The organism is Bordetella tumbae (genome assembly GCF_965139195.1).
In the GTDB taxonomy this organism is placed as follows: domain Bacteria; phylum Pseudomonadota; class Gammaproteobacteria; order Burkholderiales; family Burkholderiaceae_B; genus Bordetella_A; species Bordetella_A tumbae.
Genome location: NZ_CBCSJH010000028.1, coordinates 31,566 through 78,218, shown reverse-complemented (window position 1 = coordinate 78,218; position 46,653 = coordinate 31,566). Strand labels below are relative to the sequence as shown.

At 59.5% G+C, this 46,653-nt stretch carries 55 protein-coding genes; 14 read left to right on the top strand and 41 right to left on the bottom strand.

Annotation, left to right across the window (positions count from 1 at the left end):
• Positions 1 to 243: 243 nt before the first annotated feature.
• The gene (locus tag ACNA0J_RS22430) at positions 244 to 1,578 is read right to left on the bottom strand and encodes an MFS transporter (RefSeq protein WP_415821080.1); all 1,335 of its coding nucleotides are present in this window, start codon (positions 1,576 to 1,578) and stop codon (positions 244 to 246) included.
• A gap of 222 nt (positions 1,579 to 1,800) precedes the next feature.
• Here ACNA0J_RS22430 and cyoA point away from each other — a divergent pair, with 222 nt between their 5' ends.
• The 5 genes from cyoA (at position 1,801) to ACNA0J_RS22405 (ending at position 6,736) form a co-directional block, all read left to right on the top strand.
• On the top strand, positions 1,801 to 2,844 hold the full coding sequence (gene cyoA, locus ACNA0J_RS22425) for a ubiquinol oxidase subunit II (protein WP_415821079.1): 1,044 nt from the start codon (positions 1,801 to 1,803) through the stop codon (positions 2,842 to 2,844).
• Positions 2,845 to 2,909: 65 nt separating this feature from the next.
• A complete protein-coding gene (cyoB, locus tag ACNA0J_RS22420) occupies positions 2,910 to 4,913 on the top strand; it encodes a cytochrome o ubiquinol oxidase subunit I (protein ID WP_415821078.1) in 2,004 nt (667 codons plus the stop codon).
• Positions 4,906 to 5,547 (top strand): cytochrome o ubiquinol oxidase subunit III, encoded by a 642-nt coding sequence (gene cyoC, locus ACNA0J_RS22415; protein WP_415821077.1) that lies wholly within the window; start codon positions 4,906 to 4,908, stop codon positions 5,545 to 5,547. The genes cyoB and cyoC overlap by 8 nt, the downstream gene beginning before the upstream one ends.
• On the top strand, positions 5,544 to 5,951 hold the full coding sequence (gene cyoD / locus ACNA0J_RS22410; RefSeq protein WP_415821076.1) for a cytochrome o ubiquinol oxidase subunit IV: 408 nt from the start codon (positions 5,544 to 5,546) through the stop codon (positions 5,949 to 5,951). The genes cyoC and cyoD overlap by 4 nt, the downstream gene beginning before the upstream one ends.
• A complete protein-coding gene (locus ACNA0J_RS22405) occupies positions 5,951 to 6,736 on the top strand; it encodes an SURF1 family protein (RefSeq protein ID WP_415821075.1) in 786 nt (261 codons plus the stop codon). The genes cyoD and ACNA0J_RS22405 overlap by 1 nt, the downstream gene beginning before the upstream one ends.
• Positions 6,737 to 6,946: 210 nt before the next feature.
• On the opposite strand, the gene ACNA0J_RS22400 is transcribed toward ACNA0J_RS22405, so the two are convergent.
• Complete coding sequence (locus ACNA0J_RS22400; protein WP_415821074.1) at positions 6,947 to 8,131, bottom strand: MFS transporter; 1,185 nt, start codon at positions 8,129 to 8,131, stop codon at positions 6,947 to 6,949.
• A gap of 70 nt (positions 8,132 to 8,201) precedes the next feature.
• On the opposite strand from ACNA0J_RS22400, the gene uvrA reads away from it, so the two are divergent.
• Positions 8,202 to 11,054, top strand: coding sequence for an excinuclease ABC subunit UvrA (gene uvrA, locus ACNA0J_RS22395; protein ID WP_415821082.1), 2,853 nt, complete (start codon positions 8,202 to 8,204; stop codon positions 11,052 to 11,054).
• A gap of 54 nt (positions 11,055 to 11,108) precedes the next feature.
• Here uvrA and ACNA0J_RS22390 read toward each other — a convergent pair whose 3' ends face one another.
• Genes ACNA0J_RS22390 through ACNA0J_RS22380 form a run of 3 tightly spaced genes read right to left on the bottom strand, consistent with a single transcriptional unit; the run spans position 11,109 to position 13,949 of the window.
• Positions 11,109 to 12,233 (bottom strand): deoxyguanosinetriphosphate triphosphohydrolase, encoded by a 1,125-nt coding sequence (locus ACNA0J_RS22390; protein ID WP_415821073.1) that lies wholly within the window; start codon positions 12,231 to 12,233, stop codon positions 11,109 to 11,111.
• A 22-nt stretch (positions 12,234 to 12,255) separates the two neighbouring features.
• Entirely contained in the window at positions 12,256 to 13,332 is a 1,077-nt protein-coding gene (aroB, locus tag ACNA0J_RS22385) for a 3-dehydroquinate synthase (protein ID WP_415821072.1), read from the bottom strand.
• Positions 13,329 to 13,949, bottom strand: coding sequence for a shikimate kinase (locus tag ACNA0J_RS22380; RefSeq protein ID WP_415821071.1), 621 nt, complete (start codon positions 13,947 to 13,949; stop codon positions 13,329 to 13,331). Before ACNA0J_RS22380 ends, aroB begins: the two co-directional genes overlap by 4 nt.
• Positions 13,950 to 14,063: 114 nt before the next feature.
• Here ACNA0J_RS22380 and ACNA0J_RS22375 point away from each other — a divergent pair, with 114 nt between their 5' ends.
• Complete coding sequence (locus ACNA0J_RS22375) at positions 14,064 to 16,523, top strand: penicillin-binding protein 1A (RefSeq protein ID WP_415821070.1); 2,460 nt, start codon at positions 14,064 to 14,066, stop codon at positions 16,521 to 16,523.
• Between the two features lie 36 nt (positions 16,524 to 16,559).
• Here ACNA0J_RS22375 and cyaY read toward each other — a convergent pair whose 3' ends face one another.
• On the bottom strand, positions 16,560 to 16,889 hold the full coding sequence (gene cyaY / locus ACNA0J_RS22370) for an iron donor protein CyaY (RefSeq protein WP_415806926.1): 330 nt from the start codon (positions 16,887 to 16,889) through the stop codon (positions 16,560 to 16,562).
• Between the two features lie 40 nt (positions 16,890 to 16,929).
• Here cyaY and lptM point away from each other — a divergent pair, with 40 nt between their 5' ends.
• From lptM to ACNA0J_RS22350, 4 genes are all read left to right on the top strand, one after another.
• A complete protein-coding gene (gene lptM, locus ACNA0J_RS22365) occupies positions 16,930 to 17,121 on the top strand; it encodes an LPS translocon maturation chaperone LptM (RefSeq protein WP_415821081.1) in 192 nt (63 codons plus the stop codon).
• Positions 17,118 to 18,410, top strand: coding sequence for a diaminopimelate decarboxylase (gene lysA, locus ACNA0J_RS22360; RefSeq protein WP_415821069.1), 1,293 nt, complete (start codon positions 17,118 to 17,120; stop codon positions 18,408 to 18,410). The genes lptM and lysA overlap by 4 nt, the downstream gene beginning before the upstream one ends.
• A 198-nt stretch (positions 18,411 to 18,608) precedes the next feature.
• A complete protein-coding gene (locus ACNA0J_RS22355) occupies positions 18,609 to 20,027 on the top strand; it encodes a bifunctional enoyl-CoA hydratase/phosphate acetyltransferase (protein WP_415821068.1) in 1,419 nt (472 codons plus the stop codon).
• Positions 20,028 to 20,075: 48 nt separating this feature from the next.
• Positions 20,076 to 21,296, top strand: coding sequence for an acetate/propionate family kinase (locus tag ACNA0J_RS22350; RefSeq protein ID WP_415821067.1), 1,221 nt, complete (start codon positions 20,076 to 20,078; stop codon positions 21,294 to 21,296).
• Between the two features lie 32 nt (positions 21,297 to 21,328).
• On the opposite strand, the gene ccsB is transcribed toward ACNA0J_RS22350, so the two are convergent.
• The 3 genes from ccsB to ACNA0J_RS22335 all read right to left on the bottom strand — a co-directional run bounded on the left by ccsB (position 21,329) and on the right by ACNA0J_RS22335 (position 25,588).
• Positions 21,329 to 22,669 carry a c-type cytochrome biogenesis protein CcsB gene (gene ccsB / locus ACNA0J_RS22345; protein ID WP_415821066.1) on the bottom strand — a complete coding sequence of 447 codons (1,341 nt, stop codon included), beginning with the start codon at positions 22,667 to 22,669 and terminating at the stop codon, positions 21,329 to 21,331.
• An 8-nt stretch (positions 22,670 to 22,677) separates the two neighbouring features.
• Positions 22,678 to 24,765: a cytochrome c biogenesis protein ResB gene (locus ACNA0J_RS22340; RefSeq protein WP_415821065.1), complete on the bottom strand. Its 2,088-nt coding sequence runs from the start codon at positions 24,763 to 24,765 to the stop codon at positions 22,678 to 22,680.
• Positions 24,766 to 24,886: 121 nt separating this feature from the next.
• Positions 24,887 to 25,588: a c-type cytochrome gene (locus ACNA0J_RS22335; protein ID WP_415821064.1), complete on the bottom strand. Its 702-nt coding sequence runs from the start codon at positions 25,586 to 25,588 to the stop codon at positions 24,887 to 24,889.
• A gap of 282 nt (positions 25,589 to 25,870) precedes the next feature.
• On the opposite strand from ACNA0J_RS22335, the gene yihA reads away from it, so the two are divergent.
• Entirely contained in the window at positions 25,871 to 26,494 is a 624-nt protein-coding gene (gene yihA, locus ACNA0J_RS22330; protein ID WP_415821063.1) for a ribosome biogenesis GTP-binding protein YihA/YsxC, read from the top strand.
• Positions 26,491 to 27,504: a porphobilinogen synthase gene (hemB, locus tag ACNA0J_RS22325; RefSeq protein WP_415821062.1), complete on the top strand. Its 1,014-nt coding sequence runs from the start codon at positions 26,491 to 26,493 to the stop codon at positions 27,502 to 27,504. Before yihA ends, hemB begins: the two co-directional genes overlap by 4 nt.
• 499 nt (positions 27,505 to 28,003) lie before the next feature.
• On the opposite strand, the gene dsbD is transcribed toward hemB, so the two are convergent.
• Entirely contained in the window at positions 28,004 to 29,923 is a 1,920-nt protein-coding gene (gene dsbD, locus ACNA0J_RS22320) for a protein-disulfide reductase DsbD (RefSeq protein WP_415821061.1), read from the bottom strand.
• A 90-nt stretch (positions 29,924 to 30,013) separates the two neighbouring features.
• On the bottom strand, positions 30,014 to 30,355 hold the full coding sequence (gene cutA / locus ACNA0J_RS22315) for a divalent-cation tolerance protein CutA (RefSeq protein WP_415821060.1): 342 nt from the start codon (positions 30,353 to 30,355) through the stop codon (positions 30,014 to 30,016).
• Positions 30,356 to 30,511: 156 nt separating this feature from the next.
• On the opposite strand from cutA, the gene ACNA0J_RS22310 reads away from it, so the two are divergent.
• Complete coding sequence (locus ACNA0J_RS22310; protein ID WP_415821059.1) at positions 30,512 to 30,952, top strand: HIT family protein; 441 nt, start codon at positions 30,512 to 30,514, stop codon at positions 30,950 to 30,952.
• 129 nt (positions 30,953 to 31,081) lie between these two features.
• Here ACNA0J_RS22310 and rplQ read toward each other — a convergent pair whose 3' ends face one another.
• The 30 genes from rplQ to ACNA0J_RS22160 form a co-directional block, all read right to left on the bottom strand.
• A complete protein-coding gene (gene rplQ / locus ACNA0J_RS22305; RefSeq protein ID WP_094823915.1) occupies positions 31,082 to 31,477 on the bottom strand; it encodes a 50S ribosomal protein L17 in 396 nt (131 codons plus the stop codon).
• Positions 31,478 to 31,592: 115 nt separating this feature from the next.
• Complete coding sequence (locus ACNA0J_RS22300; protein WP_094823916.1) at positions 31,593 to 32,579, bottom strand: DNA-directed RNA polymerase subunit alpha; 987 nt, start codon at positions 32,577 to 32,579, stop codon at positions 31,593 to 31,595.
• A 231-nt stretch (positions 32,580 to 32,810) separates the two neighbouring features.
• Entirely contained in the window at positions 32,811 to 33,434 is a 624-nt protein-coding gene (rpsD, locus tag ACNA0J_RS22295) for a 30S ribosomal protein S4 (protein WP_415821058.1), read from the bottom strand.
• An 11-nt stretch (positions 33,435 to 33,445) separates the two neighbouring features.
• A complete protein-coding gene (gene rpsK, locus ACNA0J_RS22290; RefSeq protein ID WP_006216516.1) occupies positions 33,446 to 33,847 on the bottom strand; it encodes a 30S ribosomal protein S11 in 402 nt (133 codons plus the stop codon).
• Between the two features lie 16 nt (positions 33,848 to 33,863).
• Complete coding sequence (gene rpsM, locus ACNA0J_RS22285; RefSeq protein ID WP_012251748.1) at positions 33,864 to 34,229, bottom strand: 30S ribosomal protein S13; 366 nt, start codon at positions 34,227 to 34,229, stop codon at positions 33,864 to 33,866.
• 42 nt (positions 34,230 to 34,271) lie between these two features.
• Positions 34,272 to 34,385 (bottom strand): 50S ribosomal protein L36, encoded by a 114-nt coding sequence (rpmJ, locus tag ACNA0J_RS22280; RefSeq protein ID WP_003806928.1) that lies wholly within the window; start codon positions 34,383 to 34,385, stop codon positions 34,272 to 34,274.
• Positions 34,386 to 34,418: 33 nt separating this feature from the next.
• Positions 34,419 to 34,637, bottom strand: a complete 219-nt coding sequence (gene infA, locus ACNA0J_RS22275; RefSeq protein ID WP_003806927.1) for a translation initiation factor IF-1 — start codon at positions 34,635 to 34,637, stop codon at positions 34,419 to 34,421.
• Between the two features lie 8 nt (positions 34,638 to 34,645).
• The gene (secY, locus tag ACNA0J_RS22270) at positions 34,646 to 35,974 is read right to left on the bottom strand and encodes a preprotein translocase subunit SecY (protein WP_094823918.1); all 1,329 of its coding nucleotides are present in this window, start codon (positions 35,972 to 35,974) and stop codon (positions 34,646 to 34,648) included.
• Between the two features lie 14 nt (positions 35,975 to 35,988).
• Positions 35,989 to 36,429 (bottom strand): 50S ribosomal protein L15, encoded by a 441-nt coding sequence (gene rplO / locus ACNA0J_RS22265; RefSeq protein ID WP_415821057.1) that lies wholly within the window; start codon positions 36,427 to 36,429, stop codon positions 35,989 to 35,991.
• Between the two features lie 9 nt (positions 36,430 to 36,438).
• Positions 36,439 to 36,624: a 50S ribosomal protein L30 gene (gene rpmD / locus ACNA0J_RS22260; RefSeq protein WP_094823920.1), complete on the bottom strand. Its 186-nt coding sequence runs from the start codon at positions 36,622 to 36,624 to the stop codon at positions 36,439 to 36,441.
• 3 nt (positions 36,625 to 36,627) lie between these two features.
• A complete protein-coding gene (rpsE, locus tag ACNA0J_RS22255; RefSeq protein WP_012251752.1) occupies positions 36,628 to 37,149 on the bottom strand; it encodes a 30S ribosomal protein S5 in 522 nt (173 codons plus the stop codon).
• 15 nt (positions 37,150 to 37,164) lie between these two features.
• Positions 37,165 to 37,530, bottom strand: coding sequence for a 50S ribosomal protein L18 (gene rplR, locus ACNA0J_RS22250; RefSeq protein ID WP_094823921.1), 366 nt, complete (start codon positions 37,528 to 37,530; stop codon positions 37,165 to 37,167).
• A gap of 21 nt (positions 37,531 to 37,551) precedes the next feature.
• The gene (rplF, locus tag ACNA0J_RS22245; protein ID WP_415821055.1) at positions 37,552 to 38,085 is read right to left on the bottom strand and encodes a 50S ribosomal protein L6; all 534 of its coding nucleotides are present in this window, start codon (positions 38,083 to 38,085) and stop codon (positions 37,552 to 37,554) included.
• Positions 38,086 to 38,097: 12 nt separating this feature from the next.
• Complete coding sequence (gene rpsH / locus ACNA0J_RS22240; protein WP_415821053.1) at positions 38,098 to 38,493, bottom strand: 30S ribosomal protein S8; 396 nt, start codon at positions 38,491 to 38,493, stop codon at positions 38,098 to 38,100.
• 10 nt (positions 38,494 to 38,503) lie between these two features.
• Complete coding sequence (rpsN, locus tag ACNA0J_RS22235) at positions 38,504 to 38,809, bottom strand: 30S ribosomal protein S14 (protein ID WP_415806905.1); 306 nt, start codon at positions 38,807 to 38,809, stop codon at positions 38,504 to 38,506.
• A gap of 12 nt (positions 38,810 to 38,821) precedes the next feature.
• Entirely contained in the window at positions 38,822 to 39,361 is a 540-nt protein-coding gene (gene rplE, locus ACNA0J_RS22230) for a 50S ribosomal protein L5 (RefSeq protein WP_094823924.1), read from the bottom strand.
• A 12-nt stretch (positions 39,362 to 39,373) separates the two neighbouring features.
• Entirely contained in the window at positions 39,374 to 39,694 is a 321-nt protein-coding gene (gene rplX, locus ACNA0J_RS22225) for a 50S ribosomal protein L24 (protein WP_415821052.1), read from the bottom strand.
• Positions 39,695 to 39,704: 10 nt separating this feature from the next.
• Positions 39,705 to 40,073 (bottom strand): 50S ribosomal protein L14, encoded by a 369-nt coding sequence (rplN, locus tag ACNA0J_RS22220; protein ID WP_003806916.1) that lies wholly within the window; start codon positions 40,071 to 40,073, stop codon positions 39,705 to 39,707.
• 468 nt (positions 40,074 to 40,541) lie between these two features.
• A complete protein-coding gene (gene rpsQ / locus ACNA0J_RS22215; protein WP_094823926.1) occupies positions 40,542 to 40,823 on the bottom strand; it encodes a 30S ribosomal protein S17 in 282 nt (93 codons plus the stop codon).
• 2 nt (positions 40,824 to 40,825) lie between these two features.
• Positions 40,826 to 41,017, bottom strand: coding sequence for a 50S ribosomal protein L29 (gene rpmC, locus ACNA0J_RS22210; RefSeq protein ID WP_094823927.1), 192 nt, complete (start codon positions 41,015 to 41,017; stop codon positions 40,826 to 40,828).
• 10 nt (positions 41,018 to 41,027) lie between these two features.
• The gene (gene rplP, locus ACNA0J_RS22205) at positions 41,028 to 41,444 is read right to left on the bottom strand and encodes a 50S ribosomal protein L16 (RefSeq protein ID WP_029579982.1); all 417 of its coding nucleotides are present in this window, start codon (positions 41,442 to 41,444) and stop codon (positions 41,028 to 41,030) included.
• 2 nt (positions 41,445 to 41,446) lie between these two features.
• Positions 41,447 to 42,238, bottom strand: a complete 792-nt coding sequence (gene rpsC / locus ACNA0J_RS22200; protein ID WP_415806904.1) for a 30S ribosomal protein S3 — start codon at positions 42,236 to 42,238, stop codon at positions 41,447 to 41,449.
• Positions 42,239 to 42,247: 9 nt separating this feature from the next.
• Entirely contained in the window at positions 42,248 to 42,577 is a 330-nt protein-coding gene (gene rplV, locus ACNA0J_RS22195; RefSeq protein ID WP_066124713.1) for a 50S ribosomal protein L22, read from the bottom strand.
• Positions 42,578 to 42,580: 3 nt separating this feature from the next.
• Complete coding sequence (gene rpsS / locus ACNA0J_RS22190; RefSeq protein WP_415821051.1) at positions 42,581 to 42,856, bottom strand: 30S ribosomal protein S19; 276 nt, start codon at positions 42,854 to 42,856, stop codon at positions 42,581 to 42,583.
• Between the two features lie 12 nt (positions 42,857 to 42,868).
• The gene (gene rplB, locus ACNA0J_RS22185; RefSeq protein WP_094823930.1) at positions 42,869 to 43,696 is read right to left on the bottom strand and encodes a 50S ribosomal protein L2; all 828 of its coding nucleotides are present in this window, start codon (positions 43,694 to 43,696) and stop codon (positions 42,869 to 42,871) included.
• Entirely contained in the window at positions 43,697 to 43,993 is a 297-nt protein-coding gene (gene rplW, locus ACNA0J_RS22180) for a 50S ribosomal protein L23 (protein WP_094823931.1), read from the bottom strand.
• On the bottom strand, positions 43,990 to 44,607 hold the full coding sequence (rplD, locus tag ACNA0J_RS22175) for a 50S ribosomal protein L4 (protein ID WP_415821050.1): 618 nt from the start codon (positions 44,605 to 44,607) through the stop codon (positions 43,990 to 43,992). The genes rplW and rplD overlap by 4 nt, the downstream gene beginning before the upstream one ends.
• Before the next feature lie 5 nt (positions 44,608 to 44,612).
• Positions 44,613 to 45,302 carry a 50S ribosomal protein L3 gene (gene rplC / locus ACNA0J_RS22170; RefSeq protein WP_415806903.1) on the bottom strand — a complete coding sequence of 230 codons (690 nt, stop codon included), beginning with the start codon at positions 45,300 to 45,302 and terminating at the stop codon, positions 44,613 to 44,615.
• 382 nt (positions 45,303 to 45,684) lie between these two features.
• On the bottom strand, positions 45,685 to 45,996 hold the full coding sequence (gene rpsJ / locus ACNA0J_RS22165; RefSeq protein ID WP_012251770.1) for a 30S ribosomal protein S10: 312 nt from the start codon (positions 45,994 to 45,996) through the stop codon (positions 45,685 to 45,687).
• A 71-nt stretch (positions 45,997 to 46,067) separates the two neighbouring features.
• Positions 46,068 to 46,653 (bottom strand): EF-Tu C-terminal domain-related protein (locus tag ACNA0J_RS22160; RefSeq protein ID WP_415821049.1); only part of this gene is annotated, 586 nt, incomplete at its 5' end.

The following is a 46,653-nucleotide window of genomic DNA, read 5'->3' as shown; positions in this document are numbered from 1 at the left end:
CAAAATCTCTACGGGGGCGGGGTGGTTTCATAGTCGTAAGTGTTCCTGGCTAGGGTCAATGACCCTATCTACGTGTCCACTTACATTAGACCAGGACAGCTCATGGGCCGAGTCCGTGCGATAGGCCCGGCGCCACGCCCAGGCACGCGGCAGGGACGCCTTCAGAGAGACAATCAAGAGCAGCAAACGCCCACAACACCAACAGCGATAAAAAGAGAACGACAAGCGCTGATCAGCAACGCATCAGTCGCGTGTTTCGAGGACTTTGTTAATGCGCAGTGCCAGCAAGGTACACACCGTGCCCGACAGCAGATAAACACTCACGGCTACCAATCCAAACCGTGCCGACAATCCCAATGCGACCAGTGGTGCAAAAGCCGCGCCGATCAGCCACGCCATGTCCGTGGTCAGAGCCGCGCCCGTGTAGCGATAACGCCGAATGAAGTTGGCCGTCACGGTGCCCGAGGCCTGGCCATAAGACAAACCCAACAGCACAAAACCGATCAGAATGAACGCGTTCTGTGCGCTGGGCCCACCACCCAATAACCACGGCGTGAACAACGCATAAATGCTGATCAATACCGCCAGCAAACCCAACGTAGTACGGCGTCCAATGCGATCGGCCACCATGCCCGAAGCGATAACGCCCACGATACACAGTACGGCGCCAATGATTTGTACGATCAACACCTGGGGAATTTCTTGCGACTCGCGAATTGCGATCCACGACAACGGAAACACCGTCACCAAGTGGAACAGCGCATAGCTGGCCAGCGCGGCAAAAGCGCCAATGAACATGTTGTAGCCCTGCTCCCGGACCATCTCGCCTACCGGGATGGGCTCGAGCTCGCCTTCTTCGAGCAGCTGCGTATATTCCTCTGTGACCACCAGGCGCAGACGCGCAAAGAGCGCCACGACGTTGATCGCGAACGCCACAAAGAACGGATAGCGCCAGCCCCAGGCTAGAAAATCTGCCTCGGTCAGGGTGACATGCAAAAAGAGAAACAGGGCGCTGGCGACCATGAAGCCCACAGGCGCACCCAGCTGTCCCATCATCGCATACCAGCCGCGGCGATTGGAGGGTGCATTGAGTGCCAGCAGCGAGGGCAGCCCATCCCATGATCCGCCAAATGCCAAGCCCTGCATACAGCGAAAGATGGCCAGCAACACGATGGCATACGGCCCGATCACTTCGTAGCTGGGCAAAAACGCCATGCCTACGGTTGCCGTGCCCAGCACGAACAGCGCCACGGTCAGCTTGGTAGCACGCCCCCAGTATCGCTGGATCGCCATCGACACGACGGTGCCGACGGGGCGCATGATGAAGGCGAACGAAAAGATCACAAACGACCAAATCGTGCCCTGAAGCGGCCCCTCAAAAGGGAAAAATACCCTGGGGAAAACCAGTACGCAGGCAATGCCAAAAACAAAGAAATCGAAATACTCGGAGGCTCTGCCCACCACGACGCCCACCGCGATTTCGCTGGGCGCGACCTTGGCATGACTCCCCTGTCCGCTAGGCAAGGGCGCGCCAGGCGCAGGGGGAATATGACCAGGATATTGCGTAGTGGTCGACATGAGCTAGCTCGCAAAAAGAAGGGCTGGGTACACCTTGTCTACGATCTTGCGACATACGCTAGTAGGGTACGCTCATGTCCGGGACGGCTGCAAGCGTCTTGGTACGGCTCTGTGTGTCATACACGTCGATTCACAGACAGAAACGCGCCGAACGCTAGATTTTTCTCGATATCCAGCGTAGTGTTGCGCTTACTTCCCACGGTTACGTTTCGGGGTTTGGCCATGCCGTCTTTCCCAAGGCTCCGCGGATTTATTTTGTTTGCCCTTGTGCCCTTGCTGGGCGGGTGCAACGCGGTACTGCTATCGCCCTCCGGCGATATTGCTCTGCAGCAGCGTAATCTGATCATCATCTCGACCGTACTGATGCTGTTGATCATCGTACCGGTCATCGCGCTGACATTTTTATTCGCGTGGCGCTATCGAGAAACCAACAAGACTGCGCATTACGATCCCGAGTGGAATCACTCCACCGTGCTCGAGCTGCTCATCTGGGCGGCACCACTGCTCATCATCATCGCGCTGGGCGCAGTGACCTGGGTCAGTACGCATCAGCTCGACCCCTATCGCCCGTTGGTCAGGTTATCGGAGGGCCGGACGGTTCCGCCGGACACAAAGCCCCTGGTGGTGGAAGTCGTCGCACTGGACTGGAAATGGCTGTTCCTCTATCCAGAGCAAGGCATCGCCACGGTCAACGAAATGACTGCGCCCGTTGACCGCCCCATCCAGTTCAAGATCACATCGTCGTCGGTCATGAACTCCTTCTTTGTGCCAGCCTTGGCGGGCCAGATCTATGCCATGCCGGGTATGCAGACTACCCTGCATGCAGTGATCAATCACCCCGGCACATACGAAGGCCTGTCCGCGAATTACAGCGGCGCGGGGTTCTCCGGCATGCGATTTGCATTCCATGGCGTCGATCAGGCCGGATTCGACAAATGGGTGGCGGACGCACGAGCTGCGGGCAGCACGCTCAGTCGCGAAACCTATCTGCAACTGGAGCAGCCTAGCGAGCGCAATCCGGTGACTCGCTACGCGAGCGTCGCGCCGGGCCTGTTTGACGCGATCGTCAACCGCTGCGTAGAACCCAATCGCATGTGCATGAGAGAAGTCATGGCCATTGACGCTCAAGGCGGCTTGGGCATCCCCGGTGTCTACAACGTGACAAGCCTGGATCCTGCCGTGCGCGAGCGCCTCGGCCTGACGCAAACGCCCCCGCGTCAATACGTGGGCTCAATGTGTACGTCGCCGGCGCAATTACTGCTCTGATGGGGCGAGCTGTCGGGCATGTGCTGACAGTGTCGTGAATTGATGGTCTTTAGCCTGAGATCGAGATGACAGATCAAACAGACCTTACCCGCCTGATCTTCGGTCGACTGACCTGGGAATCCATTCCGTATCACGAGCCTATCCTGCTCGTGACCTTTATCGTCGTCGCCATCGGCGGCATCGCGGTGCTGGGCGGCATCACGTATTTCGGCAAATGGGGTTATCTCTGGCGCGAGTGGTTCACCAGCATCGACCACAAGAAAATCGGGATCATGTACATGATCCTGGGCATCATCATGCTGCTGCGTGGATTTTCCGATGCCATCATGATGCGGGCGCAGCAGGCCATCGCGTTCGGCGACTCCGCCGGGTATTTGCCGCCCCATCACTATGACCAGATCTTCACCGCGCACGGCGTGATCATGATTTTCTTTGTGGCCATGCCCTTGGTCACCGGGCTGATGAATTACATCGTGCCCTTGCAGATCGGTGCGCGCGATGTCGCATTTCCCTTCTTGAACAACTTCAGTTTCTGGATGACCACGGGCGGCGTGATACTGGTCATGCTGTCGCTGTTTGTCGGTGAATTCGCCAAGACGGGATGGCTGGCGTATCCACCCTTGTCAGGGATTGCGCATAGTCCGGATGTGGGGGTCGATTACTACATCTGGGCATTACAGATAGCGGGGGTAGGCACACTGCTGTCGGGCGTCAATTTGCTGGTCACCATCGTCAAAATGCGTGCGCCGGGCATGACGATGATGCGCATGCCGATCTTTACGTGGACTGCACTGTGCACCAACGTCCTGATCGTGGCGGCCTTTCCGGTCTTGACGGCCGTGTTGGCGCTCCTGACGATGGACCGCTATGTGGGCACCAATTTTTTCACAGCAGACTTCGGCGGCAACGCGATGATGTATGTGAACCTGATCTGGATCTGGGGCCACCCGGAGGTCTACATCCTGATCCTGCCCGCCTTTGGCATTTTCTCCGAGGTCGTGGCGACGTTCTGCCGCAAACGCTTGTTCGGTTATGCATCCATGGTGTATGCCACGGTCGTCATCACGGTGTTGTCTTATCTGGTCTGGCTGCACCATTTCTTCACCATGGGGTCAGGGGCCAGCGTCAATTCGTTTTTCGGGATCACGACGATGATCATCTCGATCCCGACGGGTGCCAAGATTTTCAACTGGCTGTTCACGATGTACCGTGGGCGCATCCGATTCGAAGTCCCCATGCTGTGGACGATGGGCTTCATGGTCACCTTTGTCATCGGGGGCATGACAGGCGTGCTGCTGGCGGTGCCGCCCGCCGATTTCGTACTGCACAATAGTCTGTTCCTGATCGCGCACTTCCATAACGTCATCATCGGCGGGGTGTTGTTCGGCCTGATGGCCGGTATCACGTACTGGTTCCCCAAGGCCTTTGGCTACAAACTGGATCCGTTCTGGGGCAAGTGTTCGTTCTGGTTCTGGCTGGTCGGTTTCTATATCGCCTTCATGCCACTCTATGCGTTGGGCTTGATGGGCGTCACACGCCGCGTGAATCATTTCGACGATGGGTCGTTGCAGATATGGTTCCAGGTCGCTGCATTCGGTGCATTCCTGATTGCACTGGGGATCGCCAGTTTCTTGATTCAACTTGTCGTGAGCTACCGGCGCCGGGAATCGTTGCGCGATTTCACGGGCGACCCCTGGGACGGCCGTACGCTGGAATGGTCCACATCATCGCCGCCGCCAAGCTACAACTTTGCCTTTACGCCTCGTGTCCACGATCAAGACGCCTGGGCGCAAATGAAACAGCATGGCTATCAACGGCCGCAACAGGGCTTTATTCCCATCCATATGCCTAAAAACACGTGGGCCGGCATTGTGCTGGCGGGCATCAGCGTAGTAATGGGATTTGCGCTGATCTGGCACATGTGGCCGTTGGCGATCCTGTCGTTTGCGGCCCTGATCGTGGTGGCGATCATCCATACCTTCAACTACAAGCGCGACTACTACGTGCCGGCGCAAGACGTCGTGCAGACCGAAGCCGCGCGCACCCGGTTGCTGGAACAACATGTCTGATACCTTGGCCCCTCCCCTGACTGGCAGCGCCGCGCCGCCATCCGAGCCCGTGTTCTACGTCCCGGTCGAACACCACCCGAAGAACGGCACCCTGCTGGGGTTCTGGGTGTACCTGATGAGCGACTGCCTCATCTTTGCCTGCCTGTTTGCCACGTATGGCGTATTGGGCCGCAACTACGCGGCAGGCCCATCAGGCGCGGATCTGTTCGATCTGCCGCTGGTCGCAGTCAACACCTCGCTGCTGTTGCTATCGTCCATCACGTATGGCTTTGCCATGCTGGAGATGCGCAATAAACGAGTGGGCATGGTGCAGTTATGGTTGGGCATCACAGGAATCCTCGGCCTGGGCTTTTTATCGCTGGAAATGTACGAGTTCGTGCACCTGATCGAACATGGCGCGGGTCCGCAACGCAGCGCTTTCCTGTCATCGTTCTTTACGCTGGTCGGCACGCACGGGCTGCACGTGACCTTCGGTATCGTGTGGCTGGTGACGCTGATGGTCCAGGTGAAAAAGCATGGCCTCATTCCTGAAAACCGTCGCCGCCTGATGTGCCTGTCGCTGTTCTGGCATTTCCTGGATCTGATCTGGGTCGGTGTGTTTACCTTTGTCTATCTGATAGGAGTGCTGCCATGACCGCGCATACCGATCATCTGCCGCACCACGGCTCCGATCATGGACATGGCCACCACGACGAGGACGAAGACGTCGGCCACGGTACCTTCAAAAGTTACGTCACGGGCTTTGTCCTGGCCGCCATCCTGACGGCCATTCCATTCTGGCTGGTGATGGGCAAGGTGCTGGAATCCTCGCGCGTCACGGCCTTGGTGCTGATGGCCTTTGCCGTGGTGCAGATCGTGGTGCATATCGTCTATTTTCTGCACCTGGATACCAAGGCCGAAAGCGGCTGGAATATGTTGGCATTCATCTTTACCCTGGTACTCGTTGTCATCACGCTTAGCGGGTCGATCTGGATCATGTATCACCTGGATTCGAATATGATGCCCATGTCCGTTCACGACATGCGAAATATGCCCTGATGACTCCAGGAAAAGTAGAAACCCAATCCCCCGCTCCTCGTCCCCGCAGTACCCTCACCCTGATCGTATTCGGGGTGATTGCGCTCGCCATTTTTGCCGCGCTGTGTGCACTGGGCACGTGGCAAGTCCATCGTCTTGCCTGGAAAGAAGCCCTCATCGCCAGTGTCAACGCGCGCGTACACTTGCCTGCCGTGCCTGCCCCGCCCGAGGCCGAATGGCCGGCCTTGACCTATGACAATGCGGAGTACCGTCACGTCACAGTGGCCGGTCAGTATGAGTTTGATCGGCAGATTCTGGTCCAGGCGGTCACTGACCTGGGCGGCGGCTACTGGGTCATGACCCCTCTGCGTCTGGCCGACGGCAGCACGATTTTGATCAACCGCGGCTTTGTTTTGCCCGAATGGCGCAAAAACCCGCCTGCGGAGACCGCCCCCGCAGAACCGGTGCAGGTCACGGGCCTGTTGCGTATGGGGGAGTCCGGCGAGGCCTTTTTGCGGACTAATGACCCGGCTGCCGATCGCTGGTACACGCGTGACCTGCAGGCCATTGCAACGGCGCGCCAGTTGACCAATGTCGCCCCGTATTTCATTGATGCGGATGCCGCCAGCAATGGCAATAATCGGGATCCCGCGCGTGCGCCCGTGGGCGGATTGACTGTGCTCACGTTTGCCAACAGCCACCTGAGCTATGCCATTACGTGGTATGCCCTGGCCGCGATGCTGCTGGTAGGAGTCTGGATTGTGGTGCGCGAGGAAAAACGCCGGCGCAAAGGCATACCGTCCTAGGCGTGTCCGGGCGCGACTTCAAGCGCTAATTTCCCGTCGGGAGCATCTCAGCGGGCCGCTCAACAGTGGGCTAAGCGCAGCCTACTGCAATGGCGCCGTGCAACCGAACAGCCCTAGGCTAAAAAAGACGCCCGCCCATAGCGGCTGCCATCGATCAACAGCCATGCTCAGAGGCGTACATGGTCCCCGCACGCTCTGCCGGCGTCCGCCTCAGGGCAACGGCTTTAATGCCCACGTCACGGCCAACCATAGCACCGACAGGCCTGCCGCCCCCAGGAATACGGCATTCGTGCCCACATTCGCGGCCAGCCATCCGCCCAGCGCACCACCGCAAAACAGGCCAGCGGCCTGGGCGGTGTTGTAAAACCCGAGCGCCAGACCCTTGTACTGGGCAGGTGCCACGCGCGACACCAAGGACGGCTGCAAGGCCTCCAGCACGTTGAACGCCACGAAAAAGGCCGTCATCACGAGCGCCAGGGTATAAAAACCCTGACTGGCCATGGGCAGCAGCGCGCACACCACAATCAACCCGGCTACGGCAGCGCGCAGCGCGCCCCGGTGCGCCCGGCGGCGTTCAGCGATAAAGATCACGGGCACCATCAGAATGAATGACACCACGATGATGGGAAGATAGACCTTCCATAGTGCTTGCGCGTCCAGCCCCCCGGTATGCGCCAACAAGGCGGGCACCACGACAAAGAGCGCGACTTGCGTACAGTGCAGGACAAACACGCCAAAATTCAGGCGCAGCAAATCGGTATGGGCCAGGACCGCATGCGGGCCGGCATTATTCATGCTGCGCGCGTCAGTCCGAGGGACAACCGGCACGACCCAGCGCGCAACGGCCAGGCTGGCCACGCCCAGACAGGCGATCGTCCAGAACAAGCCGGACAAGCCCCACCACCCTACCAGCAAGGGCGAGAGCACCAGCGACACGGCAAACGACAGCCCGATAGAGCCGCCCACCATAGCCATGGCGCGCGTACGCACCTCATCGCGTGTCGCATCGGCCAGCCAGGCGGTAACGGCGGCGGAAATGGCGCCGGCGCCCTGAATGGCACGGCCTATGGTGATCCAGAACACGTCCTGCGCCTGGGCGCACACGATACTGCCGATGATGAACAGCACCAGGCCGGCGATCACGACGGGACGCCGTCCCCAACGGTCGGACGCCAGGCCAAAGGGAATCTGCATGAACGCCTGGGTCAGCCCGTACATGCCCAGTGCCAGCCCTACTTTCATGGGGTCGTCGCCCCCCGGCAAGCCGCGGGCCGCGACAGCGAATACCGGCAGCAATAGGAACAGGCCCAGCATCCGGCACGCGAACAGGCCAGCGAGCGCCACGCTGGCGCGTCTTTCAGACGGGGTCAACTTCAGTTTGGGTTCGGCCGGCATGCAACAGGGATGGAAAAAGCCTCAGCGCGCTATAGTACCAAGTTGGCCTTTGAAACTGCTGAATCTGCCGATGAACGCGATACGCATCCGGGGTGCTCGCACCCACAACCTCAAAAACGTCTCGCTGGACTTGCCTCGCCACAAGCTGGTGGTGGTCACGGGCCTGTCCGGCTCGGGCAAATCATCGTTGGCCTTTGACACCTTGTACGCCGAGGGGCAACGCCGCTACGTGGAGAGCCTGTCAGCCTATGCCCGGCAGTTTCTGCAGTTGATGGATAAACCCGATGTCGATCTGATCGAGGGCCTGTCCCCGGCGATTTCCATCGAGCAGAAAGCCGCCGGCCATAACCCCCGCTCGACCGTCGGCACCATTACCGAGATTCACGACTACCTGCGCCTGCTCTATGCGCGGGTGGGTACCCCGTATTGCCCGGATCACGGCCTGCCTTTGCAGGCGCAGAGTGTGAGCCAAATGGTGGATGCCGTCCTGGCCTGGCCCGATGAAACGCGTCTGGCTGTCCTGGCCCCCATCGCCCGGGCACGCAAGGGCAGCTTCGAGGACGAATGCGCCAGCTTGCAGGCCCAAGGCTATGTGCGGCTGCGCGTGGACGGACAAATGCAGGAAATCAGCGAGATGGCCCCGCTGAAGAAAAACGAGAAACACGACATCGATGTGGTGATCGATCGGCTGCGCATCCGGCCCGAAAGCAAACAGCGGCTGGCGGAAAGCTTCGAAACCGCCATGCAGCTGGCCGACGGCCGCACGGTGGCACTGGATATGGACAGCGGCCGTGAACAGGTGTTTTCCAGCCGCTATGCCTGTCCCGTATGCAGCCACAGCCTGCCTGAACTAGAGCCGCGCCTGTTCAGTTTCAACAATCCGATGGGCGCCTGCCCTTCCTGTGACGGGATTGGGCAGGTCGGCTTTTTTGACCCCAAGCGCGTGGTGGCATTTCCGGAGCTCAGCCTCGCGGCGGGTGCGGTGCGCGGCTGGGACCGCCGCAATGCCTTTACGCATTCACTATTGACCAGCCTGGCGGCGCATTTTGAGTTCGACATTGAGACGCCTTTCGAAGAACTGCCGGAGGACGTGCGCCACAAGGTCCTGTACGGCTCGGGCGAAGAAGAAATCGCCTTTCTCTACCTGAATGAAAAAGGCCGCAGCACGGTCAAGCGGCACGCGTTCGAAGGCATCATCCCCAACCTCGAACGCCGTTGGCTCGAAACCGACTCGCCCACGGTGCGCGAGGAACTCGGCAAATATCGCAATATCAAAACCTGCCCCGATTGCGGCGGCTCGCGGTTGCGCGCCGAGGCGCGCCACGTGCTGATCGGCACCGATCCGCGAGGAGGCGAACGCCACGGCCAGGCGATATACGAAGTCGAGGCGATGCCGCTATCGGATTGCCTGGCGTGGTTCCGCGCGCTGACATTGACGGGCGCCAAACAGGAAATCGCGCAGCGCATTGTGCGCGAGATCGAGGCCCGGCTGAGCTTTCTGAACAACGTGGGGTTGAATTATCTGTCGCTAGACCGCAGCGCCGATACGATCTCTGGCGGCGAGGCGCAGCGTATCCGTCTGGCCAGCCAGATCGGCTCGGGTTTGACCGGGGTGATGTATGTGCTCGACGAGCCCTCTATCGGTCTGCATCAGCGCGATAACGATCGTCTGATCGGTACACTGCAGCACTTGCGCGACCTGGGTAATAGCGTCATCGTGGTCGAGCACGACGAGGACATGATCCGCCTGGCCGACTGGGTTGTGGATATGGGCCCGGGCGCAGGTGAACATGGCGGCCAAGTGGTGGCGCAGGGTACGCCCGAAGCAGTCCAGGCAGACCCTGCCTCGCTTACCGGCCAATATCTGAGCGGCACACGCGCGATCGACATTCCCAAACGGCGTCCGGTCAACGATGAGCAGCCATGGCTAGTGCTGGAAGGTGCCAGCGGCAACAATCTCAAGACCGTCGATTTGCGTATTCCTGCGGGCCGCCTGGTTTGCGTGACGGGTGTATCAGGGTCCGGCAAGTCCACCGTGGTCAATGACACACTGGCAGTGGCGGTGTCGCGCCAATTACATCACGCGCAAAGCGAACCCGCACCCTATGTCTCGCTCACCGGCCTGGAGCATTTCGACAAGATCATCAGCGTCGATCAAAGCCCCATCGGCCGCACGCCTCGCAGCAATCCTGCCACGTATACGGGGCTGTTCACGCCAATCCGCGAATTGTTCGCAGGCGTACCCGAGGCGCGCACACGCGGCTACGATCCCGGACGATTCAGCTTTAACGTCAAGGGCGGGCGGTGCGAAGCTTGCCAGGGCGACGGCGTGGTCAAGGTCGAAATGCACTTTCTGCCGGACATGTATGTGCCGTGCGATGTGTGTCATGGCAAACGCTATAACCGCGAAACACTGGAGATCCGCTACCGGGGCCGCAATATCAGCGAGGTCCTGGATCTGACGGTCGCTCAGGCGCTGGAATACTTTGAATCCGTGCCCGCGATTGCCCGCAAACTCCACACGCTGATGGACGTGGGACTGTCATACATCCGCCTGGGACAAAGCGCGACAACGCTGTCGGGCGGTGAAGCCCAACGGGTCAAACTGTCACTGGAACTGTCTCGCCGCAGCACGGGACGCACGCTTTATATCCTGGACGAACCCACCACCGGCCTGCATTTCCGCGATATCGAAATGCTGCTGCAAGTGTTGAATCAATTGGTGGACAGCGGCAACACCGTGCTGATCATCGAACACAATCTGGACGTGATCAAAACGGCCGATTGGCTGGTCGACATGGGCCCCGAAGGAGGCGATGGCGGTGGCATGGTTGTCGCCACCGGCACACCGGAAGACGTTGCGGCGAATCCGAAGAGCCATACCGGACACTATCTCGGACGAGTCCTGCAACGTGGCAAGTAATTCCGGCACGGGGTGGCCGATGTTCTATGCGGACATCGACCACGCTCTGGCCGATCAACGCATGTCAAACAAACGCCGGTGCTCGCGGATCGCATAGCGGTCCGTCATGCCGGCAATGTAGTCTGCGATAGCGCGTGCCTGCTGTGGTTCGTCTCGCCGATGATCGGGCGGCAGCAAACGCGGGTCGGACAAAAACGCCTCGAATAGCTCTCGAACGATGCGGCGCGCTTTTGTGGTCATGCGCATCACGCGATAGTGACGATACAGATTGTCGAATAGAAAGCGCTTGAGTTCGTCGGCCTCGCGGCGTACCTCATCGGAAAATCCCGCCAAGGGCGGCGATCGACGCACCGCATCGCTATCGATTGGGGCCGTGTCGGCAATGCGGGCCAATGAGGTCGCCGTCAAATCGACAATCAGCGTATTGATCATGCGACGCACCGTCTCGGCAATGGCACGGCGCGATGCCAACTGCGGATAACGTTCGAGCACCTCTCGATGATGACGTGCAAAGATAGTCACGTCTTGCATTTGTTCGATCGTGATCAGACCCGAGCGCAAACCATCATCGATGTCGTGATTGTTGTAAGCAATCTCATCGGCCAAGTTCGCCAACTGCGCTTCCAGCGACGGCTGAGTACGATTCAGAAACCGTTCGCCCACATCGCCTAATTGGCGGGCGTGCACCACAGAACAATGCTTCAAAATGCCTTCGCGCGTTTCGAAGCAGAGATTCAGGCCACTGAAGTCGGCGTAACGCTCCTCGAGCTCGTCAACCACGCGCAGGCTCTGCAGATTGTGTTCAAAGCCGCCCGCCTGCGGCGCCAGTTCACGCATGCAGGCATTCAACTCATCCTGCCCGGCGTGGCCGAATGGCGTATGGCCCAAGTCATGCGCCAACGCAATCGCTTCGGTCAAATCCTCGGAAAGCCCCAAGCTGCGCGCCAGCGTACGTGCAATCTGCGCGACTTCCAGGCTATGCGTGAGACGAGTCCGAAAAAGATCGCCCTCGTGATTCACAAAGACCTGCGTCTTGTATTCGAGACGACGAAAGGCCGTGCAATGAATGATGCGATCGCGATCGCGTTGGAACTCAGTCCGATTCTGCGGCGGCGGCTCGGCGTGTCGCCGCCCCCGCGTTGTCAAAGGGTCAGATGCGTAGCGGGCCAATTCGGTCATCGTGAGCATCCTCCCTGGTGATTTACTGGACGGTGCGAGCCAGTACGCGGTGCACGGCCTCCAGCGGCGCCGTCCGCGTGATGGCTTGGCCAATACCAGGCATCAGCACAAAGCGTATCTCGCCGCCCTCGGTCTTTTTGTCGACCTGCATCAGTGCGAGCCATCGGTCGGCCCCCAGATCGGGCGCCACGACAGGGCAGCCGATGGCCTGCACCAGGTCTCGCACACGCGCCACGTCCGCCTGCGGGAAACCGGCCACCTCGGCCGACAACTCGGCCGCCTGCACCATGCCGCAACCCACGGCTTCGCCGTGCAGCCATTCACCATATCCCAGACCGGACTCGATGGCATGACCAAAGGTATGGCCCAGATTCAGAATGGCACGCAGACCGGATTCGCGTTCGTCCTTGCCGACAACGAGCGCCTTTAGCTCGCACGAGCGGCGAATCGCATAAGCCAACGCCGCCGGATCCAGAGCACGCAGGGCGGCCACGTTGTCTTCGCACCAGCGCCAAAACTCTGCATCCAGAATCAAGCCGTATTTGATGACCTCGGCCAAGCCCGCCGATACCTCGCGCGCAGGCAAGGTAGCCAAAACGTCCGTGTCGATCTCGACGGCGATCGGCTGATAAAAAGCGCCGATCATGTTCTTGCCCAAGGGATGATTGACCGCGGTCTTGCCGCCAACCGATGAATCGACTTGCGCCAACAAGGTCGTAGGCACCTGAAGGAAGCGAATCCCACGCATATACACGGCCGCGGCAAAACCCGTCATGTCGCCAATCACGCCGCCGCCCAAAGCTACCAGCACGGCACGGCGATCCAGGCGATGCGTCAACAATGCATCGAAAATCAGATTCAATGTCTGCCAGTCTTTGTGCACCTCGCCGTCCGGCAACTCGATGCGCAACACGCGGCGGCCCGTGCGAGCCAACGCCGCCTCGACACGTTCGCCATACAAGGCGGACACGGTGGGATTGGTCACAACGGCAATCGCCGTGGCATCGGCAGGAATGGACTGATCCAGCACGTCCAGCCGGCCCGGCCCGATATGAATGGGATAGCGTCCACCCGGGGTATCGACATCAACAACAGTCATAAATTCTTCTCGTAGGCTTGCAGCAACGGCAGTATCGATTTCACCAACTGAGATACCGGCACTGTACCGGTATCGATCACTAAATCAGCCACTTCTTCGTATAACGGCGCCCGTTTGACCATCAGATCACGCAGGGTGCCGCGCGGGTCGGCATTGGCCAGCAACGGACGATTGCGATCGCGGCTGGTGCGCCGGACCAACTCGTCGAGACTGGCCCGCAAATACAGGACTACGCCGCGTTCGCTCAGCATGCGGCGGTTATCGGCTGCCAAAATGGCCCCGCCGCCCGTGGCCAGGACAATACCGCGCCGGCTGGAGCAATGATCCAGCGCCGCGGCTTCGCGCTTGCGAAACCCGTCTTCGCCTTCGATCTCAAAGATGATCGGCACGCGTACCCCGCAACGTGCCTCGAGCTCGTGGTCCAGATCGAGGAATTCGCGCCCTAGTGCACGGGCCAGCCCACGGCCAATGGTCGTCTTGCCCGCCCCCATCATCCCCACCAGAAAAATGGGCAGATCGTGCGGCAGACTCGCAAAAGGGCCTGCCTCTGGGGCAGCGCAGACGCTCTCGGCTGGTTCCGCACTGGCGGCGGATGCTATATTGGCAGGGACGTTCATGCTGGCATTATCCCATTGCCAGCCGGTTGCTCGCTTACCACACTGAACGAATTTGTTACAGAAACCCAGTAACGGCCATCAAGCGGCGCCACTGTTACCCGTAAAATCGCCGCGATGAGCAAGTCGCAAAACTCCTCCAAAAAAGCCCCTCCCCAAAAAAGCGGATCGCCTATTTTGCGGTTTTTCGTGAAATTGGGCATCTTCTGTGGCGGCATCGCCCTGTGCGGCATCCTGCTGGGCGGGATGGCGCTGGCGTTGGCATGGCCCAACCTGCCAGACCTGCATGCCATGACCGACTACCGGCCACGCGTGCCGCTGCGCATTTACACCAACGATCATGTCCTGATCGGCGAATTTGGCGAAGAACGCCGCAATGTGCTGCGTTTTGATGAAATTCCCGACGTCATGAAATCCGCCGTACTGGCGGCCGAGGATGACCGGTTTTACGAACACGGCGGTATCGACTGGATGGGCGTGGCCCGTGCCGGCCTGACGAACTTGGTCAGCATGTCCAAGTCGCAGGGCGCCAGTACCATCACCATGCAGGTGGCGCGTAATTTCTATCTGTCATCGGAAAAGACTTACTCGCGTAAGTTTTACGAGCTGCTACTGACGTTCAAGATCGAGTCCGAGCTCACCAAGAATCAAATTCTTGAGCTCTACATGAACCAGATCTATCTGGGCCATCGGGCTTACGGCTTTGCGGCCGCATCGCGCACTTATTTCGGCAAGCCCCTGTCCGAGGTGACGGCAGCCGAGGCAGCCATGCTCGCCGGCATCCCGAAGGCCCCGTCGCGTTTCAATCCCATCGCCAATTTCAAGCGCTCGGAAATACGGCAGCACTACGTATTGGGCCGCATGCATTCGCTGGGCTATCTGACCGATGCCGAGTACCAGCAGGCCAAGTCGCAGCAAATCGTGATGAAGGCTGCCGAAGGCACGCCCGCCGGCGGTTACGCCATCCACGGTGAATATGTGGCCGAGCTTGCACGCCAATTGCTTTACGGCGTGTACCAGGACGAGCTGTATTCGCGCGGGATCAATATCTACACGACGGTCAGCTCAAAAGACCAAGAGGCGGCATATAACGCCGTACGCGACGGTGTCCTGCAATACACGCGCCGAGCCGTCTATCCGGGTCCCGAAGAACAGCTCCAGATGCCCGACGGTATCGAAAACGATCCGCAGGCGCTGGATGATTTTCTGGATGCGGCATTCGAAAAATACCCTGACAGCGGCGATCTGCTGACCGGCGTCATCCTGTCGGCCGGCCCCACCGAAATCAAGGTCATGCGCAGTGCCAGCGAGATCATCTCGATCACCGACAAAAAGGTGCTGAACGTCGTGGCACGGTCGCTGAGCGCCAAGGCGCCCGAAGACAAACGCCTCAAGCGCGGCTCGGTGGTGTATATCCACAAATTCGGTGATGGCTGGGAAGTCATCAATATGCCCGCGGTACAGGCAGCTTTTGTGGCGTTGTCGCCCCAAGACGGCGCAATTCGCGCCATGGTGGGCGGGTTTGATTTCTATCGCGGCAAATTCAATCGTGTCACGCAGGCGTGGCGCCAGCCCGGTTCAAATATCAAGCCCTTCGTCTACGCCGCCTCGCTGGAGCGCGGCTTGACGCCCGCGACGCAGATTTCTGATCAGCCGTTCCAATTGACCGCGTCGCAAACCGGCTCCAAGCCCTGGAACCCGAAGAACTATGGGAACACCTACGAGCCCATGCTGACGATGCGCCAGGGCCTGTATAAATCCAAGAACATGGTGTCGATCCGTATCCTGCAGGCCATCGGCCCGCAGTACGCACAGGACTACCTGACGCGCTTTGGCTTTGACAAGGCACGTCAGCCTGCCGTCTTGCCGTTGGCGCTGGGCGCAGGCTCGGTGACGCCGCTGCAACTGGCAGGCGCTTACGCCGTCTTTGCCAACGGCGGCTACCGCATCGCGCCCTATCTGATCGAACGGGTGACCGACAGCAGCGGCAAAGTCCTCATGCAATCCAAGCCCATCGTGGCAGGCGACGAGGGGGCACGCGCCATTGATCCCCGTACCGCCTTCGTCATGGATGACATGCTGCGCGGCGTGGCCACCAGCGGCACAGCGGCTCGTGCACGCGTCATGCTGAAGCGTTCGGATGTGGCCGGCAAAACCGGCACCACCAACGAATCGGTCGATGCCTGGTTCTCGGGCTACACCCCCTCATTGGTGGCGACCGCGTGGATGGGCTTCGATCAACCGAAATCGCTGGGCTCGCGCGAAACAGGCGGTGGTATCTCCATGCCTATCTGGGTGGAATACATGAGCGAAGCGCTCAAGGGCGTACCCGAGCAGAAAGCGCGCCAACGCCCCGAGGGACTGATCGTGGATCGCGGCGAGTATTACTTCTCGGAATTCCCACCAGGTCAGGCCGTTGCGCGACTGGGCTTGTCTGAGCCCACTCCCGTGGAGTCTGACCAATTGGGCGATTTCTTGAACGATCTGACGGGTGGCAGAGACAACAGCATCCGTGTCTCGCCCAACATGAGCTCCGGCCAGCAGGCCATGCCCTGGAACGAGAAGATACCCTTCTGAGGTCCGGGACGATCCTGGCCGGCCGTACTCTTGTGATTACAGGCGTACGGCCACCGGAATTCCGGCAGCCTCGGAACAAATCTGGGACAAGGCGTCGGGCAATTGCGGGCCGCCGCGCGTGTTGATCCAGTTTCCACCCTCGTAGCGGTAATGAAATCCGCCGCTACGAGCAGCGACCCAGATCTCTTGCATCGCCGCCTGGCTATTGACGACGACATGGGTGCCGTCCTCGAAAACCAGCGTCAGCACATTACCGCTGCGGCTGGTCTCGATATCGACATCCTGCGACGCCGCCCAGTCATCTGCCTGACTTTCGATACTGTTGAGCACTTGGTCAACCAACGCAAGGAATTCGGTTTCAGTCATAATCGAGCCTGCAAGAATTACGGAGTTTCGAGTGTCCCACATGGCACATGGCCGCATGGTCTTACGCATTGTAGCCACGCTCGCCGCAGTCAGCCTGACCGCGGCCTGCGGCTTCAAGGGCCCGCTTTATCTGCCGCCAGAGCCGGCGCAGGACGAGGCGCCGCCCCCGCCCCAGACGCAGACCCAACCGTCCGAGCGAAACAATACCTCTCCAGCTACCTCACCTCCATGACTTCCCTTTCAGCGCAGTCCGGCTTGGCCGGACATCCGCATTTCCACTATCAGGACGGCGTTCTGCACGCCGAAAACGTCTCGCTGGCCGCTCTGGCCAGCCAATTCGGCACACCGCTGTACGTGTACTCGCGTGCGGCACTGGGCCAGGCCTGGCGCTCGTACCGCGACGCCATCGGCGACCGCCCGGTGCTCGTCTGCTACGGCATGAAGGCCAACTCCAATTTGGCTGTCCTGAAAGAATTTGCGCGATTGGGCTCGGGATTTGACATCGTATCGGGCGGCGAGCTGCAGCGCGTCCTGGCCGCGGGCGGCGATCCAGCAAAAGTCGTGTTTTCCGGCGTGGGCAAACAGGTCTGGGAAATGCGCGCCGCACTCGAAGCTGACGTCAAATGCTTTAACGTCGAATCGCAAGCCGAATTGCAATGCCTGTCGGATGTCGCGCAGTCCATGGGGCGGCGTGCACGAGTATCGCTGCGCGTCAATCCTGACGTGGACGCGCAGACCCATCCCTATATTTCCACCGGGTTGAAAGAAAACAAATTTGGCATCGCGATCGAGTCGGCGCTGGACGCCTATCGCACCGCAGCCGCCCTGCCCGGCCTCGAAGTCGTAGGGGTGGATTGCCATATCGGCTCGCAACTCACCGATATCAGTCCGTATTTTGATGCGCTGGAAAAGCTGCTGGATCTGATTCAGAAATTGGACGCCGCGGGTATTTCCATCAAGCATCTGGACCTGGGCGGTGGCCTGGGTATCCGCTATACCGACGAAATCCCGCCCTCACCCAAGGCGCTCCTGGACCAGGTATTCGAGCGTCTGCAGGCGCGCGGCCTCGCCCACCTACACCTAGTCCTGGAGCCGGGCCGTTCACTGGTAGGCAATGCAGGTGTGCTCTTGACCACGGTTCAGTATCTGAAACATGCGCCGGCACGCAATTTCGCGATCGTGGATGCTGCCATGAACGATCTGCTGCGCCCGGCCCTGTACGATGCCTATCATGGCGTACAGCCCGTCGTGCCGCGCGACGGCCAGACCGATGAATACGATATTGTCGGCCCCGTCTGCGAGAGCGCAGACTGGTTGGCGCGCCAACGGCAGTTGGCCCTGCAGGCAGGCGACGTGCTGGCGCTGGAGTCCGCCGGCGCCTACGCCATGGTCATGGCCAGCAACTACAACACGCGCGCGCGCGCCGCCGAGATCATGGTCGATGGCAACCAGTACCATGTCGTGCGCCAACGCGAAACGCTGGACGATCTGCTGCGCGGCGAATCCATGCTGCCTGATTGACGCCGCATAGTCCTATATATCGGCCGAACCCGCCTCGTGATGAATGGGGCGGGTTTTTTGTTGCCGGGCCGTCCCAAAACAAAAAACGCCCCCGCGGGGGGCAGCAAGCCGAAGGCGCAGCGTGGGGGCTTTTTTTTTGGTTTTACGGTAACGATGTTTTGATAGACTGAAACGTCCCTTGCTGCAGAAGGCCCCAAAATGAGCACATCGAACAGCAATATCCCCATGCTGCGCAATCGCACGTTTGACGAGATTGCAGTCGGCGACAGCGCTTGCACCGAGCGCGTGCTCATGCTGCAAGACATTCAGTTATTCGCTTTGCAGAGCGGCGACCTCAATCCACAACACCTGGATCCCGAATTTGCCGCAACCACGCCGTTCCAGGACATTGTCGCGCATGGCATGTGGGGGGCATCCCTGCTATCGGCAGTCCTGGGTAACCAACTCCCTGGGCCAGGAACCGTCTACCGAAGCCAGACATTGCGGTTTCTGGCGCCGATCCGGGTGGGTGACCGCCTGACTGTACAAGTAACCGTCATCGCCAAAGACGCCGCGACCCACTGCGTCACACTGGCTTGCACCTGCGTGAACCAGCATGGCACGACGGTGATCGAGGGAGAGGCCGAAGTCAGCGCTCCAGAACACCACATCGAGCGCCCCCGCACCGCTTTACCGGAGATCCGCTTGGATGCTCATGGACGTGACGGGCTGCAGAAGCTGCTCGCGCGCGTTGCGAGTACCGGACGAATCCGTGTCGCCGTCGTGCATCCCTGCGACGATGTGAGCCTTTCTGCGGCGCTGGAGGCACGGGATGCCGGTCTGATCGATCCTGTACTGGTCGGACCGCGGCCCAAGCTGACCGCGGTAGCTGCCGAACAAGGACTGAGCCTGGACGGATTAACGATCGTCGATGTGCCTCACAGCCACGCGGCGGCCGCAGAAGCCGCCGCCCTGGCCGGCAAAGGCGACGTCGAGGCCCTGATGAAGGGCAGCTTGCATACTGACGAACTGATGGCAGCTGTGGTGTCGTCGGCCGCGGGACTGCGCACCAAGCGCCGTATCAGCCATTGCTTTCTACTGCACACACCGGCCTACCCGCGGCCTTTCATCGTGACTGATGCAGCCATCAATATCGCCCCTACACTCAACGAAAAAGCCGATATCGTCCGCAATGCGATCGAGTTGGCTCAGGTGATCGGTGTGGCCGAGCCGAAGGTAGCGATTCTTGCCGCTGTAGAGACCATCAACGGCAGCATGCCTGCCACACTGGATGCTGCCGCCCTGTGCAAAATGGCCGATCGCGGCCAGATCACCGGTGGCCTGTTGGATGGCCCTCTGGCCTTCGACAACGCCGTCTCGATTGCCGCGGCGCATATCAAGGGGATCGCCTCACCAGTCGCCGGTCAGGCCGACATTCTGGTCGTGCCTGATCTCGAGAGCGGCAACATGCTGGCCAAGCAATTGATCTACTTGGGCGGCGCCAATAGCGCCGGCATCGTGCTGGGCGCCCGAGTGCCGATCATCCTGACCAGCCGCGCCGACTCCCGCCAATCACGCATCGCTTCATGCGCGATCGCGGCAATGCTCGCACACCATTACCGGTCAACGCCTCCGTAATCCATTGCTCACACAGCTGCAGTGCTTCGCTCTTGGAGATCGTGCCTCATGCCTTCCCCTGCTACACGCCACCGCCTCATTCTGGCATTGAACTGCGGCTCATCGAGCATCAAATTCGCGGTATTCGACGCCGAGGCCGTCCCCCTGCCGCGTAAGCCCTTGTGGAACGGCAAAGTGGAAGGGATAGGTGGCCCCGAGCCGGATTTCGGGGAAACAGGATCGGCTCCAGAGCCTGTGACGCTTGATCCGGAGCATCCCTACCGGGCCGCACTGCAAGTCATCCGCGAGCGGATCGTCGCCAGGCTGAATGGGCGGGAGATCGTCGCGGTGGCGCATCGCGTCGTTCATGGCGGCAGCAAGTATTTTGAAGCGACTCGCCTCGATCACCACGTATTGGCCGATCTCAAAAGCTACGTCCCGCTGGCGCCGCTGCACCAACCTTTTGCGCTGGAGGCCATCGAGATCCTGTTACGCGAGCGGCCAGACATTGTGCAAGTTGCGTGTTTTGATACCAGCTTTCATCACACGATTCCCAAGGTCGAGCAAATGCTGCCGTTGCCATACGCCGCCTGGGAGAGAGGTCTGCGCCGTTATGGCTTCCATGGTCTGTCGTACGCCTATATGGCCGCTGCACTGCCCGAGCGCCACGGCAATATCGCCCGAGGCCACACCATCGTGGCGCACTTGGGCAGTGGGGCCAGTCTGTGCGCCATGCGCGACCTGCAAAGCATCGCGACCACAATGGGATTCTCGGCGCTTGACGGCCTGATGATGGGCACCCGCACGGGCTCGCTCGATCCCGGCGCAGTGATCTATTTGATGGAAATCGAAAAGCTGTCTCTGGAAGAAGTCGGCCAAGTCCTCTATCGGCAGTCCGGCCTTTTGGGCGTGTCAGGCATTTCCGCTGATCCGCGCGCCATCATCGAACACGAGCAAGATACCGATGAACGCGGCGAGCGGGCACGCATCGCACTTGACCTGTATGTGCGACGCATCGTGCGGGAAATCGGTGCATTGGTTGCGGTATTGGGTGGCCTGGATCTCTTGGCCTTTACTGCCGGCATCGGCGAACACAGCGCGTATCTGCGTCGCCGTGTCTGCACCGACCTCGCTTTTCTAGGCGTGAAATTGGACGAGGAGTCCAATGCGGGTAATGCACCAGTCATATCCGCCAACGACAGCCTGATCACCGTAGCGGTGGAACCGACCAACGAAGAATGGATTGCCGCGGATTGCGCCCGCTCGCTCCTGGATGCGCAAACCTCCTGATGAGCTGCCTCCAGCACGCACGTTGGCGCGCATTACAGTTCGCCGTAGGAATGCAGCCCCGACAGGAACATATTCACACCCAGGAACGCAAAACCGGTGATCAACAGCCCTACAAGCGCCCAATACGCCGCGAGATGGCCTCGCAGCCCCTTCATCAAACGCATATGCAGCCAGGCGGCGTAATTCAGCCACACGATCAGCGCCCAGGTTTCTTTGGGATCCCACTGCCAGTAGGCTCCCCATGCATCCGCGGCCCACAACGCCCCCAAAATCGTCGCTACGGTAAAGAACGCAAAACCGATCGCGATGGCGCGATACATGATGTCGTCCAGCACTTCCAATGACGGCAAGGCCTGTGCAATACGGCGCCGCCCCAGCAGAATACCGCCCACGATCACGGCGCCCACGCCGAAATAAATCATCCAGGTGGCCGACAAACCATCGGTGCGAAACACCATGGGTTCCGCGCACAACAACACGCCCAACACAAACAAGGGCGCCAGCTTGGCCCACGATGTCGTCGTACCGTGCTGCTTCACCAGATAAGCAAAGCCCACCATAGCCGCCAACGAAAACGTGCCATAGCCAATAAAGTTGGCGGGGACGTGCAATTTCATCCACCAGCTCTTGAGCGCGGGCACCAGCGGCTGAATCTGGCCGGCATCACGCGTAAAGGCGTACCAGAGCAAAAATACGGTGGCCGACGAGATCACCAACAACACAAAGCCGCCTAACGCACGCGTCGCGTATTTGCGTTCGTAATACAGATAAAACAGCGCGGTAATCAGTGAAAACAGTACGAAAACCTCGTACAGATTGCTCACCGGGATATGGCCCAGGTCGGGCCCCATCAAATGCCCCTCGCGCCAACGCACCAGCAAACCCGTCAGGCCTGCAAACACCGCGCCCCACGTCAGCGCCGTCCCCAACCACGCGGCCGTCGGGCTGAGAATGCCGATCCAATAGCAAATCGTAGCCAGGATGAACAGGGCGCTCATCCACAAGATGGCCGATTGTGACGAGAACAGATATTTCAGGAAAAACACCTGCTCGGCACGCGCCAGATCCTGCTGGTAGAGCAGCAAAGCGAATCCGGCCGCGAGCGCACAGGCGATCATCAAACGCCGCAACGGACGCCAGAGCCACCCTAGCCAGGTCAGTGCGAACACCGTACCGCACAGGATGATTTTCTCGTAATAATCCATGGCGCTGCCGTAGGTGGTCAGCGCGTAGCCAGCCCCGACCGCCAGCAGCAGAAAGAAAACAATGTCGGTCCAGTCCGGTCTACCGCGCAGCGCACGGGCATCTCCGGTGGCGGACAAGGCCGGCTGCCACAAGGCATCGGCCGATTGGGAAGAAGTACTGACGGACATGGAAAACCTCAAGACCTGTTCCGGCGCAACAACGCCTGTTTGAAGCGTTCGAACTCCTGATTGAAGTCCAGTGTACGCTTCTGCGACGTCATGGCGGCCTGGACATCACTGCCCGCGCCATCGGCGGCGGGCTTGATCCACACCCACACACGCCGGTCGCGGATATAAAACATCGAGAAAACCCCCAACACCAACAACAGGCAGCCAATATAGACGGCGGTCTTGCCCGGGGTTCGGCTGACCTGGAACACACTGGCCTGCACGTGTTTGAAATCGCTCAGTGTCAAGAAAACCGGTGCGGGGTACACATTCAGATCGGACAATGCAGCCACGGCCAGGCGCGACCATTGCGCGGCTTGTTCGGCTTCGGGGCCCGTTTCGGGCAACGCCGGCAAGCCCGCGCGCTCACGGGCCACGGCGCGCAATTCCGCCATGGACACGCCGATCAAGCGGATCACTACGTCTGCCGCACGTTCCAGATCGGCTTGCGGTGTGTTGGCCTGCAAAAAGCCCGCGATGGCCTGCAACCCGCCGCTCGAGAACGTATCCAGAGCACGCTCGGCTGCCGCCTGCAGCGATGACCGCTCAGCGGGCGATGGGCTATTGCGCTCAGCGAAACGGCGAGCCGCCTCACGACGCGCTGCAGGATCAGCCAAGGCGGCGCGTAACTGCATGAATTCGACGAGCGAGCTGTCCGCATCTGCCGGGATACGTAAATAGCGGTAGTTTTCCGAGGCGTTGTTGCGCACACCGGCCAAAAAGACCGCCGCACCATCCAGCTCGACCGGCAACATGTAGTTCATGAACTCATGCGCTTGTCCCGCCTGGTCAATCAAACGGTATTCCACGCTGGGACCCACATTGCGCAGATGCTCGTTTTTCTTGCCCGCTGCACTGCCGGACACCGAGGCGACGTGCTCTCCCAGCGTCATGGGTTTGCCAGTCGGCGCACCTCTGGTGAGATCCTCGACATTGATGGGGCGCAGCGCCGTGATATCGACCTGCATCTCCCGCGCACTGCCATCACCGCTACGGGCGGTAATTTCGGCTGCCTTGCCCACTGTGCTATCGACTTCGAATGGCGCATTGCTAGCCCCCACCAGAGGGTAGCCTTTCAGCTTCACAGTGCTGCCACCATCATCAAAACTGGACTGATAAACCGTCACCCCCTTGTAGCGCAGCGGCTCGTTGACCTCGATGGTCGAATCAAAGGTCTTGCCCGTATCGGGATCGGTGACCTCGACCTCGCTGGCAAAACGGCTGGGCATGCCGGTAGAGTAATAGTCCACCAGGAATTTCTTGAGCTTCAGGGTAAACGGCAAAGGCTGGACCAGCGCACCATCCCCCACCATCACCACTGCCGTGCTGGCTTGTCCGCCTTCGGGAATCAGCACGCTGGCACGAAAGCTGGGATTCGCCACCGAGAGCCGCCCGCTGGTTGGTACTTGCGAAATCAGCATGTTTTCCACAATCGGCTGCTTACCTGCCAGCATCACCTGCAAACGCACCCCTAACTCGCTGTCCAACAGCCCCCCAATACAGATAATCACCATGGCGGAATGGGCGCAGATATATCCGAGACGATTGGCGCTGCCTTTCTTGGCAGCCAACATCACGCCTTCACCGTCCCGGCGCTCGCGCACTGCATAGCCTTGCTGGGCCAGCAGCCCCTTTACGCCCCCGGCTGCCTCATCCACCGCAGCCCCATCACGGATTTCGACACGGTGGGGAAACGCTCGCAGGCTGCTCGCGCGCACATGTTCACGGAACGACCGTGCATCGCGCAGCATCTTCGGCGTATTGCGGATCAAGCACACCGACGTGGAGACGACCAGAAAACCCATGATGGTTAAGAACCACCAACTGTTATACACATGCCAAATCGAGAATTTATCGAACACTTCGAACCAGAAAGGCCCAAATTGGTCGATATACGTGTTCGATGGACGATTTTGCGCCAGCACCGTGCCCAGCAGGCTGGCGATACAGATGAACATCAACAGGCTCACCGCAAAGCGCATCGAACCGAGCAGTTCGAAGACATCGCGGGGCAGATTGCGAAGGGGATAACGAGAGGGCTGGGTGCTTGAGTTCATGAAAAAAAGGGGGCCGCATAACCGGCTACCCCCTTATGGACAGTATCTCTGGAACCTGGTTCCAGAGATACCCGTATTGCTGCGCGGACCGGCCGCGCGAGGATGGGGCCAAGCGCGTAGCTTAGCGCAGGCCTGCGGCGTAATCCGACACCGCTTTGATATCGGCATCCGACATACGGTCGGCAATGTCGTTCATCACTGCGTTGTTCGCCCGGTCTTTACTACGGAAAAGTTTCAATTGCTCTTCGATATACGAAGGGAACTGCCCCGCCAGACGGGGATATTGCCCTGGTAATCCAGCACCATTCGCAGAGTGGCAAGACGCACAGGCAGGAACATTGCGGTCCGGCAAACCACCGCGCCAAATTTTCTGCCCATGGTCGACCAGATCTTTGTACCCCGCGGTCGCCGGCTGTGCCAGCGGCTGCTGCGCCAGATAAAGCGCCACGTTTTGCATATCCTCGGGTGTGAGGTTTTGCGCCATCGCGGTCATCGGTGTGGGATTACCGCCCGCGCCATTACGCGTGGGCTTGTCGGCACCTTGTTTGGTCTGAAAATCGGCGAGCTGTTTCGCCAGATATTCGTGAGGATGGGCAGCCAAATTAGGATTAGCAGGAATACTGCTATTCCCTCCCGGACCATGACAGGACGCACAGGCAACGATGCCTCTGGAGGCATCACCTTGGTCATAAAGCTGGGCGCCTTTGGCGGCGTCCGGCTTGGCCGGTCCTGCCGCGCTCTCTGCGGCAATACTGGGACAGACTACAACTACACCGAGCATCAGCCCGCTAGCTAGCAACATCCGGGACAGCACACGCATCATTGAATACCTCGACGATCGGACTGCGATCAAGGCGCCATCACGCGCCTCATGCCTGCCCCATGCCGTGCCGGACCGAATGTACATCCGCCCCGGAATTTCCATCTTTTTAACAGGCGGAAAGACCCGGCTAATGCAGGGGGTACCACTGCTGCAAACGCACGATTATACAATAGGGTTTTCAAGGGACGTTGGACCACCCCGTTCCTTGGCTCCCTCGCGAGGCGAGCGACGCTCTGCTCATGCCTCTTGGGCGCCCATAACCAACTATATCGGACTTCTCTCGTGTCCCTCCTCCACCGTGCCTCTTTCTTTATTTCGGCAGCCCGCCTCGACCAGCTGCCAGACCCCGGCGCGCCCGAGGTCTGTTTTGTCGGCCGCTCCAACGCGGGCAAATCTTCGGCCATCAATGTGCTGTGCAATCAGCGTCGACTGGCCTACTCCAGCAAGACACCCGGCCGCACGCGATTGATCAACCTGTTTGGCCTGCCGGACCCGTTGGCACCGGATGAGCCACTCGGCTTTCTCGTCGACTTGCCCGGCTATGGCTATGCCTCCGTCGCCTACAAAGAAAAAGAAAAATGGTCGGACATCCTGGGCGGATACCTGCGCGATCGTCCTTCCTTGGCTGGCATCGTGCTGTTGATCGATATTCGCCGTGGCGTCACCGAGCTTGATCGACGCCTGGCTGATTTCATTGCCCCCACGGGGCGGCCAGTGCTGGCCCTGCTGACCAAGGCTGACAAGCTGCCCTACGGTCAACGCCAGCGCGCCGTCTTCGCCGTGCGCAAACAGCTGGCCGACATCGGTGCGCTATACACCGTGCCGTTCTCGGCAACCGAACGCATCGGCTTGGAAGAGGCCGCACAATACATCGAGAACTGGATATCTCCCAAGGTCGTACCATGAACCCCAAAATCATCACCCCTCCCTTTCCGACCTCGCGCCCACGCCGCCTGCGCCGCGATGACTTTACCCGTCGTCTGGTACGTGAAAACACCCTGACCGTCGACGACCTGATCTATCCCGTTTTCGTCGCCGAAGGCAAAGGCCTGCGCGAGCCCGTGGCTTCGCTGCCCGGTGTCGTACGCTATTCGCCCGACACCCTGCTCACCGCGGCTGAAGAATGCGTAGAACTCGGCATTCCCGTCCTCTCGCTCTTTCCCGCCATCGACCCGGCACTAAAGACCCCCGACGGTATCGAAGCCACCAATCCCGATGGCCTGATTCCCCGCGTCGTCGCAGCGCTGAAACAGCGCTTCCCTGAGTTAGGCATCCTGACCGACGTCGCTCTCGACCCCTACACCAGCCACGGCCAGGACGGCGTCATCGACGAAAACGGCTACGTCATCAACGAGCCCACCGTTGAAATCCTGATTCGCCAGGCGCTGGTCCAGGCCGACGCCGGCGTCGACATCGTGGCCCCCAGCGACATGATGGACGGCCGCATCGGCGCCATCCGCGAGGCCTTGGAATCCAGGCAGCACATCCATACCCGCATCATGGCGTACTCCGCCAAATACGCCAGCGCGTTCTATGGTCCCTTCCGCGATGCAGTAGGCTCAGCCAGCAACCTGGGCAAGTCCAACAAAATGGCCTACCAAATGGACCCGGGCAACATCGACGAAGCCCTGCGCGAAGTCGCCGCCGACCTCCAGGAAGGCGCCGACATGGTCATGGTCAAACCCGGCATGCCCTACCTCGACGTATTACGCCGAGTCAAAGACGCCTTCCGCGTTCCGACCTTTGCCTACCAGGTCAGTGGTGAATATGCCATGATCAAAGCCGCCTCCGCCAACGGTTGGCTGGATCACGACAAAGTCATGATGGAAGCTCTTCTGGCCTTCAAGCGCGCCGGCGCCGACGGCATCCTGACCTACTTCGCCATCGATGCAGCAAAGCTGCTGAAACAGCAGTAATACGGGCGGTGAGCAAACAGCGCACGGGAACGTCAGGCATGCCACCACTGTGAGCTCAGCCGTTCGCATGTAAGCCGTGGGGACGTCTCGATAGAGATAGCAGGTTCTTGTGGACGTCGCTGCGGGGCGGCTGCCGTGTCAGGGCTTCACGTGATCGGTCGGCCGCCTGCGCGTCCGACACCGCTTCGCTCACCTCGTCGGCCCGTTCGGGCCTCCTTCGGTATCCGCTCGCTCGCCCACGAGGNGCCCTGACACGGCAGCCGCCCCGCAGCGACTCGCAATTTCTCTGGTTCCCTGCGATGCTGGGATGGGCGGTTTGCTTGGCGTTTTTTGGGCTGTTTGTGAAGGGACGAAGATTTTGCGGGGTTGCGATAACTGGGCGCCTACGGGCGCGCCCAGTTATCGCGTTTAAGCAGGGCAGGCGTAGACTGTGTGGGCGATGGCCTTTGGCGGAAGATCTCTCTAGATGCGCTTTTAGGCCAGGGCAAGCACGGCTCAACTACCGCAGCACCCGATCCAGCACCGCCCCAAACCGCGCCGCATCCTGAAACCCCACAACGCGGGCATCAGCAACCGGCGCCCCACCCGGCTCAAAGAACAAAATCCCCGGCGGCCCAAACAACCTGAACCGCTTCAGCAACTCCCGATCGTCCGCATTGTTCTGCGTCACATCAGCCTGCAGCAGCAACATCCGCGACATCTTGCTGGCCACAGCCGGATCAGAAAACGTAAACCGCTCCATTTCCCGGCACGACACACACCAATCCGCGTAAAAATCCAACATCACCGGCCGCGTACTTTGCGCCAACAACGCATCCAGCTCAGCGGTGTTGCGTACCCGCCTGAATTCCACATGATCCGCAGCGGCGACCGCCTGGCCTGACGCCTCACGCTGCACCAAATGCGACAGGGGCTGAAGCACATCACGGCCACCACTGGCAGCCCCCACGAGCCATGCCGCAGCCGCCAACGCCAGCAGCAAGCCGATGCCCTTTGCGAACATACGGGGAGCCCCGGCAGTGCTCGGCAGTGCGTCAAAAGCGCGCAACATCACCGCGCCCACGATAGCCAGGAAAGCCCAGCCCGTCATCTGCAGCCACGTCGGCGTGACAGGAATCAACATCCACCATGCCGTCGCCAACAGCAGCATGCCAAACAAGCGCTTGACCCCATCCATCCACGGACCGGCCTTGGGCAATAACGCTCCCGATGAAGCCCCGACAACGAGCAACGGCACCCCCATCCCCCATGCGAGCGCAAACAACGCTGCCGCCCCCAACACCACGTCACCCGTCTGCGAGATATACAGCAAGGCTCCAGCCAGCGGCGCCGCCACGCAAGGCCCCACAATCAATGCCGATATCGCCCCCATTCCCAGAGCGCCGGTCACGCGCCCTCCAGGGATACGCGCCGAGCGGGCCGTCAGCCAGCTTTGCACCGCCCCCGGCACCTGAAAATCAAAAGCTCCAAACGTCGCGACAGCCAGCAGAACCAGCACTGCAGCGAACACCGCCAGGATCCAGGGCGTCTGCAGCCACGCAGCCAGACCGGCGCCGCTCAGGCCTGCCGCTACGCCGAGCGCCGTATAAACCACCGACATGCCCAACACATAGGCCGCTGCCAGACCCAGCCCACGCCAGCGCCCTGGACGCTCATCGCTCGTTCCCCCGACCACAATCGAGGACAGAATGGGGATCATGGGCAATACGCATGGCGTCAACGCCAACAGCAATCCGAGTACCCAGAACACTCCTGCCGTCTTCAACCATCCCAGTCCACTGATGGCATCAGCCAATCCGGTATCACCCGCCGACAACAGCGCACCGAAGCCGCCGGGCGGCTCTGAGCGGCCCTGGACGCCGGTCGACGTGTCAACCGTAGCCGCTCTGCCTAGGGCCAGGCCTGACCCCGATGCACGTGCATCCACGCCATCCAGCGCATATCCTCCAGCCACCGGCTCGAGCTTGACCGTATGATCTGCCGGGGGATAGCACAGCCCCGCATCGGCGCACCCCTGGCTGGTGACTTTCAAAACAAAGGGCTGATCTCCGGCAACCGGCACGGAGATCGTCACCTGACGGTGGTAGACCTCCATGTTCTTTTCGAATGTCGGGTCGTATTTGACTTCCCCTTGGGGATAAACCGGCGCCCCCAACGTCACAGCCCCCGAGGGGTCGGCCGACAGCTCGAACCGCTCGCGATACATGTAATACCCCGGCGCAATGCGATATTGCAGTTGCAGCGTTTCCGGGCTCGTCATGGCGGCCGTGAATGCAAATGCTTGCTCAGGCGGCAGGAAGTCATCCTCCGACAACGCAGCAGCCGGGCGCCAAGCAAGCAAAACCCAGATCGCCAGCGCGATCAAGGCACTCCACCCATACCGCCCTGCCGACGGTGCACGAACCATAAACTGATGCATCACATTCTCTTTGTTACCCAATCCGCGAGACCGCTCATCTACAAACCGGGATGACCATCCATCGGAATAACAACGGCCCAAGTAGGCTCATCATTCCAAGGGCGTGCCGTTAGCCTGCTCGCGTACCCAATCCAGATAGGGGGCGCTGCCGCCAATCACAGGCACGACGATGATTTCAGGCACCTCATAGGGATGTAGTTTAGCCAACGCCTGTACGACGGCATGCTGTTGGCCTGCAGTCGTCTTGATCCACATCGGAATCTCATCGGCCCCCTCGATCTGGCCTTGCCAGCGATAGATGGACAAAATGGGAGCGCCGAGGTTCACACAGGCTGCCAAGCCATCTTCGACGAGTACATGGGCAATACGTTTCGCCAGCAACAGATCCGGGGCGTTACTGATGACCAACACGATATCGTCTTCACGCAACATGACGGCTCCTGAAAACGGCTTGCACCGCAGTGTCGATCAGGTATCTTACTTTGTATGCCATGCTGTGCGACGCCGTGATCGAATCTCGCCTGACCCAACCGGTGGCACCGAATGGTGCGTGGCGCGGCATCCCTTATCCTGAGAGACCGTATCGCCATGTCAGACTCATGCCTGTTTTGCCGCATCGCACAAGGTCAAATCCCCGCTCACGTTGTGCACGAAGACGAGCACACGCTGGCATTTCTGGACATTCACCCTGTCCGGCCCGGCCATGTGCTCATCATTCCCAAGCAACATTACCCGTATTTTGAGGATATCCCGCAACAACAGGCCAACCATATCCTGGGCTTGGGCCAATCCCTGTCACGGGTGATGAAGGCCTTGTATCAGGTAGAACGCGTGGGCTTTGTGTTTACCGGGATCCATGTCGCGCATGCTCATGCACACCTCATCCCCATGCACGAACTGCAGGACGTTACCTCCACACAGTACATCGCCCAGAAGGATCTGGAGTTCATCATGCCGCCACAACCGCCGGCCGAGCAATTGGTGGCGACGGCAGCTCAATTACGTGAGGCTCTCAAGGCAAATCCCTGACGAAAGCTGCAAAGCCTGCCGGGGGCCGTGGCATCGTCGGATTGCGCCTGCGCCGGGTAGAGGTGAGATGGACGGTAAAAAACAAAGGCGAGCCCGAAAGCTCGCCTTTGCGCTTATCCACTGACCGGATTATTCGGCAGCGTTGTCAGCCTCAGTTTCCTCGACTTCAGGACGATCAACCAATTCCATGTAAGCCATGGGAGCGTTATCGCCTTGGCGGAAACCCATTTTCAGGATGCGGGTGTAGCCGCCGTTACGGGCCGCAAAGCGGGGACCGATTTCAGCGAACAGTTTCACCACAGCATCGCGATCGCGCAGACGGGCAAAAGCCAGACGCTTGTTCGCCAGAGTGGGTTCCTTGCCCAGGGTGATCAGGGGCTCAACGACGCGGCGCAGTTCTTTCGCCTTGGGCAGCGTGGTCTTGATCGCTTCGTGGGTCAACAACGAAACGGCCATGTTGCGAAACATGGCAAGACGGTGGCTGCTAGTACGATTGAGCTTACGCAAACCATTACCGTGACGCATGATAAGTTCCTTTTGAATCTAAAGGCGGCGCATGCACCGCCAGGTTATCCGAATCTTCTATCGGTCTGTCGCCAGGCCGCGGTCCGGTGGAAAATCGATGAATTAAATGAACGGCTTAGGGACGTTCCAGACCCAAGGGCGGCCAGTTCTCGAGCTTCATGCCCAAGGTCAAGCCACGTGCAGCCAGGACTTCCTTGATTTCGTTGAGCGACTTGCGACCCAGGTTCGGGGTCTTGAGCAACTCGTTTTCGGTACGCTGGATCAGGTCGCCGATGTAGTAGATGTTTTCGGCCTTCAGGCAGTTGGCCGAACGCACGGTCAGCTCCAGATCGTCGACCGGGCGCAACAGCACCGGGTCGATCTGCGGCGTGCCGCGGACCGGGGCTTCGTACGAATCGCCAGCGCCTTCCAGTGCGGCAAACACGGAGATCTGATCCATCAGGATGCGGGCCGATTGACGGACGGCTTCCTCGGGCGAAATCACGCCGTTGGTTTCGATGTCCAGCACCAGCTTGTCCAGGTCGGTACGCTGTTCGACACGAGCGCTCTCGACGGCATAGCTGACGCGGCGCACGGGGCTGAACGAGGCGTCCAACACGATACGGCCGATGGTGTGCGTGCGGTCTTCGGACAGCGCGCGCACGTTACCCGGCACATAGCCACGGCCCTTTTCGACCTTGATCTGCATTTCCACTTTACCGGCGTCGGTCAGGTTGCAGATGAGGTGATCAGGGTTGATGATTTCGACGTCATGGGGCAGCTCGATGTCGCTGGCCAATACGGCGCCAACACCGTTCTTGCGTAGCACCAAGGTGACTTCGTCACGATTATGCAGCTTGAACACCACGCCCTTCAGGTTCAGCAGGATGTCGACGACATCTTCGCGCACACCAGGGATGGTGGAATATTCGTGCACAACACCGGTCATTTGGACTTCGGTAGGCGCATAGCCCGTCATCGAAGACAGCAAAATACGGCGCAGGGCGTTACCCAGCGTGTGGCCGTAGCCACGCTCGAAGGGCTCCATCACGATCTTGGCATGGTGAGTGCCGACCGGTTGAACTTCAATGGAACGCGGCTTCAGAAAACCTTGAGTGGACATGTACAGTATTCCTTTTCAATACCCTCGGCTCGTTACACCGATAAGGCTGATGGAAACAACAACATCAAGCAACGTCGGATGACCCGGCGTGTCTTGAAAGAGGCAGCAAAAAAGCTGTTTATAACAACCGCAAAACCCGCTTGCGTGAATTTCACGCCAAGCGGGCTGCTGCGGGACTTGCCATCGATGATCACAGCAAGCAGCGCAGCAAGATAGCCGCGCTGGCTATGATTAACGCGAGTACAGTTCGACGACCATCGATTCGTTGATATCGCGAGCGACATCAGCGCGATCGGGCATCGCCTTGAAGGTACCGGCCATCTTGCTGGCGTCGACTTCCACCCATTGGGGGATGCCGATGCTCGAAGCCAGATCCAGCGATTCGCGAATGCGGCCTTGTTTCTTGGCTTTTTCACGAACGGTGATCACGTCACCAGCCTTGACGATCAGCGAAGCGATGTCAGCGGTGTGGCCGTTCAGTTCGATAGCGCGGTGGCTGACCAATTGGCGAGCCTCGGCACGCGTCGAGCCGAAGCCCATGCGATACACCACGTTGTCCAAGCGCGATTCCAGCAATTGGATCAGCGTTTCGCCGGTGTTGCCACGGCGGCGTTCGGCTTCAGCGAAGTACTTGCGGAATTGCTTTTCCAGCACGCCGTACATGCGCTTGAGCTTTTGCTTTTCACGCAGCTGCAGACCGTAGTCAGAGGTGCGGGCACCCGAAGTGCGGCCATGTTGACCGGGCTTGGAATCCAGCTTGCACTTGGAATCCAGCGAGCGACGGGCGCTCTTCAGGAACAGATCGGTACCCTCGCGACGCGAGAGTTTGCATTTGGGTCCAGTATAACGAGCCATGTGGATTCCCTTTAGATACGACGACGCTTCGGCGGACGGCAGCCGTTATGCGGCACGGGCGTGATATCGGCGATGCTCGAGATCTTGATGCCCAGCGCATTCAGCGCACGCACGGACGATTCGCGACCAGGACCGGGGCCCTTGATACGCACTTCGAGAGTCTTGATGCCGTATTCCAGCGCCACGCGGCCTGCCGTTTCGGCAGCCACCTGAGCGGCGAACGGCGTCGATTTACGCGAGCCCTTGAAGCCCGCGCCACCCGAAGTCGCCCACGACAGGGCATTGCCCTGACGGTCGGTGATGGTGATGATGGTGTTGTTGAACGACGCGTGAACGTGCGCAATGCCGTCCGAGACGTTCTTCTTGACCTTTTTGCGTACGCGCGAGGCGCCGCTGGTAGAAGCTTTCGCCATAATCTAAGTTCCTCGATTATTTCTTCAGGGACGCAGCAGCACGACGCGGTCCCTTGCGGGTGCGAGCGTTGGTGCGAGTGCGCTGGCCGCGCACGGGCAAACCGCGCTTATGACGCATGCCGCGGTAGGTGCCCAAATCGATCAAACGCTTGATCGAGAGTTGCACTTCGCGACGCAGGTCACCTTCGACCGTGAACACACCAACGTGTTCGCGGATGCGTTCCAGTTCAGCGTCGGTCAGATCCTTGACCTTTTTGGAAAGGGGTACATTTGCAGCTTCGCAGATCTTGCGAGCGCGCGTACGACCGATGCCAAAAATGGCGGTCAGGCCGATCTCGGCGTGCTGTTGCGGCGGAATGTTAATGCCAGCAATACGGGCCATGACTGTTCCTTGAATAAATCCGTTGCGTGTCGCTAACCAGGGTTAGCCTTGACGCTGCTTGTGACGCGGGTCGGTGCAGATCACTCGCACCACGCCGTGACGTTTAATAACTTTGCAGTTGCGGCAAATCCGCTTAACCGATGCCATTACTTTCATGGTTGACTCCTAATTTTCCGTAATCCGGGTTGCTCATTTCGAGCGGAACACAATTCTTGCCCTTGTCAGGTCATAGGGCGTGAGCTCCACAGTGACCTTGTCGCCCGGCAGAATCCGGATGTAATGCATACGCATCTTGCCGGAAATATGGCCTAACACCACGTGGCCGTTTTCGAGCTTGACGCGAAAAGTCGCGTTGGGGAGGTTCTCTAGAACCTCGCCTTGCATCTGGATGACGTCGTCCTTAGACATTCTCTTTGCTACCGCATCGGCAAACCTGAGGAGCCCTTGAAGTTCGCCTTTTTAAGGAGCGAATCATACTGGTGCGACATCATGTAGGCCTGAACCTGGGACATGAAATCCATCGTCACCACTACGATGATCAACAAGGACGTGCCACCAAAATAAAACGGTACATTCCAACGCATCACCAAGAACTCTGGGAGCAGACACACGAGGGTGATATACAGCGCACCCACCAGCGTCAAGCGCATCAGGATCTTGTCGATGTAGCGCGCTGTTTGCTCGCCCGGGCGGATGCCAGGAACGAACGCACCACTTTTCTTCAGGTTATCTGCCGTTTCGCGGCTGTTAAACACCAACGCCGTGTAGAAAAAGCAGAAGAAAATAATCGCAGCCGAGTACAACGTGATGTAGAGCGGTTGACGAGGCTCAAGAGCCGCCGCCAGGTCACGCAACCACAACATGCTGTCACCCGTCGAGAACCAGCTGGTAATCGTGGCCGGGAACAGAATGATCGACGACGCAAAGATCGGCGGAATCACCCCAGCCATGTTCAGCTTCAACGGCAAGTGCGAGCTTTGACCACCGTAGATCTTGTTGCCCACCTGACGCTTGGCGTAATTCACTGTGATCTTGCGTTGTCCGCGTTCCACGAACACCACAAAAGCAGTGACCAACACCACCAAGGCCACGATAAACAAAGCCGACACCACCGACATTGCGTTGGTACGAACCAGATCCAGCAATCCAGCCAGCGCCGAAGGCAGCCCAGCAACAATACCCGAGAAAATCAAGATCGAGATACCGTTACCCAGGCCACGCTCGGTGATTTGCTCACCCAGCCACATGACGAACATGGTGCCAGTCAGCAACGTCACGACCGTCGTGAAGCGGAACAGCATACCTGGATCAATGACCAGGCCAGGCTGCGACTCCAACGCCACCGAAATACCCACCGCCTGCACCAGCGCCAGCACGACCGTGCCGTAGCGGGTGTATTGGGTGATCTTGCGGCGGCCGGCCTCGCCCTCTTTTTTGAGGGCTTCCAGCGACGGAACCACGACAGACATCAACTGCATGATGATCGATGCAGAGATGTACGGCATGATCCCCAAGGCGAAGATCGAAAAGCGCGACAACGCGCCGCCCGAGAACATGTTGAACAGGCCCAGGATACCGCCCTGGTTCTGGCGGAACAGGTCCGCCAGTGCGTCCGGATTAATACCCGGCACGGGGATGTGAGTCCCCAGCCGGTAAACCACCAAGGCCAGGACCAGGAACACGAGACGGCGTTTCAAATCGCCGTACTTCGGTCCGGTTTTGCCCAGTGCCTGTGCGTTAGCCACGTATTACCTCGCAATCAAGCAAGCGAGCCGCCCGCGGCTTCGATGGCGGCGCGAGCGCCAGCCGTCGCGGTGAGGCCCTTGAGCGTCACTTTGCGCGAGAGTTCACCCGACTTGATGACCTTGGCGTAGCGGACCTGTTGGCCCACGACTCCAGCAGCCTTCAGCGCTTGCACATCGATTTCGTCGATGGGCAGGGCTTGCAGTTCCGACAAGCGGACTTCGGCGTACAGGTGCTGACCCAGGGGCGTGAAACCACGCTTGGGCAGACGACGCTGCAGCGGCATTTGACCGCCTTCGAAGCCGACTTTGTGGAAACCGCCCGAACGCGATTTTTGACCCTTGTGGCCACGGCCGGCGGTTTTACCCAGACCCGAACCGATACCACGGCCAACGCGGCGCTTGGCGTGCTTGGCGCCCTCAGCGGGCTTCAGCGAATTAAGTTGAATATCCGACATCGTGATTCCTTAGGCTTCCGAGACGGAGACAAGATAATCCACTTTACGGATCATCCCGCGCACCTCGGGCGTGTCGACCAGAATGCTGCTGCTGTTCAGACGGCGCAGACCCAGGCCACGAACGGTGTCGCGGTGGGATTGCTTGGTGCCGATGACCGAGCGCACGAGGGTAACTTTGATCTGCTTCTGAGACATGATTTACCCCAGGATCTCTTCGACAGTCTTGCCGCGCTTGGCAGCGACTTCCGACGGAGTCAGGGAAGCGCGTAGCCCATTCAGCGTGGCACGGACCATGTTGTAGGGATTGCTCGAGCCGAGGCTCTTGGCAACAACGTTACGCACACCCATCACTTCGAAGATAGCGCGCATCGGGCCGCCGGCGATCACGCCGGTACCTTCGGCTGCCGGGGAAATCAGCACGGTGGAAGCACCATGCTTGCCCACGACGGTGTGATGCAGCGTGCCGTTCTTCAGCGCAACCTTGAACATGCCGCGACGGGCCTGTTCCATGGCTTTCTGGACGGACACCGGCACTTCACGCGCCTTGCCCTTGCCCATGCCGATACGGCCATCGCCGTCACCCACCACGGTCAGCGCGGCGAAGCTCATGGTGCGACCACCCTTGACCACCTTGCTGACGCGGTTGACCGCGATCATCTTTTCGCGCAGGCCGTCGTCGTTCTCTTTTTCCGCGGCGCCTTTGCCTTGTACTTTAGCCATTTGACAAATCCTCGCTTAGAACTTCAGACCGGCTTCACGCGCGGCATCGGCCAGCGCTTTCACGCGGCCATGGTAACGAAAGCCCGAGCGATCGAAAGCGACCAGTTCGATACCGGCAGCCTTTGCCTTTTCGGCTACGCGCTTGCCCACCAGCGTGGCAGCGGCGGTGTTGCCGCCCTGACCGGTTTGGCCGGCCAGTTGCGCACGCACTTCGGGTTCCAGCGTCGAAGCGCTGACCAGCACGCGATCGCCTTCCGGCGAAATGATGTTGGCGTAGATGTGCAGGTTCGAGCGGAAAATCGAGAGGCGGTGAACGCGCAACTCGGTGATCTTCCGGCGGGTCGGAACCGCACGACGCAAACGGGAAACTTTTTTGTCCATGATTCGTCCTTGCGTGCGCCGTTATTTCTTCTTGGTTTCTTTAATGACGACGCGTTCGTCCGCATAGCGCACGCCCTTGCCCTTGTAGGGTTCGGGTTCGCGATAAGCGCGGATTTCAGCGGCCACTTGACCGACGACTTGCTTGTTGGAGCCCTTGATGACGATTTCCGTCTGGGTGGGGCACTCGGCCTTGATGCCAGCGGGCAGCTTATGCACAACGTCGTGCGAGAAGCCCAACTGCAGCTTGACAGCGTCGCCTTGGATCTGGGCACGATAACCCACACCCACCAGCGTCAGCTTGCGCTCGAAGCCCTTGCTCACGCCAGTCACCATGTTGGCGACCAGAGCGCGCACGGTGCCCGACATGGCGCCAGCGTGGCGCGAGTCGTCAGCAGCAACGAACGTCAGCTTGCCGTTGTCTTGACCAATCGTAACGTGACCGGTCAGCTCTTGGCTCAAGGTGCCCAACGGGCCCTTGACGGTGATCTGATCCTGTTGGATGTTGGCTTCAACACCCTTGGGCAGGTCTACCGGATATTTAGCGATACGTGACATTAGAATTTCTCCTTAGGCCACGTAGCACAGGACTTCGCCGCCGACGCCGTTTGCACGGGCCTTGCGGTCGGTCATAACGCCGCGCGAGGTCGAAACGATGGCCACGCCCAGGCCGTTCATGACCTGAGGAATACTGCTACGGCCCTTGTAGATACGCAGACCAGGGCGCGAAACGCGTTCGATGCGCTCGATAACCGGACGGCCAGCGTAGTACTTCAGGGTGATTTCCAACTCAGGCTTAGCCTGCGTGCCTTTGACTTCAAAGCTGTCGATGTAGCCTTCATCCTGCAGCACAGCGGCAATAGCCGCCTTCAGCTTCGAGGAGGGCATGCTCACCGTAATTTTGTCAACTTGCTGCGCATTGCGAATGCGAGTCAGCATATCGGCGATGGGATCGCTCATGCTCATGTTTTTTCTCCTACCAGCTGGCCTTGGTGATGCCGGGGATTTCACCCTTCATCGCCATTTCACGCAGTTTGTGGCGAGTCAGCCCAAACTTGCGGAAGACACCACGCGGACGACCCGTGACCACGCAGCGGTTACGCTGGCGAGTCGGGTTGGCATTGCGCGGCAGTTGTTGCAGCTTCAGCCGAGCTTGGTAACGTTCTTCGTCGGTCTTCGACTGGTCGTCGATGATCGCTTTCAATTCGACACGGCGAGCGGCGAACTTGTCAGCCAGCTTGGCGCGCTTGATATCGCGATTGATGAGGGAAAGTTTAGCCACGTCATCAGCCCCTTAGTTACGGAACGGGAAGCTGAAGGCGGTCAACAGTGCCTTGGCTTCGTCGTCGGTCTTGGCGGTGGTGGTGATGCTGATGTTCAGCCCACGCAACGCGTCGATCTTGTCGTACTCGATTTCGGGGAAAATGATCTGCTCTTTCACCCCGATGTTGTAATTGCCGCGACCGTCGAATGCACGACCGGAAATACCGCGGAAGTCGCGCACGCGAGGCAACGCAACCGCCACCAGGCGATCCAGGAATTCGTACATGCGCTGGCCACGCAACGTCACCATGCAACCGATCGGGTAGTTTTCGCGGATCTTGAAACCGGCGATAGCCTTACGGGTCTTGGTGATGACGGGCTTTTGGCCGGCGATCTTCGTGAGGTCAGCAACAGCGTGCTCGATGACCTTTTTGTCAGCAACCGCTTCCGAGACACCCATGTTCAGGGTGACCTTGGTGATGCGCGGCACTTCCATTTGGCTCTTGTAGCCAAATTTCTCTTTCAGGTCAGGAGCAACTTTGCTCTTGTAGAGTTCTTGCAAACGAGACATGTCTGTCGCCCCTTACGCCTTGGCGCCGACAACGGCACCATTGGAACGGAACACGCGGACCTTGCGGCCGTCGACTTCTTTCACGCCGACGCGATCGCCCTTGCCGGTGGCCGGGTTGAACAGCGCCACGTTGGAAATATGGATCGGCAAGGTCTTTTCGACGATACCGCCAGGGTTGTTGGCCATGGGATTGGCCTTGACGTGCTTTTTGACGACGTTAACGCCCTCGACCAGAACGTGGTCGGCATCAACGCGAGCCAGCACGGTGCCACGACGGGTTCTGTCGCGGCCGGTCAGGACGATGACTTCGTCGCCTTTACGGATGTTGTTCATCGTGGGCTCCTTACAGCACTTCGGGGGCCAGCGACACGATCTTCATGAAACGCTCGGTACGCAATTCGCGCGTAACGGGTCCGAAGATGCGGGTGCCGATGGGCTCCAGCTTGGCATTGAGCAACACGGCGGCATTGCCACCGAAGCGGATCAGCGAACCGTCTTTGCGGCGCACACCCTTGGCGGTGCGAACCACCACGGCGTTGTAAATTTCGCCTTTTTTGACGCGCCCGCGCGGAGCCGCATCTTTGACGCTCACCTTGATGATGTCGCCGATACCGGCATAACGGCGCTTGGAGCCACCGAGCACCTTGATGCACATAACAGCGCGCGCACCGGTGTTGTCGGCCACGTCCAGCGTGGTCTGCATTTGGATCATGATTTTTCCTGTTCCAACTTAACTGGAATTACGATTTCCCGACCAGGGGATAGCGCGATTCCTGCCAGTTTTGGTCCCGTCAGGTCCGCCGAACGCCTTGAAGACATCTTCAAAACACTGCAGCGACCCTGGGTTGAAATCCTGCGGATACTTTCCCCGGTACCCTTATCGGCCTACCTCAGCCATCACGCTGTAGCACATCGCCGGTACAGGCAACTCGGGAAAGTCTGTAATTCTAGCTCGCTCCCAGATTGGATGCAAGCCTTTTGTGTAAAAAGTGTGCAATACCGCCACACCAGCAAAAAAAGCCCCGGCGCTGCGCCTTCGGCTTGCTGCCACCGAGGGGGCGTTTTTCTTTTGAGGCGGCCCTGCAACAAAAAGCGGCAAGGACAAAAGCATCCTCACCGCTTTTTTCCATGAGGGTGAACAACTGGGAGTCCCGGTTGCCCGCCCACCTGGCTTGCATCATTAGATGATGCGGACTGCTTCGATCAAGCGCACCACGCTCCAGGACTTCGAGCGGGAGATCGGACGACCTTCAGCGATTTCGACAGTGTCGCCTTCGTTGTACTGGTTCGACTCGTCGTGTGCTTTGTATTTAGCAGAGCGCATGACGATCTTGCCATAGATGGGGTGCTTGACGCGGCGTTCGACCAGAACGACGACCGTCTTGTCCATCTTGTTGCTGACGACCTTGCCGACCAGCGTACGCTGGCGCTTGGCGACTTGAGTGGTTTGAGTTTCGCTCATAATTATTTCCCTGCCTTCTCGGTCAGCAAGGTACGAACGCGAGCGATGTCGCGACGTACATTGCGCAGCTGGGTGGTGTTGCCAAGCTGCTGCGTGGCTTTCTGCATGCGCAGACCGAATTGTGCCTTCAGCAGGCTCTCGAGCTCGGTTGTGAGCTCGGCGGCGTCTTTCGAACGGAGTTCGCTAGCTTTCATTGTGTACTCCTTAAGCACCGATATGACGCGCGACGAACGTGGTCGAGATCGGCAGCTTGGCAGCGGCCAGGCGGAACGCCTCGCGCGCCAGCTCTTCGCTGACCCCTTCCATTTCGTAGAGCACCTTGCCGGGTTGGATCTCGGCAACCCAGTACTCCGGGTTACCTTTACCATTACCCATCCGGACTTCGGCAGGCTTTTGCGAGATCGGCTTATCCGGGAAAATACGAATCCAGATACGGCCGCCACGCTTGATGTGACGGTTGATAGCACGACGAGCGGCTTCGATCTGACGGGCGGTCAGACGGCCACGGCCGGTGGCCTTCAGACCGAACTCGCCGAACGACACGTTCGTGCCGCGCGTGGCCAGACCGGTGTTGCGGCCCTTCTGCTCTTTGCGATACTTTCTGCGAGAGGGTTGCAGCATGGTTATTCTCCTTCAGGAGCCGGAGCCGCATCCGCCTTGCGGGGACCACGGCCACGACCACCCGGACGACCCGGACGATCGCCACCAGGACGATCGCCACGCGGCGCGCGACGCGGACGGCGCTCTTCTTCACGCGGGGCTGCGGTTTCCGGCGGCAATTCGCCGTTGGCCAGCATATCGCCCTTATAGACCCAGACCTTGATGCCGATCACACCGTAGGTGGTGTGGGCTTCGGAGGTACCGTAGTCGATATTGGCTTTCAGCGTGTGCAGCGGCACACGGCCTTCGCGGTACCACTCGGTGCGAGCGATTTCGATACCGTTCAGACGGCCCGAGCTCATGATCTTGATGCCTTGGGCGCCCAAACGCATGGCGTTTTGCATGGCGCGCTTCATGGCACGGCGGAACATGATGCGCTTTTCGAGCTGTTGCGAGATCGAATCAGCGATCAACTGAGCGTCGGTTTCCGGTTTGCGGATTTCCTCGATGTTGACGTGCACAGGCACGCCCATCAGACGCTGCAGATCAGCCTTCAGGTTTTCGATGTCTTCGCCGCGCTTGCCGATCACGACGCCCGGACGAGCCGAGTAAACCGTGATACGTGCATTCTTGGCGGGACGCTCGATGATGACGCGACCAACAGAAGCGCTCTTGAGCTTTTTCTTCAGGTATTCGCGGACGCGGATGTCTTCGGCCAACATAGTGCCGAAAGCTTTGTCGTCTGCGAACCAACGTGAAGACCAATTACGGGTGACCGCGAGACGGAACCCAGTGGGGTGAATTTTCTGACCCATCGTGACTCCTTAGGCTCCGACCTTGACCGTGATATGGCAGGTCTGCTTCTCGATGCGGTTACCGCGGCCCTTGGCGCGAGCCGAGAAACGCTTCATCGATTGCGCCTTGTCGACGAAAATCGTGGTGACTTTCAATTCGTCGATATCAGCGCCGTCGTTGTGTTCGGCATTGGCGATGGCAGACTCGACAGCCTTTTTCAGGATGCCGGCAGCCTTCTTGGGGGAAAAGGTGAGGATATTCAGCGCCTGAGCAACCGACTTGCCGCGGATCAGGTCCGCAACCAGACGGGTTTTCTGGGCCGAGATGTGAACCCCACGGATAATGGCAGTAGTTTCCATCGCTTACCTCTTCGCCTTCTTGTCCGCTGCGTGGCCCTTGAACGTACGGGTCAGCGCGAACTCGCCGAGCTTGTGACCGACCATGTTCTCGTTGATATAAACGGGAACGTGCTGGCGACCGTTGTGCACCGCGATCGTGAGACCGATGAAATCGGGCAGGATCGTGGAACGGCGCGACCAGGTCTTGATCGGCTTCTTGTCTTTGCCCGCGATAGCCTTGTCCACCTTCTTGACGAGGTGAGCATCGACAAACGGGCCTTTCTTGATCGAACGTGACATAGTGTTCGCCTCTTACTTGCGCTTGCGCCGTTGGACGATCATATTGTTCGTCCGCTTGTTGCGACGGGTCTTGAAACCCTTCGAGGGCGTGCCCCACGGGCTGACCGGTTCGCGTGCTTCGCCGGTACGGCCTTCGCCGCCACCGTGCGGGTGATCCACCGGGTTCATGGCAACACCACGAACCGTCGGACGCACACCGCGCCAACGCATTGCACCGGCCTTGCCGATCTGGCGCAGGCTGTGTTCTTCGTTACCGACTTCACCGATGGTGGCACGGCACTCAATGTGAACGCGACGGACTTCGCCCGAACGCAGACGCACTTGAGCGTAGGTGCCTTCACGGGCCAGCAACACCGCCGATGCGCCAGCCGAACGCGCCATTTGGGCGCCCTTGCCGGGGATCATTTCGATGCAGTGGATCGTGGTACCCACGGGGATGTTACGGATAGGCAGCGTGTTACCGGCGCGGATCGGGGCTTCGATACCCGAGACCAGCGTGGCACCCACTTCCAGACCGCGCGGCGCAATGATGTAGCGACGCTCACCGTCGGCGTAGCACAGCAAAGCAATGTGCGCCGTACGGTTGGGGTCGTACTCGAGGCGTTCGACCTTGGCCGGAATGCCATCTTTGTTGCGACGGAAGTCGACGATACGGTAGTGCTGCTTGTGACCACCGCCACGATGACGAATCGTGATGTGACCGTTGTTGTTACGGCCAGAACCACGGGTCTTCTTTTCGAGCAGCGCAGCGTGCGGCGCGCCTTTGTGCAGGTTCGGGCTGACAACCTTCACCATGCCACGGCGGCCTGCCGAGGTCGGTTTTACTTTGACGAGGGCCATTTACTTCACCTCCGCAAAGTCGATTTCCTGGCCTTCTTTGAGCGCAACATAAGCCTTGCGCTCAGTGCGACGACGGCCCATGAAACGGCCAAAGCGCTTGACTTTGCCCTTACGGTTGAGGACCTGCACGGACTCGACCTGCACCTTGAACAGCAGTTCGACGGCAGCCTTGATTTCCGGTTTGGTAGCGTCAGCCACGACACGGAAAGCGACTTGCTGATTTTTTTCGGCAACGAAGGTGGCCTTTTCGGTCACCACCGGAGCCAAGATGACTTGCATCAAGCGTTCGGCGTTCATCCCAGCATCTCCTCGAGTTGAGCGATGGCCGGCTTGGTGATCAGCACTTTTTTGTAGTGGATCAGCGACAACGGATCGGCATAACGGGGCTCGACCACGGCAACATGCGGCAGGTTGCGGGTGGCGAGGTAAACATTTTCATCAACGTTGTCCGTGATGATCAACACCGAATCCAGACCCAGGGTCTTCAGCTTGGACACTGCAACCTTGGTCTTGGGGGATTCGAGGTCGAACGTATCGACGACAGCGATGCGGTCTTCGCGAGCCAACTGGGACAGGATCGAACGGATACCCGCGCGATACATCTTCTTGTTGACTTTTTGGCTGAAGTTTTCTTCAGGCGAATTCGGGAAGGTGCGACCACCCCCACGCCACAACGGCGACGAAGTCATACCAGCGCGAGCGCGGCCGGTACCCTTTTGACGCCAGGGCTTCTTGGTGGAGTGCTTGACTTCGGCACGGTCTTTCTGAGCACGATTGCCGCTGCGAGCGTTGGCCTGGTAGGCCACGACGACTTGGTGAACCAGCGCTTCGTTGAAATCGCGACCGAAAATGGTGTCAGGCGCGCTAAACGTCGCGGCTTCACCTTGGTCATTCAGGAGCTTGAGATCCATGTTGCTTACGCCCCCTTCTTGGCCGGCGCCTTGATGGCCGGACGCACGACGACATCGCCGCCAGCGTGGCCGGGGACAGCGCCCTTGACCAACAGCAGACCGCGTTCGGCGTCAACACGCACGACGTCGAGGTTTTGAACGGTACGGGTAACATCACCCAAGTGACCAGACATGCGCTTACCCGGGAAAATACGGCCCGGATCTTGTGCCTGACCGATCGAGCCCGGAACACGGTGCGAACGGGAGTTACCGTGCGACGCGCGCTGCGAACCGAAGTGGTGGCGCTTGATCGTACCGGCGAAACCCTTACCGATGGTGGTACCCGTGACATCGACTTGCTGGCCGGCTTCGAAAACCGATTCCACAGCGATGACGGCGCCCGGCGTGAACTCGGCCAGACGGGCCGGATCCAGACGGAACTCTTTCAGGATGCTGCCGGCTTCGGTGCCAGCTTTGGCGTAGTGACCAGTTTGAGGCTGGGCAACACGCGAGGCACGACGGGTGCCATAAGCCACTTGAACTGCGGCGTAGCCGTCAGCTTCCAGAGACTTGATCTGGGTCACACGGTTGTTCGACACGTCCAGCACGGTCACCGGGATGGATTCACCTTCCTCGGTAAAAATGCGGGTCATGCCGACCTTGCGACCCACCAGACCCAACCGATGCGCGGCGGGCGTGGGCGTCGAATTCGACATTGTTTTCTCCATTCCCGACTGCGATTGGTCGGGGCTAATCAGGCGAAAGGTAAAGGCTTTCACCCTACAGGGCCAAGTAACCAAAACCGCGTGCTTTACTACTGCGCTATTGCTACTGCACTAGCATGCGGCCAGGGTTGCTGTTGCCACAAAATGGCAAGCTTCGCATATTAGCATGATTTTTCCTGGCAACACAAGTAGTTAGCCGCATATGGCCGTGCGAAGGCGAGGAATTCTGGCGCATCTATGCAACAGCATTGCTGTGCGGCGAAGGTCACATATCACCGCTATGCCCAAAAGAAAAAAGCCACACTCTCGACGAATGTGGCTATTTTCAATGCCAGGTAGAAAACCTGGCACAAGCCCAACAGGGCCAGACAGCTTATTGCAGTGCGATTTCCACGTCGACACCAGCCGGCAGATCCAGGCGCATCAGAGCGTCCACGGTCTTGTCGGTGGGATCCACGATGTCCATCAGGCGCTGATGAGTACGGATTTCGAACTGATCGCGCGACGACTTGTTCACGTGAGGCGAACGCAGCACGTCGTAACGACGGATACGCGTGGGCAGGGGCACCGGACCACGAACCACAGCGCCAGTGCGCTTGGCGGTGTCGACGATCTCGGCGGCAGACTGATCGATCAGCTTGTAGTCAAAGGCTTTCAAGCGGATGCGGATCTTCTGGTTTTTCATGGTGTTTCCTAAAGAACGAAAAGCGAAGGCAGTTCAGAGGATAGTACTGCCTTCGCTGGTGGGGGGTCGCCTTAGGCGATGATCTTGGCGACGACGCCAGCGCCGACGGTACGGCCGCCTTCACGGATAGCGAAGCGCAGACCTTCTTCCATGGCGATCGGAGCCAGCAGCTTGACGGTCATCGACACGTTGTCGCCCGGCAACACCATTTCCTTGTCCTTGGGCAGGTCGATCGAGCCGGTCACGTCCGTCGTACGGAAGTAGAACTGCGGACGATAGCCGTTGAAGAACGGCGTGTGACGGCCACCTTCTTCCTTGGACAGAATGTACACCTCAGCGGTGAACTCGGTGTGCGGCGTGATCGAACCCGGCTTGGCCAACACTTGGCCACGCTCGACGTCTTCACGCTTGGTGCCGCGCAACAGAATACCCACGTTGTCGCCCGCTTGACCTTGGTCCAGCAGCTTGCGGAACATTTCCACGCCCGTGCACGTCGTCTTCACCGTCGGCTTGATGCCCACGATTTCGATTTCTTCGCCGACTTTGACAATACCGCGCTCTACGCGACCCGTCACCACCGTGCCACGACCCGAGATCGAGAACACGTCTTCCACAGGCATCAGGAACGCACCGTCAACCGCACGCTCAGGCGTCGGG

Bases quoted from the DNA above. Each gene is read 5' to 3' on its own strand.
- ACNA0J_RS22430 (WP_415821080.1), bottom strand. From the start codon at position 1,578: ATGTCGACCACTACGCAATATCCTGGTCATATTCCCCCTGCGCCTGGC.
- cyoA (WP_415821079.1), top strand. From the start codon at position 1,801: ATGCCGTCTTTCCCAAGGCTCCGCGGATTTATTTTGTTTGCCCTTGTG.
- cyoB (WP_415821078.1), top strand. From the start codon at position 2,910: ATGACAGATCAAACAGACCTTACCCGCCTGATCTTCGGTCGACTGACC.
- cyoC (WP_415821077.1), top strand. From the start codon at position 4,906: ATGTCTGATACCTTGGCCCCTCCCCTGACTGGCAGCGCCGCGCCGCCA.
- cyoD (WP_415821076.1), top strand. From the start codon at position 5,544: ATGACCGCGCATACCGATCATCTGCCGCACCACGGCTCCGATCATGGA.
- ACNA0J_RS22405 (WP_415821075.1), top strand. From the start codon at position 5,951: ATGACTCCAGGAAAAGTAGAAACCCAATCCCCCGCTCCTCGTCCCCGC.
- ACNA0J_RS22400 (WP_415821074.1), bottom strand. From the start codon at position 8,131: ATGCCGGCCGAACCCAAACTGAAGTTGACCCCGTCTGAAAGACGCGCC.
- uvrA (WP_415821082.1), top strand. From the start codon at position 8,202: ATGAACGCGATACGCATCCGGGGTGCTCGCACCCACAACCTCAAAAAC.
- ACNA0J_RS22390 (WP_415821073.1), bottom strand. From the start codon at position 12,233: ATGACCGAATTGGCCCGCTACGCATCTGACCCTTTGACAACGCGGGGG.
- aroB (WP_415821072.1), bottom strand. From the start codon at position 13,332: ATGACTGTTGTTGATGTCGATACCCCGGGTGGACGCTATCCCATTCAT.
- ACNA0J_RS22380 (WP_415821071.1), bottom strand. From the start codon at position 13,949: ATGAACGTCCCTGCCAATATAGCATCCGCCGCCAGTGCGGAACCAGCC.
- ACNA0J_RS22375 (WP_415821070.1), top strand. From the start codon at position 14,064: ATGAGCAAGTCGCAAAACTCCTCCAAAAAAGCCCCTCCCCAAAAAAGC.
- cyaY (WP_415806926.1), bottom strand. From the start codon at position 16,889: ATGACTGAAACCGAATTCCTTGCGTTGGTTGACCAAGTGCTCAACAGT.
- lptM (WP_415821081.1), top strand. From the start codon at position 16,930: ATGGCACATGGCCGCATGGTCTTACGCATTGTAGCCACGCTCGCCGCA.
- lysA (WP_415821069.1), top strand. From the start codon at position 17,118: ATGACTTCCCTTTCAGCGCAGTCCGGCTTGGCCGGACATCCGCATTTC.
- ACNA0J_RS22355 (WP_415821068.1), top strand. From the start codon at position 18,609: ATGAGCACATCGAACAGCAATATCCCCATGCTGCGCAATCGCACGTTT.
- ACNA0J_RS22350 (WP_415821067.1), top strand. From the start codon at position 20,076: ATGCCTTCCCCTGCTACACGCCACCGCCTCATTCTGGCATTGAACTGC.
- ccsB (WP_415821066.1), bottom strand. From the start codon at position 22,669: ATGTCCGTCAGTACTTCTTCCCAATCGGCCGATGCCTTGTGGCAGCCG.
- ACNA0J_RS22340 (WP_415821065.1), bottom strand. From the start codon at position 24,765: ATGAACTCAAGCACCCAGCCCTCTCGTTATCCCCTTCGCAATCTGCCC.
- ACNA0J_RS22335 (WP_415821064.1), bottom strand. From the start codon at position 25,588: ATGATGCGTGTGCTGTCCCGGATGTTGCTAGCTAGCGGGCTGATGCTC.
- hemB (WP_415821062.1), top strand. From the start codon at position 26,491: ATGAACCCCAAAATCATCACCCCTCCCTTTCCGACCTCGCGCCCACGC.
- dsbD (WP_415821061.1), bottom strand. From the start codon at position 29,923: ATGCATCAGTTTATGGTTCGTGCACCGTCGGCAGGGCGGTATGGGTGG.
- cutA (WP_415821060.1), bottom strand. From the start codon at position 30,355: ATGTTGCGTGAAGACGATATCGTGTTGGTCATCAGTAACGCCCCGGAT.
- ACNA0J_RS22310 (WP_415821059.1), top strand. From the start codon at position 30,512: ATGTCAGACTCATGCCTGTTTTGCCGCATCGCACAAGGTCAAATCCCC.
- rplQ (WP_094823915.1), bottom strand. From the start codon at position 31,477: ATGCGTCACGGTAATGGTTTGCGTAAGCTCAATCGTACTAGCAGCCAC.
- ACNA0J_RS22300 (WP_094823916.1), bottom strand. From the start codon at position 32,579: ATGTCCACTCAAGGTTTTCTGAAGCCGCGTTCCATTGAAGTTCAACCG.
- rpsD (WP_415821058.1), bottom strand. From the start codon at position 33,434: ATGGCTCGTTATACTGGACCCAAATGCAAACTCTCGCGTCGCGAGGGT.
- rpsK (WP_006216516.1), bottom strand. From the start codon at position 33,847: ATGGCGAAAGCTTCTACCAGCGGCGCCTCGCGCGTACGCAAAAAGGTC.
- rpsM (WP_012251748.1), bottom strand. From the start codon at position 34,229: ATGGCCCGTATTGCTGGCATTAACATTCCGCCGCAACAGCACGCCGAG.
- rpmJ (WP_003806928.1), bottom strand. From the start codon at position 34,385: ATGAAAGTAATGGCATCGGTTAAGCGGATTTGCCGCAACTGCAAAGTT.
- infA (WP_003806927.1), bottom strand. From the start codon at position 34,637: ATGTCTAAGGACGACGTCATCCAGATGCAAGGCGAGGTTCTAGAGAAC.
- rplO (WP_415821057.1), bottom strand. From the start codon at position 36,429: ATGTCGGATATTCAACTTAATTCGCTGAAGCCCGCTGAGGGCGCCAAG.
- rpmD (WP_094823920.1), bottom strand. From the start codon at position 36,624: ATGTCTCAGAAGCAGATCAAAGTTACCCTCGTGCGCTCGGTCATCGGC.
- rpsE (WP_012251752.1), bottom strand. From the start codon at position 37,149: ATGGCTAAAGTACAAGGCAAAGGCGCCGCGGAAAAAGAGAACGACGAC.
- rplR (WP_094823921.1), bottom strand. From the start codon at position 37,530: ATGGACAAAAAAGTTTCCCGTTTGCGTCGTGCGGTTCCGACCCGCCGG.
- rplF (WP_415821055.1), bottom strand. From the start codon at position 38,085: ATGTCACGTATCGCTAAATATCCGGTAGACCTGCCCAAGGGTGTTGAA.
- rpsH (WP_415821053.1), bottom strand. From the start codon at position 38,493: ATGAGCATGAGCGATCCCATCGCCGATATGCTGACTCGCATTCGCAAT.
- rplE (WP_094823924.1), bottom strand. From the start codon at position 39,361: ATGTCTCGTTTGCAAGAACTCTACAAGAGCAAAGTTGCTCCTGACCTG.
- rplX (WP_415821052.1), bottom strand. From the start codon at position 39,694: ATGAACAACATCCGTAAAGGCGACGAAGTCATCGTCCTGACCGGCCGC.
- rplN (WP_003806916.1), bottom strand. From the start codon at position 40,073: ATGATCCAAATGCAGACCACGCTGGACGTGGCCGACAACACCGGTGCG.
- rpsQ (WP_094823926.1), bottom strand. From the start codon at position 40,823: ATGAGCGAAACTCAAACCACTCAAGTCGCCAAGCGCCAGCGTACGCTG.
- rpmC (WP_094823927.1), bottom strand. From the start codon at position 41,017: ATGAAAGCTAGCGAACTCCGTTCGAAAGACGCCGCCGAGCTCACAACC.
- rplP (WP_029579982.1), bottom strand. From the start codon at position 41,444: ATGCTGCAACCCTCTCGCAGAAAGTATCGCAAAGAGCAGAAGGGCCGC.
- rpsC (WP_415806904.1), bottom strand. From the start codon at position 42,238: ATGGGTCAGAAAATTCACCCCACTGGGTTCCGTCTCGCGGTCACCCGT.
- rplV (WP_066124713.1), bottom strand. From the start codon at position 42,577: ATGGAAACTACTGCCATTATCCGTGGGGTTCACATCTCGGCCCAGAAA.
- rpsS (WP_415821051.1), bottom strand. From the start codon at position 42,856: ATGTCACGTTCGATCAAGAAAGGCCCGTTTGTCGATGCTCACCTCGTC.
- rplB (WP_094823930.1), bottom strand. From the start codon at position 43,696: ATGGCCCTCGTCAAAGTAAAACCGACCTCGGCAGGCCGCCGTGGCATG.
- rplW (WP_094823931.1), bottom strand. From the start codon at position 43,993: ATGAACGCCGAACGCTTGATGCAAGTCATCTTGGCTCCGGTGGTGACC.
- rplD (WP_415821050.1), bottom strand. From the start codon at position 44,607: ATGGATCTCAAGCTCCTGAATGACCAAGGTGAAGCCGCGACGTTTAGC.
- rplC (WP_415806903.1), bottom strand. From the start codon at position 45,302: ATGTCGAATTCGACGCCCACGCCCGCCGCGCATCGGTTGGGTCTGGTG.
- rpsJ (WP_012251770.1), bottom strand. From the start codon at position 45,996: ATGAAAAACCAGAAGATCCGCATCCGCTTGAAAGCCTTTGACTACAAG.